The sequence below is a fragment of the Angustibacter speluncae genome (assembly GCF_054777815.1).
In genome coordinates, this window is sequence record NZ_BAAHAF010000081.1 from 1 (window position 1) to 56773 (window position 56773).

At 73.7% G+C, this 56773-nt stretch carries 51 protein-coding genes (1 of these 51 cut by a window edge); 24 read left to right on the top strand and 27 right to left on the bottom strand.

What is annotated here, in order from left to right; all coding sequences use genetic code 11:
- On the top strand, positions 1-441 hold a 441-nt coding region (locus tag ACYVKY_RS09455), incomplete at its 5' end, for a PP2C family protein-serine/threonine phosphatase (protein ID WP_460434720.1).
- A 110-nt stretch (positions 442-551) separates the two neighbouring features.
- Here the strand turns inward: ACYVKY_RS09455 and ACYVKY_RS09460 are convergent.
- The 4 genes from ACYVKY_RS09460 to ACYVKY_RS09475 all read right to left on the bottom strand — a co-directional run bounded on the left by ACYVKY_RS09460 (position 552) and on the right by ACYVKY_RS09475 (position 7997).
- Positions 552-6161: an ATP-binding protein gene (locus tag ACYVKY_RS09460; RefSeq protein ID WP_460434721.1), complete on the bottom strand. Its 5610-nt coding sequence runs from the start codon at positions 6159-6161 to the stop codon at positions 552-554.
- A gap of 53 nt (positions 6162-6214) precedes the next feature.
- Positions 6215-7204, bottom strand: coding sequence for a GNAT family N-acetyltransferase (locus ACYVKY_RS09465; protein ID WP_460434722.1), 990 nt, complete (start codon positions 7202-7204; stop codon positions 6215-6217).
- Between the two features lies 1 nt (position 7205).
- Entirely contained in the window at positions 7206-7514 is a 309-nt protein-coding gene (locus ACYVKY_RS09470) for an antibiotic biosynthesis monooxygenase family protein (protein WP_460434723.1), read from the bottom strand.
- Between the two features lie 90 nt (positions 7515-7604).
- Positions 7605-7997 carry a MerR family transcriptional regulator gene (locus tag ACYVKY_RS09475; RefSeq protein WP_460434724.1) on the bottom strand — a complete coding sequence of 131 codons (393 nt, stop codon included), beginning with the start codon at positions 7995-7997 and terminating at the stop codon, positions 7605-7607.
- Between the two features lie 54 nt (positions 7998-8051).
- On the opposite strand from ACYVKY_RS09475, the gene ACYVKY_RS09480 reads away from it, so the two are divergent.
- Complete coding sequence (locus ACYVKY_RS09480; protein ID WP_460434725.1) at positions 8052-9017, top strand: aldo-keto reductase family protein; 966 nt, start codon at positions 8052-8054, stop codon at positions 9015-9017.
- 36 nt (positions 9018-9053) lie between these two features.
- The gene (locus tag ACYVKY_RS09485; protein WP_460434726.1) at positions 9054-9752 is read left to right on the top strand and encodes an SGNH/GDSL hydrolase family protein; all 699 of its coding nucleotides are present in this window, start codon (positions 9054-9056) and stop codon (positions 9750-9752) included.
- Positions 9753-9764: 12 nt separating this feature from the next.
- On the opposite strand, the gene ACYVKY_RS09490 is transcribed toward ACYVKY_RS09485, so the two are convergent.
- The 3 genes from ACYVKY_RS09490 to ACYVKY_RS09500 are packed head-to-tail and all read right to left on the bottom strand — an operon-like array spanning position 9765 to position 12963.
- Positions 9765-11072: an ABC transporter substrate-binding protein gene (locus ACYVKY_RS09490; protein WP_460434727.1), complete on the bottom strand. Its 1308-nt coding sequence runs from the start codon at positions 11070-11072 to the stop codon at positions 9765-9767.
- Positions 11073-11101: 29 nt separating this feature from the next.
- Positions 11102-11935, bottom strand: a complete 834-nt coding sequence (locus ACYVKY_RS09495; RefSeq protein WP_460434728.1) for a carbohydrate ABC transporter permease — start codon at positions 11933-11935, stop codon at positions 11102-11104.
- A complete protein-coding gene (locus tag ACYVKY_RS09500; RefSeq protein ID WP_460434729.1) occupies positions 11932-12963 on the bottom strand; it encodes a carbohydrate ABC transporter permease in 1032 nt (343 codons plus the stop codon). Before ACYVKY_RS09500 ends, ACYVKY_RS09495 begins: the two co-directional genes overlap by 4 nt.
- 118 nt (positions 12964-13081) lie before the next feature.
- On the opposite strand from ACYVKY_RS09500, the gene ACYVKY_RS09505 reads away from it, so the two are divergent.
- The 5 genes from ACYVKY_RS09505 to gndA are packed head-to-tail and all read left to right on the top strand — an operon-like array spanning position 13082 to position 18132.
- Positions 13082-14041 carry an ABC transporter ATP-binding protein gene (locus tag ACYVKY_RS09505; protein WP_460434730.1) on the top strand — a complete coding sequence of 320 codons (960 nt, stop codon included), beginning with the start codon at positions 13082-13084 and terminating at the stop codon, positions 14039-14041.
- Positions 14038-14838: an ABC transporter permease gene (locus tag ACYVKY_RS09510; protein WP_460434731.1), complete on the top strand. Its 801-nt coding sequence runs from the start codon at positions 14038-14040 to the stop codon at positions 14836-14838. Before ACYVKY_RS09505 ends, ACYVKY_RS09510 begins: the two co-directional genes overlap by 4 nt.
- A gap of 24 nt (positions 14839-14862) precedes the next feature.
- A complete protein-coding gene (locus tag ACYVKY_RS09515) occupies positions 14863-15993 on the top strand; it encodes a sensor histidine kinase (RefSeq protein WP_460434732.1) in 1131 nt (376 codons plus the stop codon).
- Positions 15990-16598, top strand: a complete 609-nt coding sequence (locus ACYVKY_RS09520) for a response regulator (protein WP_460434733.1) — start codon at positions 15990-15992, stop codon at positions 16596-16598. Before ACYVKY_RS09515 ends, ACYVKY_RS09520 begins: the two co-directional genes overlap by 4 nt.
- Positions 16599-16635: 37 nt before the next feature.
- Complete coding sequence (gndA, locus tag ACYVKY_RS09525; protein WP_460434734.1) at positions 16636-18132, top strand: NADP(+)-dependent, decarboxylating phosphogluconate dehydrogenase; 1497 nt, start codon at positions 16636-16638, stop codon at positions 18130-18132.
- 91 nt (positions 18133-18223) lie between these two features.
- Here gndA and ACYVKY_RS09530 read toward each other — a convergent pair whose 3' ends face one another.
- The 4 genes from ACYVKY_RS09530 to ACYVKY_RS09545 form a co-directional block, all read right to left on the bottom strand.
- Complete coding sequence (locus tag ACYVKY_RS09530) at positions 18224-18421, bottom strand: hypothetical protein (protein WP_460434735.1); 198 nt, start codon at positions 18419-18421, stop codon at positions 18224-18226.
- A gap of 112 nt (positions 18422-18533) precedes the next feature.
- Positions 18534-20615, bottom strand: a complete 2082-nt coding sequence (locus ACYVKY_RS09535) for a TerD family protein (protein WP_460434736.1) — start codon at positions 20613-20615, stop codon at positions 18534-18536.
- 98 nt (positions 20616-20713) lie between these two features.
- A complete protein-coding gene (locus ACYVKY_RS09540; RefSeq protein ID WP_460434737.1) occupies positions 20714-21223 on the bottom strand; it encodes a nucleoside deaminase in 510 nt (169 codons plus the stop codon).
- 47 nt (positions 21224-21270) lie between these two features.
- Positions 21271-21855 (bottom strand): TerD family protein, encoded by a 585-nt coding sequence (locus ACYVKY_RS09545; protein WP_460434738.1) that lies wholly within the window; start codon positions 21853-21855, stop codon positions 21271-21273.
- 126 nt (positions 21856-21981) lie between these two features.
- On the opposite strand from ACYVKY_RS09545, the gene ACYVKY_RS09550 reads away from it, so the two are divergent.
- Positions 21982-22911 (top strand): NADP-dependent oxidoreductase, encoded by a 930-nt coding sequence (locus ACYVKY_RS09550; RefSeq protein WP_460434805.1) that lies wholly within the window; start codon positions 21982-21984, stop codon positions 22909-22911.
- On the opposite strand, the gene ACYVKY_RS09555 is transcribed toward ACYVKY_RS09550, so the two are convergent.
- Complete coding sequence (locus ACYVKY_RS09555; RefSeq protein WP_460434739.1) at positions 22898-24643, bottom strand: TM0106 family RecB-like putative nuclease; 1746 nt, start codon at positions 24641-24643, stop codon at positions 22898-22900. The genes ACYVKY_RS09550 and ACYVKY_RS09555 overlap by 14 nt on opposite strands.
- Before the next feature lie 120 nt (positions 24644-24763).
- Between ACYVKY_RS09555 and ACYVKY_RS09560 the strand changes: the two genes are divergently transcribed.
- Positions 24764-26149 carry an FAD-binding oxidoreductase gene (locus ACYVKY_RS09560; protein ID WP_460434740.1) on the top strand — a complete coding sequence of 462 codons (1386 nt, stop codon included), beginning with the start codon at positions 24764-24766 and terminating at the stop codon, positions 26147-26149.
- Positions 26150-26151: 2 nt separating this feature from the next.
- Here ACYVKY_RS09560 and ACYVKY_RS09565 read toward each other — a convergent pair whose 3' ends face one another.
- A complete protein-coding gene (locus tag ACYVKY_RS09565; protein ID WP_460434741.1) occupies positions 26152-28086 on the bottom strand; it encodes a DUF5107 domain-containing protein in 1935 nt (644 codons plus the stop codon).
- A gap of 108 nt (positions 28087-28194) precedes the next feature.
- Here ACYVKY_RS09565 and ACYVKY_RS09570 point away from each other — a divergent pair, with 108 nt between their 5' ends.
- Positions 28195-28632, top strand: coding sequence for a YdeI/OmpD-associated family protein (locus ACYVKY_RS09570; RefSeq protein WP_460434742.1), 438 nt, complete (start codon positions 28195-28197; stop codon positions 28630-28632).
- A 58-nt stretch (positions 28633-28690) separates the two neighbouring features.
- Complete coding sequence (locus tag ACYVKY_RS09575; protein ID WP_460434743.1) at positions 28691-29518, top strand: nuclease-related domain-containing protein; 828 nt, start codon at positions 28691-28693, stop codon at positions 29516-29518.
- A gap of 24 nt (positions 29519-29542) precedes the next feature.
- Here ACYVKY_RS09575 and ACYVKY_RS09580 read toward each other — a convergent pair whose 3' ends face one another.
- From ACYVKY_RS09580 to ACYVKY_RS09590, 3 genes are read right to left on the bottom strand one after another with little or no spacing between them, the layout of a single operon-like run.
- The gene (locus tag ACYVKY_RS09580) at positions 29543-31123 is read right to left on the bottom strand and encodes an alkaline phosphatase D family protein (protein ID WP_460434744.1); all 1581 of its coding nucleotides are present in this window, start codon (positions 31121-31123) and stop codon (positions 29543-29545) included.
- Between the two features lie 44 nt (positions 31124-31167).
- Positions 31168-32001: an SMP-30/gluconolactonase/LRE family protein gene (locus ACYVKY_RS09585; protein ID WP_460434745.1), complete on the bottom strand. Its 834-nt coding sequence runs from the start codon at positions 31999-32001 to the stop codon at positions 31168-31170.
- A gap of 2 nt (positions 32002-32003) precedes the next feature.
- A complete protein-coding gene (locus ACYVKY_RS09590; RefSeq protein WP_460434746.1) occupies positions 32004-32696 on the bottom strand; it encodes an SDR family NAD(P)-dependent oxidoreductase in 693 nt (230 codons plus the stop codon).
- Positions 32697-32744: 48 nt separating this feature from the next.
- Here ACYVKY_RS09590 and ACYVKY_RS09595 point away from each other — a divergent pair, with 48 nt between their 5' ends.
- Positions 32745-33602 carry a fumarylacetoacetate hydrolase family protein gene (locus tag ACYVKY_RS09595; RefSeq protein ID WP_460434747.1) on the top strand — a complete coding sequence of 286 codons (858 nt, stop codon included), beginning with the start codon at positions 32745-32747 and terminating at the stop codon, positions 33600-33602.
- Between the two features lie 10 nt (positions 33603-33612).
- Here the strand turns inward: ACYVKY_RS09595 and ACYVKY_RS09600 are convergent, their stop codons facing one another.
- Genes ACYVKY_RS09600 through ACYVKY_RS09610 form a run of 3 tightly spaced genes read right to left on the bottom strand, consistent with a single transcriptional unit; the run spans position 33613 to position 37511 of the window.
- Entirely contained in the window at positions 33613-35715 is a 2103-nt protein-coding gene (locus ACYVKY_RS09600) for a hypothetical protein (RefSeq protein WP_460434748.1), read from the bottom strand.
- 9 nt (positions 35716-35724) lie between these two features.
- On the bottom strand, positions 35725-36744 hold the full coding sequence (locus ACYVKY_RS09605; RefSeq protein ID WP_460434749.1) for an aldose epimerase family protein: 1020 nt from the start codon (positions 36742-36744) through the stop codon (positions 35725-35727).
- Positions 36741-37511, bottom strand: a complete 771-nt coding sequence (locus ACYVKY_RS09610) for an NAD-dependent epimerase/dehydratase family protein (protein WP_460434750.1) — start codon at positions 37509-37511, stop codon at positions 36741-36743. The genes ACYVKY_RS09605 and ACYVKY_RS09610 overlap by 4 nt, the downstream gene beginning before the upstream one ends.
- Before the next feature lie 36 nt (positions 37512-37547).
- Between ACYVKY_RS09610 and ACYVKY_RS09615 the strand changes: the two genes are divergently transcribed.
- Both ACYVKY_RS09615 and ACYVKY_RS09620 read left to right on the top strand, forming a co-directional pair.
- Positions 37548-38306 (top strand): TSUP family transporter, encoded by a 759-nt coding sequence (locus tag ACYVKY_RS09615; RefSeq protein ID WP_460434751.1) that lies wholly within the window; start codon positions 37548-37550, stop codon positions 38304-38306.
- Between the two features lie 34 nt (positions 38307-38340).
- A complete protein-coding gene (locus ACYVKY_RS09620) occupies positions 38341-39528 on the top strand; it encodes a mandelate racemase/muconate lactonizing enzyme family protein (protein ID WP_460434752.1) in 1188 nt (395 codons plus the stop codon).
- A gap of 3 nt (positions 39529-39531) precedes the next feature.
- On the opposite strand, the gene ACYVKY_RS09625 is transcribed toward ACYVKY_RS09620, so the two are convergent.
- Positions 39532-40455, bottom strand: coding sequence for a dihydrodipicolinate synthase family protein (locus ACYVKY_RS09625; protein WP_460434753.1), 924 nt, complete (start codon positions 40453-40455; stop codon positions 39532-39534).
- A gap of 102 nt (positions 40456-40557) precedes the next feature.
- Between ACYVKY_RS09625 and ACYVKY_RS09630 the strand changes: the two genes are divergently transcribed.
- A complete protein-coding gene (locus ACYVKY_RS09630; protein WP_460434754.1) occupies positions 40558-41256 on the top strand; it encodes a GntR family transcriptional regulator in 699 nt (232 codons plus the stop codon).
- A 34-nt stretch (positions 41257-41290) separates the two neighbouring features.
- Here ACYVKY_RS09630 and ACYVKY_RS09635 read toward each other — a convergent pair whose 3' ends face one another.
- Genes ACYVKY_RS09635 through ACYVKY_RS09645 form a run of 3 tightly spaced genes read right to left on the bottom strand, consistent with a single transcriptional unit; the run spans position 41291 to position 44445 of the window.
- The gene (locus tag ACYVKY_RS09635; RefSeq protein WP_460434755.1) at positions 41291-42193 is read right to left on the bottom strand and encodes a carbohydrate ABC transporter permease; all 903 of its coding nucleotides are present in this window, start codon (positions 42191-42193) and stop codon (positions 41291-41293) included.
- Positions 42186-43145, bottom strand: coding sequence for a carbohydrate ABC transporter permease (locus ACYVKY_RS09640; RefSeq protein ID WP_460434756.1), 960 nt, complete (start codon positions 43143-43145; stop codon positions 42186-42188). Before ACYVKY_RS09640 ends, ACYVKY_RS09635 begins: the two co-directional genes overlap by 8 nt.
- 1 nt (position 43146) lies before the next feature.
- Positions 43147-44445 carry an ABC transporter substrate-binding protein gene (locus tag ACYVKY_RS09645; RefSeq protein ID WP_460434757.1) on the bottom strand — a complete coding sequence of 433 codons (1299 nt, stop codon included), beginning with the start codon at positions 44443-44445 and terminating at the stop codon, positions 43147-43149.
- Positions 44446-44588: 143 nt separating this feature from the next.
- Between ACYVKY_RS09645 and ACYVKY_RS09650 the strand changes: the two genes are divergently transcribed.
- Positions 44589-45986 carry a sulfatase gene (locus ACYVKY_RS09650; protein ID WP_460434758.1) on the top strand — a complete coding sequence of 466 codons (1398 nt, stop codon included), beginning with the start codon at positions 44589-44591 and terminating at the stop codon, positions 45984-45986.
- 9 nt (positions 45987-45995) lie between these two features.
- Here ACYVKY_RS09650 and ACYVKY_RS09655 read toward each other — a convergent pair whose 3' ends face one another.
- Positions 45996-46901, bottom strand: a complete 906-nt coding sequence (locus tag ACYVKY_RS09655; protein WP_460434759.1) for a formylglycine-generating enzyme family protein — start codon at positions 46899-46901, stop codon at positions 45996-45998.
- A 127-nt stretch (positions 46902-47028) separates the two neighbouring features.
- Between ACYVKY_RS09655 and ACYVKY_RS09660 the strand changes: the two genes are divergently transcribed.
- Genes ACYVKY_RS09660 through ACYVKY_RS09680 form a run of 5 tightly spaced genes read left to right on the top strand, consistent with a single transcriptional unit; the run spans position 47029 to position 51804 of the window.
- Entirely contained in the window at positions 47029-48030 is a 1002-nt protein-coding gene (locus ACYVKY_RS09660) for a Bug family tripartite tricarboxylate transporter substrate binding protein (protein WP_460434760.1), read from the top strand.
- Positions 48027-48539 carry a tripartite tricarboxylate transporter TctB family protein gene (locus tag ACYVKY_RS09665; RefSeq protein WP_460434761.1) on the top strand — a complete coding sequence of 171 codons (513 nt, stop codon included), beginning with the start codon at positions 48027-48029 and terminating at the stop codon, positions 48537-48539. The genes ACYVKY_RS09660 and ACYVKY_RS09665 overlap by 4 nt, the downstream gene beginning before the upstream one ends.
- The gene (locus ACYVKY_RS09670; RefSeq protein WP_460434762.1) at positions 48539-50050 is read left to right on the top strand and encodes a tripartite tricarboxylate transporter permease; all 1512 of its coding nucleotides are present in this window, start codon (positions 48539-48541) and stop codon (positions 50048-50050) included. The genes ACYVKY_RS09665 and ACYVKY_RS09670 overlap by 1 nt, the downstream gene beginning before the upstream one ends.
- On the top strand, positions 50047-50427 hold the full coding sequence (locus tag ACYVKY_RS09675; protein ID WP_460434763.1) for a universal stress protein: 381 nt from the start codon (positions 50047-50049) through the stop codon (positions 50425-50427). The genes ACYVKY_RS09670 and ACYVKY_RS09675 overlap by 4 nt, the downstream gene beginning before the upstream one ends.
- A gap of 9 nt (positions 50428-50436) precedes the next feature.
- A complete protein-coding gene (locus ACYVKY_RS09680; RefSeq protein WP_460434764.1) occupies positions 50437-51804 on the top strand; it encodes a pyridoxal phosphate-dependent decarboxylase family protein in 1368 nt (455 codons plus the stop codon).
- Here the strand turns inward: ACYVKY_RS09680 and ACYVKY_RS09685 are convergent.
- Positions 51793-53253, bottom strand: a complete 1461-nt coding sequence (locus ACYVKY_RS09685) for an MFS transporter (RefSeq protein ID WP_460434765.1) — start codon at positions 53251-53253, stop codon at positions 51793-51795. The genes ACYVKY_RS09680 and ACYVKY_RS09685 overlap by 12 nt on opposite strands.
- Positions 53254-53406: 153 nt before the next feature.
- Here ACYVKY_RS09685 and ACYVKY_RS09690 point away from each other — a divergent pair, with 153 nt between their 5' ends.
- Positions 53407-55038 (top strand): SpoIIE family protein phosphatase, encoded by a 1632-nt coding sequence (locus tag ACYVKY_RS09690; protein WP_460434766.1) that lies wholly within the window; start codon positions 53407-53409, stop codon positions 55036-55038.
- Here the strand turns inward: ACYVKY_RS09690 and ACYVKY_RS09695 are convergent.
- Both ACYVKY_RS09695 and ACYVKY_RS09700 read right to left on the bottom strand, forming a co-directional pair.
- A complete protein-coding gene (locus ACYVKY_RS09695; protein WP_460434767.1) occupies positions 55032-55538 on the bottom strand; it encodes a hypothetical protein in 507 nt (168 codons plus the stop codon). The genes ACYVKY_RS09690 and ACYVKY_RS09695 overlap by 7 nt on opposite strands.
- Positions 55539-55573: 35 nt before the next feature.
- The gene (locus ACYVKY_RS09700) at positions 55574-56041 is read right to left on the bottom strand and encodes an SRPBCC family protein (RefSeq protein ID WP_460434768.1); all 468 of its coding nucleotides are present in this window, start codon (positions 56039-56041) and stop codon (positions 55574-55576) included.
- Between the two features lie 253 nt (positions 56042-56294).
- Between ACYVKY_RS09700 and ACYVKY_RS09705 the strand changes: the two genes are divergently transcribed.
- Positions 56295-56773, top strand: the 5' portion of a protein-coding gene (locus ACYVKY_RS09705; RefSeq protein WP_460434769.1) for a hypothetical protein. 40 nt of this gene lie beyond the right edge of the window; only the first 479 of its 519 coding nucleotides appear in the window; it begins with the start codon at positions 56295-56297; the stop codon falls past the right edge of the window.

The following is a 56773-nucleotide window of genomic DNA, read 5'->3' on the forward strand; positions in this document are numbered from 1 at the left end:
GCCCGGATGGGCACCACCCTGGTGACCGCCGTCCGCGCGGGCGACGGGCGGCTGCACGTCGCGAGCGCCGGCGACAGCCGCGCCTACTGGCTCGACGCCGACGGCCTGCGGCAGGTGACCACCGACGACAACGAGGCCGAGCACCTCGTGCGGGCCGGCGTCATCAGCCGCCTGGCCGCGCGCTCGCACCCCGGCCAGTACGTGCTCACCAACTGCCTGGTGGCGAACCACGCCTCGGTCGAGGTGCAGGAGCACGCGCTCGAGGGGTCCGGACGCCTGCTGCTGTGCACCGACGGGCTGTCGAGCGAGGTCGACGACGACGAGATCGCCCGGCTCCTGGGTGACCCCAGCGCCGACGACGCCGCCGACGCCCTCGTGCAGGCGGCCCTCGACGGCGGCGGCTCCGACAACGTCACCGTCGTGGTCGTCGACCTCCCCTGATCCCCCTGTTCGTCCACCACGTTCAGTTGGTGATCGCCTACCGAACGTGGCGTGCGAGCCCCGTGAAGTGGCAGGTCGCCTCGCCAAGACGCAGTGGACGTCCTGGCAGCTCAGCGCCGTCCGGCGCGGGCGAGCCCCTCCTCCACGGCGGCGACCAGACGCGGCCGCAGCTCGGCGGGGTCGATGACGGCGTCGACCGACCCGACCTCGACGGCGCGGTGGATGCTGTGCACCCGGTCGAACTCGGACGCGACCTCGCCGAGCTTCTCGGTGCGCACGGCCTGCCGCAGCTCGGCCAGCTCGCCGACGAGCGCCGCGCGCTGCGGCCCGCTCGCGCCCTGCACCTGCTCCTCGAGCGAGCGCACGCGCGGGTCGGCCGCCGTCCGGTTGTCGACCTCGCCCGCGAACACCACGGCCGCCGCCGGGGCGCCGCCGATCACGGACGCGTACGACCCCTCGACCGCGAGCACGGTCATGTTGTCGTTCAGCGTCTTCGAGAACACGACGAACGCGCCGCCGTGGTAGCGCGACACCACGCAGAACACGATCGGCCCGGCGAAGTTGACGATGGCGCGGCCGATCTCGGCGCCGTACTCGAGCTGCAGGTTGCGCATCGAGTCCGGTGACCCGTCGAACCCGGACAGGTTCGCCAGCACCACGAGCGGACGGTTGCCGCTGGCCGCGTTGATCGCCCGCGCCGTCTTCTTCGACGACCGCGGGAACAGCGTGCCGGCCGTCCAGGTGTCGGGGCCGTCGCTCGGCGGGAACCCGCGCCGGGGCACCGGGCGCGACTCGATGCCGAGCAGGCACACCGGGAACCCGCCGAGGTGCGCGTCCTGCACCACCGAGGTCTCGGCGTCGGCCATGCCCGCCCAGCGCTCCAGCACCGGGTGGTCCTGGTCGCTGACCGCGCGCATCAGGGTGCGGATGTCGAACGCCTTCTTGCGGTCCGGGTTGGCCGTGGCCGAGAAGATGTCGCCGACGCGGGTGAAGTCGCTGCCCTCGACCTGGTGCGGGAAGTCGCTGACGTCGCGGTCGACGGGGTCGTCGGACGCCGCCCGTCGCACGCCGACGTCGCCCGGCGCGACGTAGGTGTGGTCGTAGTGGGCGGCGAGCACGTCGCAGGCCGCCCCGAGGTCGGGCGCCCAGTACTGCGCCTGGCCGTTCGGGCCCATCACCCGGTCGTACCCGCCGATGCCGAAGTTGTCCTCGGCCGAGACGCCGCCGGAGAAGTCCAGCGACTGCTTGCCGGTGAGCACCATCGCGCTGTCGGGCGTCATGACCAGCACGCCCTTGGTGTGCATGAGCATCGTCGCCTCGGCGTTCCAGTACGGCTGCGCCCCGACGTTGATGCCCGCGACCACGACGTTGATCTCGCGCCCGGCCTGGGTGAACGTGATGATGCGGCGCAGGGCGCGGGCGACCCAGTCCATGTTCTCGGTGCCCGAGTCCATCGAGATGCGGGCGCCCGCGGACAGCGCGAACCACTCGACGGGGACGTCCATCTGCTCGGCGAGGTCGAGTGCGGCGCAGATGCGGGAGCACTCGGCCTCGGACACCGCACCGAGGGCGCGCGTCGGGTCGCCGAGCAGCACGACGCGCGTGACGCCCTGCGGGTGCAGGTCGGTGGGCGTCGTCGCCACACCGACGACCACGCCGGCCTTGTTGCCGCCGGGTGCCCGGTCGACGGGCACGAGGCGCCCTGTGTCGTCGAGGTCGTGCTCGGTGAACGAACCGCCCTCCCCTGCGAGCCGCTCGACCAGCTCGTACGGGTACACCGTGCCGCGGCGACGCGAGCGGGTGACCTTCTGCGCGTAGCCGTCGAGCGGCTCGAGCCGCTCCGTCGGCGGGCCGGTCACCTCGGCGACCACGCCCTGGCCGGGACGGTGGCTGAACCGTGCGGAGACGGCGTGCACCGAGCCGTCGGGCGCCTGCACCCGTCCCTGCGCGGCGACCTCCTCGATGCCGCGGCCGGAGGTCAGTGGCGAGATGGTGCCCTTGAGCGCGGTCAGCTGCTCCAGCGGTGCGTCGATGAGCGGCCACACGTGCAGCCACACGTGGTTGGTGTCGAGACGCGCTCCGGCCGAACCCATCGACGCGCGAGCGCGCCGGATGGCCTCGAGGCACGAGGCGATCGCGCGCTCGACGTGGGGCAGGCCGGTGACGACGCCGTCGGCGTCGCGCAGCACGGCCAGCTCGCGCACCTGCGCGGTCGCGACGAGCCGCTGGTCGGACGGGTTGCCGGGCGCGACGCAGTGGTAGAGCAGGACGTCCTCGGGGGCGTCGAGGCGGGTGACCTCGAAGTTGCGCAGCCGCCACAGGTCGAGCCGGCGGGCGACCATCGGGTGCACGCCGCGCACCAGGGTGTCCTCGACCACGCCGCGGGTCGGGTCGTCGTCCTCGGCGCCGTAGGCCTCGGGCCGGAACGTCACGTACTGCACCGGCCGGTCGCCGCCGGGGCACACGCCGACGACCACGCGCCGGCTGGTGGTCGCGAACGCGTTGCGCGACAGCGCCTCTGCCAGACCTGCCGACACCTGGTCGGCCGAGTCCGGTGCCTGCGGCCAGTGCAGGTAGAGGTCGACGACGGTCTCGGTGCTCGGCGGCACGGTCTCGAGCTGGGCACCGATCAGGGCGTCCAGCGAGCCGTCGGCGAGGTCGTCCATCTGCCCGACCGTCGACACCAGCAGCGTCGGACGCCCGTCGAGCACGTAGTCGGCCACGACGACGGGGCGTCCCTCGGGCAGCGCGTCGGTGCGCTCGTCGGACTGCAGCACCTGCACCACGCCGAGCTCGTGCTCGCGGTAGTGCCGGCGGGCCAGCACCTCGAGCATCGGCTCGCGGCGGGGGGTGCCCCGCTCGAGCCGGCGGGCGAGGAACCCGACGATGCGCTCGGGGATGGCGACCAGCGCGTCGATGCGCTCGGCGCGGTCGGGCTGGTCGTCGGAGTCGGCGAGGGCGTCGAGCTCGGGTCCGACCTGCGCCATGACGCGTGCACGCGCCTCGTCGACCGCGGGCTGGTCGAACCACCGGAACCGCGCGCTGCGGGCGAGGTCGCCGATCAGCGGCTGGCGCAGCTGGGTCGCGACGACGAGGCGGTCGAGGACGTCGTGCGCGCGGCCGGCGAGGTCGCCGGTGGGCGCGGGCGTGCGCAGCCACTCCTGCAGCACGGCGGTGATGACGCCGACGTGCTGGCCCTGCTGCTGCTGGGCGAGGAAGAGCCGGTACACGGCCTCCTCGAGCACGGGCGTGCGGTCGAGCTCGTTGACGCCGTAGTGCGTCAGCGCTCGGACGAGCCTGCGCTGGAACGCCTCCGGCAGCTGCTGGCGGTCGACGTCGAGGCTCTGCAGGTAGGAGTGGAAGTGCTCGCGCGGGCTGTGCACGCGCTCGTCGGCGCCGTCGTCGTCGTGCTCGGGACGGTTGCGCGTCAGCTCGGCGACGTCAGCGAACACCTCGAGCACCGCGAGCTCGGCAGCCAGCCGGTCGCCGTCGCCCTCCCCCGCGCGGCCCTCGGCGACGGCGAGCAGGTCGGCGACCGCGCGCTGGGAGTCGGCGGGCGGCAGGTCGAACCCGAGCAGCATGCCGCGCAGGTCGCGCAGCGAGCGGGTGCGTCGCGCCTCGGGGTCGAGCGCCGGCAGCGCGCGCAGCTCGACGGCCGCAGCCGAGTCGGTGGCCGCCGCGGCCTCGTCGCCGTCGGTGAGCGGCTCGAGCCGCAGCAGCGGCGCGCCGGTCTCGACCTGGCGACCGGTGGTCACGTGCAGCTCGCGCACCCGCGACCGCGACGGCGCCGAGAGCACCGTCTCCATCTTCATCGACTCGAGGACGAGGATGCGCGCGCCGGCCTCGACCTCGTCACCGACGGCGACGGGCGTGGCGACGACCAGAGCCGGTGCGGGAGAACGCACCACGCCGCCTTCGTCACGGGTGACCCGGTGGGTCACGCCGTCGACGTCGACGCTGTGCACCGTGCCGTGGGTCGCCGCCACGACCCGGTGGGTCGTCCCGCCCACGGTGACGCGCGAGGCGAACCCGCCGAGCCGCTCGACCTCGACGTCGAGGGCGTCCGAGCCGTCGGGGTGCAGCGAGACCCGGTACCGCTCGGGCGAGACCTGCGCGACCGTGACGCGCTGGGACTGCCCGCGCAGCGCGAGGTCGACCGGACGGCCGGGCTGGTGCCGGGCCTGCGGGCGTCCGCCGTGCGCGGTCTCGAAGAAGTGCTGCCGCTCGACGGCCTCCTCGTCCTCGTACGCCTCGATCGCGGCGACGACCAGCGCGACACCCGCGTGGGCGTGCGCGACGAGGCGACCGGTGGTGCGGACGCGGTCGATCCACCCCGTGTCCGCGGTGCCGTCGACCACCTCGGGCTGGTCGAGCAGGTCGAGCAGGAAGCTCTTGTTCGTCGCGCCGCCCTCGATGACGACGTGGGTGTCGGCGAGGGCGCGCCGCAACCGGGCCAGCGCCTCGTCGCGGTCGCGGCCGTAGGCGATGACCTTGGCGATCATCGAGTCGAAGTCGGCCGGGATGGTGTCGCCCTCACCGAGCCCGGTGTCGACCCGGATGCCGGGGCCGGCGGGCAGACGCAGCAGCTCGACCCGTCCGGGCGCCGGCGCGAAGTCGCGGTCGGGGTCCTCGGCGTTGAGCCGGGCCTCGACGGCGTGGCCCGACTCCGGCGGCGGCGGTCCCTCGAGCCGTCCGCCGGACGCCACGTGCAGCTGCGCCTTCACCAGGTCGACGCCCGTGGTGAGCTCGGTGATCGGGTGCTCGACCTGGAGCCGGGTGTTCACCTCGAGGAACGCGAGCGTCCCGTCGCCCGGGTGGTAGAGGAACTCGACTGTGGCGGCGCCGCGGTAGCCGACCCGCACGGCGAGCCGCTCGGCCGACTCCTTGAGCCGCTGCACGTCGGCCGGCTTCAGCGCGACCGACGACGACTCCTCGATCACCTTCTGGTTGCGCCGCTGCACCGAGCAGTCGCGCACGCCGAGCGCCCAGGCGGTCTCGCCGTCGCTGATGACCTGCACCTCGACGTGGCGGGCGCCGGTGACGAGCCGCTCCAGGAACACCACGCCGCTGCCGAACGCGCGCTCGGCCTCGTCGCGGGTGCGCTCGTAGGCGTCCGCGAGCTCGCCGTCGGTGGTGACGACGCGGATGCCGCGCCCTCCTCCGCCCGCGGTGGCCTTGAGCATCAGCGGGTAGCCGATCGCGGCGGCGTGCTCGGTGGCGGACTCGAGGGTGTCGACCGGGCCGCGTGACCACGGCGCGACCGGCACGCCGACCTCCTCGGCGAGCAGCTTGGCGCCGATCTTGTCGCCGAGCAGCCGCATCGCCTCGGCGCTCGGGCCGATGAACGTGACGCCCAGCCGGTCGCACAGCTCGGCGAAGGCCGGGTCCTCGGCGACGAAGCCCCAGCCCACCCACGCCGCCTCGGCGCGGGTCGCGACGAGCGCACGCTCGAGCGCGGCGTGGTCGAGGTACGGCCGGGCGGACGCCGGACCGAGGTCGTACGCCTCGTCGGCCTCGCGCACGAAGCGGGCCGTGCGCTCGGCCTCGGTGTGCAGGGCGATCGTGACGAGCCGCGGCTCCCCGGGGCCGCGCGCGGCGTTCACCTCGCGCACCGCGTTCACCAGCCGCATCGCCGACTCGCCGCGGTTGACCACCGCGATCCGCGAGAACGAGGTGGTGCTCGCCGAGGGCGTGCGGGGGCCGGCGTCGGTGCTGGTCACGCCCCGACCCTAGTGACCGGGAGGGCCCGGATCACCTCAGGGACGGGTACTGGTCAGTAGGGTCGCGGACGCCGTCCGGGGGCGTCGGGTCCGAAGTCCGGCAGCCGCGCCTCGACGCCAGCGAGCAGCCAGCGAACGCGGTCGCCGACCCAGCCGTCGGCCGTGCGCTGCACCTCCCGGAGACGCTCGTGCAGGCCGTCGTCCCACACGGACGCCGCGAGCAGGGCGGTCGGTCCGAGAAGACCCTGGCGAGGGTGCCGTGCTCGGTGCACCACGTGGTCGCGAGCACGTCGCCGCTGCTCCTCTTCGAGCTCGCGGTGGGCGAGCGTGCGCAGCACCGGCGCCATCGCGTACCCGGACCGGTGGCACCAGGGATCGGCCTCGAGGAACGACAACGCCTCACCCGCGTCACCGCAGCGAGCGGCGTCGCCGAACTGCCTGCGCCATCTGTGCGTCATGTGGATGGAGTGCCCGACGTCCCCGGTGGCATACCGACGGCGCACCTGGGCGGCCTGCGCGTCGACCTCCGCCGCGAGGCCGGTCAGGGGCGGTACCGGGTCGGAACCTGGCGGGCGGAGGCGCATCCAGACGTACTCGACGGGCTGGCCCTGGTTGTACTCGCGCTCCTCGTCGGCCGTGACGCGCGCGAAGCCGGCCGCGGCGTAGGCCCGGATCGCCGTCGCGTTGTCGGGCACCACCCGCAGCGCCACCGACGGCTTGTGGCGCTGCGCGACCTCGGCGAGGGCCAGGACGAGGGCCCGACCGACGCCGCGGCCGCGGTGCTCCGGCGCGACCAGCACGCGCGCCACCTCGGCGTCGTCCTCGCCGTCCTCGAGCCAGACCTGGCCGAAGCCGACCGGCTCGCCGTCGACGCGGGCGACGAAGGTGAGCGAGTCGTCCTCGTCGGCCCAGCCGAGCACCGCCTCCGGCGGCACCGGGACGGTGTCGCGCGACACCCACCGGCGCACCTCGTCGGCGGTCGACGCCCATGACGGCACCAGCGCCGCGTGCGCCGCCTCGAAGGGGACGAGCTCGAGGTCCACGTCAGCCGCGGGTGACCTCGAAGTGCTCGACCCGCTCCGCCCTCGGCGCCAGCAGGTACTCGTCGTCGTCCGGGTAGTACCGCGCGACGTCGACCGGCTCGCCGGCGAACGCCACGACCGAGCCGAGGTCGTCCCACCACGACACCGTGACGACCTCCGACGTGCCGTCGCCCAGGTCGCGGGTGAGCAGCTGCACGCCGCGGTTGCCCGGCGTCTCGGCGTAGTGCTGCAGCCCGGTGCGGTCGAGCACCTCGACGTACTCGGCGAGCTTCGCCGTGCGCACCCGTCCCCGCCACATCCGCGTGATCATGCGGCGACGCTAGCCCCGGGCCACGACACCCGTCGACGGGGAAGATCGGGGAAGTTCCAGCACCCCTGCGGAGCCGGACCTTCCCCGGTCTCACCGCGTGGCCGTGCCCGCGGCCTCGGCGCGCAGGTCGATCTCGTCGCGGTACCAGCCGATCTTGTCCTGCAGCCGCTCGCGCCAGCCCTGCAGCTCGGCGATCTGGCGCTCGACGACGGCCTCGTGCTCCTGCAGCAGGGCGACCCGCTCGGGAAGCGTCGTCTCGTCCGTCGACAGCTCGGCGAAGCGACGCAGCTGCGCGATCGGCATGCCCGTGTCGCGCAGGCACCGCAGGAACGCGAGCCGGCCGAGGTCGTCGTCGGTGTAGCGCCGCTGCCCGCCGGTCGTGCGGTCGACGGCCGGGAGGATGCCCTCGCGCTCGTAGTACCGCAGCGTGTCGATGCTGAAACCGGACCGCTCGGCGGCCTCGGCCGGGGTGTAGGTGGCCATGTCGCCATCCTGCCCCTTGACCTGGAGCGTGCTCCAGGTCGTTGGCTGGTCGGCATGACGACTCCCCTGGTGCTCGGCGCGATGATGTTCGGGACGCGGATCGACGAGGCGACCTCGTTCGCCGTCCTCGACCGGTTCGTGGAGCGAGGCGGCACGTGGATCGACACGGCCGACTGCTACGCGTTCTGGGCGAGCGACGACGGTCGCGGTGGCGACAGCGAGCGGCTGCTCGGACGCTGGTTCGCCGCCCGGCCGGACGTCCGCGATCAGGTGCGGCTGGCGACCAAGGTCGGCGCCGAACCGCTCGAGCCGGGCTCGTGGCCGGCGCGACGCGAGGGGCTGTCGGCGGACACGGTGCGGGAGGCGTTCGCCGGCAGCCTGGAGCGGCTCGGTGTCGACCGGGTCGATCTGCTCTGGCTGCACCAGGAGGACCGGGGCGTCCCGGTCGAGGAGACGGTGGACGCGCTCGGCTCGCTCGGCGCCGCGGTCGACCGGTTCGGCGCGTCGAACCACCCGGCCTGGCGGGTGGAGCGGGCGCGCGCCCACGCGGCGGCCCGCGGGATCCGCCCGATCGACGCCTACCAGCTCAACCTCAGCTACCTGCGCCCCCGTCCCGGCACCCTCGCCCCCGGCGTCGTGCACCGGTTCGGTCACGCGAGCGAGGAGCAGCTCGACCACGCCCGCGAGCACGGCATGGACGTCTGGGCGTACACACCGCTGCTGACCGGGGCGTACGACGACGCGGCGAAGGACGTGCCCGAGGTCTTCGACCACCCCGGGAACGACCGGCGGCTCGAGGCGCTCGGACGCGTGGCCGACGACCTCGGCGCGACGCGGGGCCAGGTGGTGCTGGCCTGGCTCGTCACCCACGGCGTGACGCCGATGCTCGGCGGGTCGAAGGTGCACCAGCTCGACGAGGCGCTCGACGGCGTCGCGCTCGAGCTGTCCGACGAGCACCGCGAGCTGCTCGACGCGGTCGACCGCCCGGACGAGGTGGCGTCGCCGGTCGCGCGCCCTTGAGCGCGTGGCGCCGTCCCCGCGGTCCATCATGGACGCGTGCGCGACGCCTTCGAGTACGACAACACCAGCCCCCGCCCCACCGGGCCGGCGCTGCGGGTGATGTCGACGGTGCTGCCGGGCGTGCGGAGCGTCCAGCACCAGGTCGGGCCGTACGCGGCCGCGTGGCGCGAGGCGAACGCACGCGCGCTCACCCAGGACCTGCCGCTCTGGGTCGCGCTCGGCGACTCGATGACGCAGGGCATCGGGGCGTCCGACCCGCAGCAGGGCTGGGTCGGCCAGCTGCGCGACCGGTGGGCGGCGGACGGGCGGCCTTACCGGGTCGTCAACCTCGCCGTCACCGGCGCCCGGGTGCAGGACGCCCTCGACCGCCAGCTGCCCGCGGTGCGCCGGCTCGAGCTGCTCGGGCACGTGCCAGCCCTCGTCACGGTGCTCATCGGGTCGAACGACATCGTATCGCGCCGACTGCGTCCCGGCGTCGAGCAGCGCTTCGCCGCGCTGCTCGACCGCCTGCCACCGGGCGCGGTCATCGGCAACCTGCCCAACCCGCACACCGAGGTGGTCCGCATGGACGCCGAGCTGCGCCGCCGCGACGCCGAGGGCTCGCTGCGGCTGGCCGACTTCCGGCGGGAGGGACCGAGGACGTGGATCGGCCTGCTCTCGCCCGACTGGTTCCACCCGAACGACCGCGGCTACGCGCGGATGGCCGACGTCGTCGACGCCGCCGTCCGCTCCTGACCCCGCCCGCGGTCAGCGGTTGTAGCGGTCCAGGATGTCCTGGCCCTCCCCCGTCAGCCGCCCGCCGAGGTCCTCCAGCGAGATCTGGTCCGAGAAGTACTCCTGCAGCGCCGGGTTCGCGACCTTCGACTTCCACTCCTCGAACCCCTTCACCTGCTGGAACGGTGCCATCTGCAGGTCGTCGGCGGTCGAGGCGGCCACGTCCCAGCCGAGCTCCGGGGTGTTCAACTCCTCGGCCTGGGTGGCCTCCTGGCTCGTCGGCAGCAGCCAGTCGCCGGCCGCGAGCTTCACCTGGTTCTCGGCGTTCAGCGCGTACTCGATGAAGGCCACGGCCTCCTCCGGGTGCTCGCTGTCGGCCGAGACCGACAGGGTCTGCGACACGGCGCCCTGGGTCTGGCTCGTGCCCTCGAGCGGCGGGAGGGTCACCCACTCGAAGCCCTCGGGCGCCTGCTCCTGGATCTGCTGGCGCACCCAGATCGCTCCCGGCAGCGTCGCGTACTGGCCGGCGAAGAAGCCGGGCAGCGCGTCGGCGGACGACAGCCCGACCGCCTCGGGCGAGGCGCTCCTGTCGGTGTAGACCATCTCGTGGATGCGTCGCGGCACCTCGCCCTCGGCGTCGCCGAACACCGCGGTCGAGACGCCGTCCTCGGTCTCGAAGTACGCGCCGTCGTAACCCATCGACAGGTTGAGCACCCGGTTCGCAGGCGACTTCAGCGGGAAGGCCGTGCCGTACACGCCCTCGCCGGTGAGCTGCTGCGAGACGTCGGCGAACTCGTCCCACGTCCAGGGGTCGTCGATCGTCGGCAGCTCGACGCCCGCGGCGTCGAAGAGCGTCTTGTTCGCGAAGATCACCTGCGACTCCTGCAGGAACGGGACGCCGGTGACGGCGTCGTCGTAGGTGACGGTGTCCCAGGCCCCCTCCCGGATGTCGCCCTTGATCTCGTCGGACAGGTAGTCGTCGAGGTCGAGCACCGAACCGCGCTCGTGGAAGTCGCGCAGCGGCCCCGACTCGTAGTGGAAGACGTCGGGCGCCGTGCCGCCCTCGAACGCGGTGAGCAGCTGGTCGTTCACCGAGTTCCAGTCGCCCTGGACGAGCTCGACCTGCACGTCCGGGTTCTCCGCGTTCCAGGCGTCGACGATCTCCTTGGTCGACGCGACCGCGTCGGTCTGGAACGCCAGGCTCTGGAACTCCAGCGTGATCGGCTCGCCGTCGGCGGGCGCGTCACCGGAGTCGCCCGCCGAGTCGCCCCGGGCGCACCCGGACGCCAGCAGCGTCGCGGCGGCCAGGACGGCCACGGTCGCGGTGCGTCGTGCTCTCATCGTTCCTCCTGTGGTGGTGCGGGTCGCGATCACGACTTCACGGCGCCGCCGAGCAGGCCGCCGACGAGGCGGCGCTGGATGGCGGCGAAGAACAGCAGGCTCGGGACGGTGGCCACGAGCGAGGCGGCGGCGAGCGGTCCGAGCCGCGCGACCCCCTCGGCGCCGATGAACTTCACCAGCGTCAGCGACAGCGTGGCCAGGTCGGGGTCCTTGATCAGCACGAGGGCGAAGAAGAACTCGTTCCAGGCGTTCACGAACGCGAACATCGCGGCGGCGACGATGCCGGGGGCGAGCAGCGGCGCCACGACCGACCGCAGCGTGCGCCAGCGGGTCGCGCCGTCCATCGCCGCCGCCTCCTCCAGCTCGAGCGGGATCGAGGCGACGTACGAGCGGATCATCCACAGCGCGAACGGCATCGACCACACCACGTAGACCAGGACGAGGCCGAGGTGGGTGTCGTACAGGCCGGCGTCCCGGGCGAGCAGGAACAGCGGGATGATCACGAGGATGAACGGGAAGATCTGCGACAGCAGCACCCACACCATCGCGGCGGTGCTCACCACCGACCGGTACCGCGCCATCACGTAGGCGGCGGGCACCGACAGCACGACGGTGATGAGCGCGGACGTGCCCGCCACGACCAGGCTGTTCGACATCGACTGCAGGATCGGCTGCTCGCGGAACGCGTCGACGAAGTTCTGCAGCGTCGGGTCGAGCGGGATGACGGTGGGGTCGATGCGCGCGATCTCCGGCGGCGTCTTCAGCGCCGTCGACAGCAGCCACAGCAGCGGAAGCGCGAGGAACGCCAGGTAGACCAGCAGCGCGGCGTACTGGCCGGTGCGGGCGATCGGCGAGGTCCTCACGACGGGTTCGCCTCCTTGAGCCTGCGGCGCAGCCACACCGCGACGAAGGCGGCGATGACGAGCACCATCACGTTGCCGAGCGCGGCGGCGTACCCGTAGTTGCCGTAGCGGAACGCCTCCTCGTAGGCGAACAGCAGCGGCAGGCGCGTCGTCCCGCCGGGTCCGCCCTGGGTCAGGACGTAGACCAGCCCGAACGAGTTGAAGTTCCAGACGAAGTCGAGCGTGGTCATCGCCGCGACCACCGGGAGGATGTGGTGCCACGTGACCGCGCGGAAGCGGCGCCAGGCGCCCGCGCCGTCGACGGCGGCCGCCTCGTGCAGCTCCTTCGGCACCGACTGCAGGGCGGCGAGCAGCACCACCGTGGTCTGGGGCATGCCCGCCCACACGCCGACCACGATGACGGCGGGCAGGGCGAGCGAGAACGACGCGAGCCAGTCGACGTTGGTGTCGATCACGCCGAGGTCGCGCAGCGAGGCGTTGAGGATGCCGGCGTTCGGGTGGTAGACGAGCCGCCACATGATGCCGATGACGACGGGGGGCATGGCCCACGGCACGATCGCGAGCGTGCGCGCCAGCCAGCGCAGCCGCAGCTGCTCGTTCAGCAGCAGCGCGAGCCCGAGGCTGGCGAGGAACTGCAGCACCGTCACCGCGAACGCCCAGACCAGGCCGACGCGGAACGACTGCCAGAAGTAGGAGTCGCCGAGCAGCTGGGCGTAGTTGTCGAACCAGGTGACCGTCGTCACGACGTTCCGACCGGCGCGCGCGTCGGTGAAGCCGAGCAGGATGCCCTGCACCAGCGGGTAGACGCTGAACACCAGCACCGGCAGCAGCGCGGGCAGCGCCAGGGCCAGCCCTGCGCGGTCGAGCCCGAGGAACGTGCGGTCGCGGCGCGGGGTGCGCGGTGCCCGCCGCGGCGGCGGGTCGGCGGCCGGGAGCGCGGTCGACGGTGCCGACGTGCTCACGCGACCACCCCCTGTCCGACGCCCTCGTCGTGCCCGTCCCGCCCGGAACGGGTCGTAGGAGTGCATTGCACACCGATCGACCTGTCAAGCCGAGTACCACCGCGCACCGACCCTGACATCCGTCACGGTCGGGTCGTGACGACGGGCCGAGGCGGTCGGACGCCCTCGCGGCCAGGCTCGTGCCATGACCGATCGAGCGAACCTCCCGGCGGTGCGGCTGACCGGGGTGACCAAGGACTTCGGCGACGTCCGGGCCGTGCGCGGCATCGACCTGTCGCTCTCCCAGGGCGAGGTCGTCGCCTTCCTCGGGCCGAACGGCGCGGGCAAGACCACCACCATCGACATGGTGCTCGGCCTGTCCCGGCCGACCACCGGCACGGTCGAGGTGCTGGGGATGGACCCGCGTCAGGCGGTGGCGCGCGGCCTGGTCGCGGCCGTCATGCAGACCGGCGGCCTGCTCAAGGACCTCACCGTCCGCGAGACCGTCGCGTACACGGCGAGCCTGTTCGCCGACACCGCCGACGTCGACGAGGTGCTCGCCGCGGCCGGCATCACCGGGATCGCCGACCGCAGGGTCGGACGCTGCTCCGGCGGCGAGCAGCAGCGGCTCCGCTTCGCGATGGCGCTGCTGCCCGACCCGATGCTGCTGCTGCTCGACGAGCCGACCACCGGCATGGACGTCGAGGGCCGGCGCGGCTTCTGGTCGGCCATCCGGCGCGACGCGCAGCGAGGGCGCACGGTGCTCTTCGCGACGCACTACCTGGAGGAGGCCGACCAGTACGCCGACCGCATCGTGCTGGTGAGCGAGGGCCGGGTCGTCGCCGACGGCACCGGCAGCCAGGTGAAGTCCCTGGCGTCGGGGCGCACCGTCCGCGCCACCGTCGGCCCCGGTCTCGACACCGACCGCGTAGCCGCTCTCGGCGGGGTCGACGGCGTCGAGCTGCGCGGCGACCAGCTGTACGTGCACGCCCGCAACAGCGACGACGTCGCGCGGTACCTGCTCACCGAGGCGGGCGCCCACGACCTGGAGATCACCGCGCACGGCCTGGAGGACGCGTTCCTCAGCCTCACCGGGCACCACCACGCGTCCGGCGTCGCCGACCTGACCACCGGCACCACCGACCGCGAGGGAGCACGCGCATGAGCACCGTCACCGCCGACCCCACCACACGCCGGGTCCCCCGGTTCGGCGGCCTGAACACGACGCTGCTGCGGATCGAGCTGCTGCGGATGCTGCGCAACCGCCGCACGATCGTCTTCACGCTCGTCTTCCCGACGGCGATGTTCTTCGTCTTCGGCTCCGGCGGGGACGGCGACCAGCCGCTCGGCCCGGGAACCGCTGCAGGCGCGAACGTCTCGGCCTTCATCATGGTCTCGATGGCGCTGTACGGCGGCGCCCTGATCGCCGCCTCGGGCGGCGCGATGGTCGCGCTGGAGCGGGCGCAGGGGTGGTCGCGCCAGCTGCGGCTCACCCCGCTGCACCCGGTCGTCTACGTCGCGGTCAAGGCGGCGGTCGCGTTCGCGATGGCCGTCGTCGCGGTCGGCGTCGTGAACCTGGTCGGGGCGCTCGACGGGAAGCCGCAGATGCCGGCGAGCACCTGGGCGTGGTGCCTGCTCACGACGCTGGTGTGCACCGTCAGCTTCGCCGCGCTGGGGGTGTTCGTCGGCTACCTCGTGCCGGGCGAGAACGTGATGCAGGTGCTCGGCCCCGGACTGGCGCTGCTGTCCTTCCTGGGCGGTCTGTTCATCCCGCTCTCCCAATACGCCCCCGTCGTGCGCGACATCGCCTACTGGACACCGATGTACGGCGTCGCCGAGGTCGCCCGCGCTCCCCTGACCCACGAGCTGCCCTGGTACGCCGTCGTCAACGCCGTCGCCTGGCTGGCCGTGTTCGTCGCCGGCGCCGCGTGGCGGATGACCAGGGACACGGCCCGCGTCTGAGCGCGGGTGGGTAGCGTCGGCGCCGTGAGCACCGCGACCCCCGTCGGACGGGCGTCGAGCGGCCGGACCCCGCAGGTCGGGTTCGGCCGCTGGGGGCTGCTCTGGATCGCGGTGTGGACGTTCTTCCTGCTCGAGCCGCTCGAGGCGGGGTGGGAGCGGCGGGACACGGTGGGCGGCTGGGTCGGCATCGCGGCCACCGTCGTCTTCGGTGCCTGGTACGTCGCGGTGTTCGCGCACCAGCGGGTGCGCAACCGGCGTCCGCCGGCGTCGCTGACGCCGTGGCAGCCGCTCGCGGCGATCGCGCTGGCCGCCGTCCTGGCGGTGGTCGTCTGCCTGGCGGTCGGGCAGCACGGGACGGCCACCGCCGTGTACGTGTGCGTGCTGTGCATCATGACGCTGCGCCCGCCGCTGTCGGTGGTGCTCACCGCGCTCGTCACCGCCACCACCTACGGTGCGGGTCTGCTCGTCCCGGGCTGGACGCGCGACAACACGCTGCTGCTGTCGATGCTCACGGCGTCCGCCGCGGTGTTCGGCATCACGCAGATGATCCGGTCGAACATCGCGCTGCGGGAGGCGAACGAGGAGAACCAGCGGCTCGCCGTCAGCGAGGAGCGCAACCGGTTCGCCCGCGACCTGCACGACATCCTCGGTCACTCCCTCACCGTCATCACGGTCAAGGCGGAGCTCGCCGGTCGGCTGCTCGAGCTCGACCCGGGGCGCGCCCGCGCCGAGGTCGCCGATCTCGAGCGGCTCTCGCGGGACGCCCTGGCCGACGTGCGCCGCGCGGTCGACGGGTACCGCGAGCTGACGCTGCCGGGCGAGCTCAGCCGCGCCCGGATCGCGTTGCGGGCGGCCGAGATCGAGGCCGACCTGCCCGGCTCGACCGACGAGGTGCCGGGCGAGCTGCGCGAGCTCTTCGCGTGGACGGTGCGCGAGGGCGTCACGAACGTGGTGCGCCACAGCGGTGCCACCCGGTGCACCGTGCGACTCACTGCCCGCACGGCCGAGGTCGCCGACGACGGCCGCGGCTGCGACGGCACCCGGGTCGGCAGCGGGCTCGTGGGGCTGCGCGAGCGGGCCTCGGCCCTGCAGGCGACGGTCGTGACGACGTCGGGCACCCCGTCCGGCTTCACGCTGCGGGTGGTGGCACCGTGACGATCCGGCTGCTGCTGGCCGACGACCAGGCGCTGGTCCGAGGTGCTCTCGCCGCGCTCCTCGACCTCGAGCGGGACCTCGAGGTCGTCGCCCAGGTGGGGCGCGGCGACGAGGTGGTCGCCGCGGCGCGCGAGCACCGTCCGGACGTCGCACTGCTCGACGTCGAGATGCCGGGCCTCGACGGCATCGCCGCCACCGCCGCGGTGAAGCAGGCGGTGCCGCAGGTGCGGGTGCTGGTCGTGACGACCTTCGGGCGCCCGGGGTACCTGCGTCGCGCCCTGCAGGCGGGCGCGAGCGGCTTCGTGGTCAAGGACACCCCCGCGTCCCAGCTGGCCGACGCCGTGCGGCGGGTGCACCAGGGGCTGCGGGTCGTCGACCCGGCCCTGGCCACCGACAGCCTGCTCACCGGCGAGTCGCCGCTGACCGCGCGCGAGACCGACGTGCTGCGGGCGGCGCGGGACGGCTCGCCGGTGGCCGGTATCGCCGCGCGGCTGTTCCTGTCCGAGGGCACCGTGCGCAACCACCTGTCGTCCGCGATCGGCAAGACCGGTGCGTCGAACCGCGCCGAGGCGGTGCTGGCGGCCGAGTCCAACGGGTGGCTCTGACTGTCGCGGTGCGGCGGGACGCTGCGAGACTGCGACCATGAGCGACTCGACGACGACGGGAACGGCGCAGATCGGCGTGGTGGGGCTGGCGGTGATGGGCGCGAACCTCGCGCGCAACCTGGCCCGGCACGGCCACACCGTCGCGGTCTACAACCGCACCTACGCCAAGACCGAGGCGCTGCTGGCCGACCACGGCTCCGACGGCGAGTTCGTGGCGTCCGAGCGGCTCGAGGACTTCGTGGCCTCGCTCGAGCAGCCCCGCCGGGTGATCGTCATGGTGAAGGCCGGTGCCGGCACCGACGCCGTGATCGACGAGCTGGCGCCGCTGCTCGAGGAGGGCGACATCCTCGTCGACGGCGGCAACGCCCACTTCGAGGACACCCGCCGCCGCGAGTCGGCGCTGCGCGAGCAGGGGCTGCACTTCGTCGGCGCCGGCATCTCCGGCGGCGAGGAGGGCGCGCTCAACGGCCCGAGCATCATGCCGGGCGGGTCGGCCGAGGCGTACGAGTCGCTCGGACCGCTGCTGGAGTCGATCGCCGCCGACGTCGACGGCGAGCCGTGCTGCACCCACATCGGGCCGGACGGCGCCGGGCACTTCGTGAAGATGGTGCACAACGGCATCGAGTACGCCGACATGCAGCTCATCGCCGAGTCGTACGACCTGCTGCGCGCCGCCGGCCTCGAGGTCGCCGAGATCGCCCAGGTGTTCCGCGAGTGGAACGAGGGCGACCTCGACTCCTTCCTGATCGAGATCACCGCGCGCGTGCTTGACCAGGTCGACGAGCGCACCGGCCGTCCGCTGGTCGACGTCATCGCCGACCGCGCCGAGCAGAAGGGCACCGGCCGCTGGACGGTGCAGATCGCGCTCGAGCTGGGCGTCCCGGTCAACACGATCGCCGAGTCGGTGTTCGCGCGGTCGACCTCCGGCCACACCGACCTGCGCAACGCGGCTCGCTCCACGCTGACCGGCCCCGACCGCGCGCTGGACGCCGGCGACCGGCAGGCGTTCGTCGACGCCGTCCGCGCCGCGCTCTGGTCGTCGAAGGTGGTGGCGTACGCCCAGGGGCTGGACCAGATCCGCGAGGCCGCCAAGACCTACGAGTGGGACGTCGACATCGCCGAGGTCGCCCGCATCTGGCGGGGCGGCTGCATCATCCGCGCCCGCCTGCTGGAGCGGATCCGGCAGGAGTACGCCGCCGACGACCTCCCCACCCTGCTCGTCGCGCCGAGCGTCGCCGAGGAGCTCGGCCGCTCGCAGGACGCCTGGCGCCGCGTGGTGGCCGCGGGCGTCGCGGCCGGCGTGCCGGTGCCGGGCTTCAGCGCCGCGCTGGCCTACTACGACACCGTGCGGGCCGAGCGGCTGCCGGCGTCGCTGATCCAGGGCCTGCGCGACCTGTTCGGCGCGCACACCTACGAGCGCGTCGACGCGCCGGGCAAGTTCCACCTCGACTGGTCCGGCGACCTGTCCGAGTCGGGCGGCGACATCGGCGAGCGCGAGGCGTCCCAGGGCACGACGCCCCCCGAGCGCACCTAGGGTCGAGCCCCTTCCCCGAATCGTCCGAGATCCGGGCCCGGAGCGCCCTCCTGCGCCCCGTCTCCCGGACGATTCGGGCCGCGGCTCGGGCTCAGCCGCCGCCGTAGCCGGCGAAGCGCTGGTCGACCTGCGAGGCGTCGCCCCGGAACCGCCCACGGTCGGTCTTGGCGGCCGGGCGGTGCGAGGCGGCCGCGGCGTCGCGACCCGCCGCCCGCCGGCGTTGCTCCCGCACGAGACCCGCCACGACGGCGCACACCACCAGCACGACGAGCCACCCGATCCAGTCCATCCCGCACCTCCGGCGTCGGCGGGCGCAGGTCCGCCTACCTGTATGACGGAACAAGAGGGTGCAGAGGTTCGGTCCCACGCTGCCTGAGGGGCCCCGTCGTGACGTGGGCTGGTCAGACGTCAGGGTCGAGGACCGCCGGCACATCCTCGACGGAGTCGTCGGAGAGCTTCGGCGCCGAGGGCACCCAGGCCTGCAGCGGCTGCAGCACCAGCGAGTAGAAGGACTCGACCGCATCGGTGACACTCGGGATGAACGCACCCTTCACACCCGAGCGCTTGGTGCCTAGCGGGTAGGTCCGGGACAGGACGAACCCGGCGACATCCTTCGTCTGACCCGCAAGCAGTGGCCCCGGTCCCTCTCGAAGATCCTTCAGCTGCTCGCACGTGGTCTCGGAGTGACGAGCGAACTGCACCTCGACGAGCACGTCGTCAGGCGCCTCTCGAAGCTGACGGAGGATCCACTGCACCCGCCGGTGACTGGTGCCCTCCTGCGGCGCCGCGACAGCGGTCCCGACCCGTACGCGGGTGGTGCGCAGGTCCGCCACGATGTCGAGCGCGCCGGCGGCGCCTGGTACGCGCAGAGTTGCCGGGAGACGGCCCTCGGTCGCGAGTCCGGTCACCAGATCCTGGCTCCGGCTGGCGGCGTCGACCCGGCTTCCTCGACGGGTTGGCTCGGTGACGGTGACGCCCAGGTCCGCCGACAGCCGCAGCATCAGGTGCCGGACCAACCGCTGCCACGAGTGAGCCACAGCAGGCACCTTGCGGTCCGACGGACGCAGGGTGCCCGCAGCCACGGCCTCGCGTACCGGGACCCACGACGCACCCATGTCGTCGAAGCCGGCAGCCCCGGACTTCGGGTGCTCGAGGTAGCGGATCAGCTCGGACAGGATCCAATGCTGGGTCGCGTCCGGCACGCCTTGGTGCTGATGGACCATTCGCGCCTCGTGCAGGACCTCGGCCCAAGACAGGTGGTGGAGCGCCACCTTCTTCAGCTTCCGCTGATCCACTACGACCGGATGGTCGCCCGCGGACGGTGCGATCTCGTTTGACAACGTGACCACCACGTCGAACCCCTGCGTCCGGGCGACGTCGACGTAGTTCTCGACCTGCTCGGCCCTGAGCTGACCGGTGCCGGTCTTGACCTCGAGCAGGGCCGTCCACCTGCGCTGCCCACGCACCACCCGCAGCACACCGTCGGGCACGACCTTGCCCTCGCCCTTGGCGAACTGGACCTCCAGGAAGGTCTCGACGTTCCCCGCCGGGGCACCGAGACGTGCACAGATCGCACGAGCGAACGGCTTCACGCTGAGCATGGTGGACAGCAGAGCCGAGGTGGCTCGCTTCTCCTGCTCGTCGGCGGATCCCACGCCAGACACCGAGAACAAGCGAGCCATCTGCCAGTTCGGATCGTCGGCCAACTTCGAGACCGGTCGGGTGGCAGCCTGCCGCGCGGGGGCTTTGACGGTGCGGACACCGCGTCGCCGTCGCGCCGGCGATGCAGTAACTATCGACGAGGACGGCTCCAGGCGGGCGTGGGCCACCTCGTCGGGTGCGGGCACCTCGGAAACGCTGTCCTCCGAGAACGACTCGGTCGCTGTCGCCGGTGCCTCGGGGGCGTCCTCGCGGTGCTGGGGCGACTCGTCGTCCTCAGGCGAGTCGTCAACCGTCACACCGAAGTCGGTAGCCAGGCCAGCGAGGCCCGACGCCCATCCCTGACCGACCGCCCGTAGCTTCCACGAGCCGTTCCGTCGATAGATCTCGCCGAAGAGGAACGCCGTCTCGCTCGACGCGTCGTCGATCATGAAGCTGGCAATCGGCTGCCCGGCCTGGTCGCTCAGCGACAGGTACAGGCCATGCAGGTCCCCGAAGGTTCCTGCCGTGAGGCTCGCCGTGACCGCGAGGACGTGGATGTCGTCCGGAATCGCTTCCAGGTCGAGGCCGACGGCCTCCTGCCGACCGCCGTCAGTGACGGCGCGACCCAGGTGCTGGACAGCCCCGTCCGCCGCCGATGGCTGGTTGTAGAACACGAAGTCGGCGTCCGACCGCACTCGGCCTGCTTCGGTGAGCAGCAGGGCCGCCCCGTCCACGTCGTGGGGCTCACCGTCGGCCTCGGACCAGCCGACCACGACCTTCACGGTCGACACGTCCTCCGGCAGCGAGGTGTTCTCACCCTTGCGCAGCGCAACCCCCGTCATGCTCGGAAGTCTAGGAACGATCCGGCCCGGACGTGGGCGAATCATCCATGCGTGCCGGGCGAGTGCGTCCGCCCGATCAGGGCTACGTCGTCACCTCCTCAGTACGGCGCGCGCGACGGGTCCCGGCGCCACGCCGTGAACGGGTCCGTCGCGCCGGCCGTGGGCACCTGCCGCACGGGGACGGGCCAGCGCGAGCGGCGCGCGGCGAGCAGGTCGTGGAACGCCTCGTCGTCGAAGCCCGCCGCGGCGGCGTCGTGCCGGTCGGCCGCGTACACGACGCCGCCGACCCGTGCCCACAGCGACGCCGCCAGGCACAGCGGGCACGGCTCGCACGAGCTGACGAGGACGCACCCGGCCAGGTCGAACGCACCGAGCTCCGCGCAGGCCGCGCGGATCGCCACCACCTCGGCGTGTGCCGTCGGGTCGAGGTCGCCGGTGACCCGGTTGACCCCCGTCGCCACCAGCTCGCCGGCGCGCACGACCACGGCCGCGAACGGCCCCCCGCCGTCGGCGACGTTGTGCTCGGCGAGCCGGACCGCGAACTCGAGCCACCCGTCCGCGTCGACGACGTCACGACGCTCGGTGGCACGGGCGGTCTTCACCTGCATGCCAGGAGGAGCGGCTCCACCCCGCCGCAAATACCGCCCGGACGGCCTCAGCCGACGTTGACGCCGTACTCCGTGGCGATGCCGTGCAGACCGGAGGCGTAGCCCTGGCCGACCGCGCGGAACTTCCACTCGTTGGCGCGGCGGTAGACCTCGCCGAAGATCATCGCGGTCTCGGTGGAGGCGTCCTCGCTGAGGTCGAACCGCGCGAGCTCGGCGCCGTCGGTGACGTTCACGACGCGGATGAACGCGTTGACGACCTGGCCGAAGTTCTGCCCCCGCGACACGGCGTCGTGGATGGACACGGCGACCACGATCTTGTCGACCTGGGGCGACATCCGCTCCAGGTCCATGATGATCGACTCGTCGTCGCCCTCGCCCTCGCCGGTGAGGTTGTCGCCGGTGTGCTGGATGGTCTGGTCCGGCGAGACGAGCTGGTTGTAGAAGACGAACCACTCGTCGCCGAGGATGCGGCCGGTCGGGCCGCAGACCAGCGCGCTGGCGTCCAGGTCGAAGTCGGCCCCCGCCGTCGACCGCACGTCCCAGCCCAGCCCCACGTGGATCTTGGTGAGCGGGGTCGAGCCCGCCTCCTTGCTCAGCGAGACGTTGCCGCCCTTGGCCAGCGTGACACCCATGCTCGTCCACCCTCCCGTCGCCGACTGCTGCCGCCGAACCTACCCGAGCGCGAGCACGCGCCGCGCGCCGTCCCCGGGTCGCCCGGCGGACGCCGCGGGGGCACGATCGGGACCGTGGACCAGACGATGCGCGCGATGACGTACAGCCGCTACGGCGGACCCGAGGTGCTCGAGCTGACCGAGCAGCCCAGACCCAAGGTCGGTCCGGGAGAGGTGCTCGTCCGGGTGCGGTCGGCGTCGGTGAACCCTGTCGACTGGAAGGTCATGGCGGGCGGGCTCGACGCGCTGATGGACGTCCGGTTCCCCGCCGTGCCCGGGTGGGACGTGGCCGGCGTCGTCGAGCAGGTGGGCATCGACGCGCCCGAGTTCGCCGAGGGCGACGAGGTGCTCGCCTACGCGCGCAAGGACTACGTGCACGGCGGGACGTTCGCCGAGCTCGTCACCGTCCCGGTGCGCACCGCGGCGGCCAAGCCGGCGTCGCTGTCGTTCGACGAGGCGGCCGCGCTGCCGCTCGCCGGCCTGACCGCCTACCAGGTGCTCACCCGGCTCGGCACGGGTGCGGGCGACACGGTGCTCGTGCACGGCGCGTCCGGCGGCGTCGGCTCGATCGGCGTGCAGGTGGCGCGGGCGCTCGGCGCCGAGCGCGTCATCGGCACGGCCTCGCCACGCAACCACGACCGGTTGCGCGCCCTCGGCGCCGAGCCGGTCGCGTACGGCGAGGGCCTCGCCGACCGGGTGCGCGAGCTCGCGCCCGACGGCGTCACGGTGGTCGCCGACTTCGTCGGTGAGGTGCTCGACGTGACCCGTGCCGTGCTCGCCGACGGCGGTCGGCACGCGTCGATCGCCGACCCGTCGGTGCTGGAGGCCGGCGGAAGCTGGATGTGGGTGCGGCCGGACGCCGCCGACCTGGCCGCGCTCGCCGCGATGGCCGACGACGACCGGGTGCGCGTCGAGGTCGCCGAGACCTTCCCGCTCGACCGGCTCGCCGACGCGTTCGCGCTCAGCATGGAGGGCCACGTCGCGGGCAAGGTCGTGGTGCGGGTCAGCGAGGGCTGACGCCGCTCCCACCCTCGGCCCGGCGCGACAGGCCGGCTCGGACGGCGGCGGTCGCCTCGACGTCGTCCTCGTTGTACTCCAGCACGCGCCGGCGCATCTGCTCGCACGCCGGGTCGGACGGGTCGCGCGCGACCTGCAGCCACACCTGCGACTGCGCGCCGCCCGCGTCGTCGGCGCGCCAGGAGAAGCCGAACTGCGGGGCGACCGCCTTGAGCCCCAGCCCGTGCAGACCGCGGAACTGGCGTCGCACGACGTCGTGCAGGTCGACGAACCGGGCGAGCACGTCGGCCGCCGCGTCACCGAGGAGCTTGCGCAGGGCGTCGGCCTCGACGCCGGTCCAGTGGTGCACCTCGAGCGTGCGGCCCGCGGCGTCGGCGGCGGCGACCTGGTCGCGCAGCCAGTCGACGAGGTCCTGCGCGACCGCGCGCTCGGCGTCGTCGTCGAGCGGCTCCCAGGTGACGAACGGGTGGTAGGTCGCCGGCCCGTGGTCGGCGTCCGGCCCCGGTCGCGACGCCAGGCGAGCGCCCCAGAGGTACACGCGGCCCTCGGTGTCGGACTCGTAGTCGAGGTCGATCTCGACGTCGGCGCGGGGGACGTGCACGGGCGCGTCGCTGAGCGGGGCGAGCTCGACCCCGTCGCGGACCATGCGGGCGCGGACGGCCGCCTCGCGCAGCCGACGCAGCGCCGCGGCGCGGTCGTGGGCGTTCTCGTCGAGGAACGCCTCGACCAGCGCGGCGTCGAGCAGGTCGGCGGGCTCGTCCGGGTCGACCTCAGCCAGGTCGGCCGTGGTCGTGACGCCGAGCGACTGCAGCGTGAGCCACTCGCGGACGGTGAGGCGCCCGGAGGTCAGCGCCAGCGACGGGTCGTCCGGACCGAGCTCGTCGGCGCACGGCTGCTGATAAGGGCAGGTGAGGCACTCCGGCTGCGCGACGGGGACGACGAGCGGCGCCGGGTCGTCGGGGAGCCCGTGCCGGCGCTGGGCGACCTGCGCGACCCGGACCCGGAAGCCGTGCTCGTGGTCGTACCGCTCCAGGGCGGTGCGGCGGGCGGTGCCGCGGCTGCGCGAGAAGGTGGTGACGCGCGGGACGTCGAGGTCGTGCCACACCAGCGCGAGGTCGGCCCCGGTGCCCAGGTCGAGCTCGTCGGTACCCAGGACGGCGCCGATCGTCGTCCCGGCGTGGCGTCCGCACGCCTGCAGCAGCCGGGTGTGGTGGGCGAGCTCGAGCAGGTCGTCGAACCGCTGGGTGCGGGCCGTGACCCCGACGAGCTCACGACGGGCGGTCGGGTCGCCGAGCGGCGACACCTCGACCGAGCGGCGCGCGCTCGCGCTGACGCCCTTGTGCCACTTCACCAGCACCGGGACGTAGCCGTCGCCGAGTCGCAGCAGCACGTCGGGGGCGCCGCGCCGACCACCGGCGGTGTCGTCGGGCAGCCGCCCGCCGACGACGAGCAGCGCACCTGCGTCCATCGCCCGGGTGGTGGCGTCGACGCAGGAGCCGGCCGCGGTGCGCAGGTCGGCGCCGGCGTCGCCGTGCAGCTCGACGAGGCGGTCCACGACCTGGGTGCGCCAGCCGTCCGCGGCGTCGAAGCGCAGCGCGAGCGGCTCCGGCGGCGACCAGGGCGGCCGCTGCACCGTCGCGTCGTGGTCGCCGTGCACGCGTCGGGGGCACCGGCGCGACGCGGTCGCCCCGAGCAGGACGGGCGCGGTCGTGCGCGTCGTCGGCTGCGTCATGGTCGTCATCCTCGTCCTCCCCGTCCGGTCGCGACCAGGGTGCACCCGGGGTCCGACAACGCCGCGCACCCTGGCTCGTGCCAGGGTGACGACGACGCGGACGACGAGCAGGAGGACACGATGCGCCCGGTGACCAGCCCCGTCGTCGAGCGGCTCGCAAGCACCCTGCCGGCGTCGCAGCTGCTGACGGCGCCGGACAGCACCGACCGGTTCCGCGCCGACCAAGGTGCGTGGGCGCCGGCCGGTGCGCCGGCTGCTGTCGTCCTCGCCACGTCCACCGCCGACGTGCAGGAGGTGGTGCGCGCGTGCGTCGAGCACGGCGTCCCGGTGGTGCCGCGCGGTGCCGGCACCGGCCTGTCCGGCGGCGCGAACGCGGTCGACGGGTGGGTCGTGCTGTCGCTCGAGCGGATGGACGCGGTGCTCGAGGTCGACCCGCTCGAGCGGCTCGCCGTGGTGCAGCCGGGCGTCGTCAACGACCACCTGCGCGCCCGGGTCGCCGGCGACCGGCTCTGGTACCCGCCGGATCCCGCGTCGTCGCCGTGGTCGACCATCGGCGGCAACGTCGCGACCAACGCGGGCGGTCTGTGCTGCGTGAAGTACGGCGTCACGCGCGACTACGTGCTGGCCCTCGAGGTCGTGACGGGGACGGGCGAGGTCGTCCGCCTCGGCCGGCGGACCGCGAAGGGCGTCGCGGGGTACGACCTCGTGTCGCTGCTGGTCGGGTCGGAGGGGACGCTCGGCGTCGTCACCGAGGTGACGGTGCGGCTGCGGCCGCTGCCCGCGCCGCGGCGCACCGTCGCAGCGTTCTTCGGCTCGGTCGTCGATGCCGGACGAGCCGTGGAGCTGGTGGCCCGTCGCGGCCTGGGTCCTGCGGTCCTCGAGCTGGTCGACCGGCACTGCCTGCGGGCGGTCGACGACTGGAAGCGGATGGGGTTGTCGGTCGAGGCCGACGCGGTGCTGCTCGCCCAGGTCGACGACCACGGCGCCGCGGGCGACGTGGCGGCAGCCGCTGTGCGGCAGGCGTTCCTGGACGGCGGCGCGACCTGGGCCGAGGTGTCGACCGACGAGGCCGAGGCTGAGGCGCTGATGGCGGCACGACGCCTCGCCTACCCGGCGCTCGAGCGGCTCGGGCCGGCGCTCACCGAGGACGTGTGCGTCCCGGTGCAGCACGTCGCCGAGATGCTGGGGCGGATCGAGCTGACGGCGCAGCGGCACGACGTGCGCATCGCCAACGTCGCCCACGCCGGCGACGGCAACCTGCACCCGCTGATCACCACGCCGCCGGGCGACACCGACCAGGAGCGTCGGGCGCAGCTGGCGTTCGACGACATCCTCGCCGACGCGCTCGAGCTCGGCGGGACGGTGACCGGCGAGCACGGCATCGGCCTCCTGAAGCGCGACGGGCTGCGGCGCGAGCTCTCCGAACCCGTCGTCGCGATGCACCGCGCGGTGAAGGCGGCGCTCGACCCGCACGGCGTGCTCAACCCGGGCAAGGCCATCGTCTGACGTCAGGGTGCGTGCATCCGGAAGTCGTAGCGTGCGGGGACAGGCTCGGCGCGGGCACCGGCGCGGTGGGCCGCCGAGACCGGTTGTCCCGCAGCGGTGGCGAGCGCGAGCGCGCGGTGGTCCCACCACAGCTCGGTGAGGTCGTCCGCACCCTCGCGCAGGTTCGGTACGACGAGCCCTTCCTCGTCGAGCAGGCGCGTGGAGCGGGCGAGGTCTCCGACGTCGACCGCGGCGCGCGCCTCGAGCAGCCGGACGGCCGGGTGGGCGCGCACCTCGTCCGGTGCGGCGTCGACGGCGGCGAGCACGGTGACCGGCGGCGAGGTCGTCGCGACCCACGCCAGGCGCTCGACCTGGAGCGGGACGCACCACGGGGCGAGCTCGATCGCGCGGTCCCACGAGCGGCCGGCGGACTGCTGGTCGTCGTCGGTGACCGCCAGAGCGCGCCTGGCCCAGGCGTTGTCGGTCTGCACGACCGAGCGCTTCCAGGCGGAACGCGCGTCGTCGAGACGCCCCCGCGCCGCCAGCGAGACGCCGAGCAGGTAGGCCGGCAGCCACCCCTGGTGCCCCCGTAGCAGCGCCTCCCACTCCTCCCCCACCTGGCACGAGGCGGGCGGGACGGACGGGTCGGCGTCCGGGGCGTGGCCGGCGAGCAGGTCGAGCCAGGAACGCTGCTCGTCGCCCGCCACGGCCGGGTCGAACGGTGTGCCGGCCGGCAGCGCCGGCAGGTCGTGACGCGCCCGTCGGGCCTGCTCGACGGCCCCCCAGCCCGACCCCACGTGCAGCACCTCGTGCGGGACCCGTTCGGCCGCAGCGGTGATCGCGGCGACCTGGTCCTCGAACCCCCGCAGCAGGTGCTCGACACCTGATTCGAGCTCGGCCTCGGTGACCGGACCGAAGGTCTCGAGCCACGACCACGAGGTGCGCGCCGGCAGCAGCAGGTGCTCGAGCTGGGTGCGGGCCAGGCCGGCCTGGATCTCGAGGTATTCCTCGCCGTCCGGCGAGAGCCACTCCTGCCAGCGGCGCCCGCCCTGGCCGGTGCCCCAGACGAACAGCTTCCGTCCGCGCAGCCGCGACGTCGACGTCTGCAGCAGGCCACCGCCGTCGCCGTCGACCGCCGCGATCCAGGGCCGCTCCGTCCCGGCCAGGTCGAAGAACCAGTCGGCGGCGTGGGTCGAGGACGTGGGGTGCCGGAGGTCGTCAGTGACGTCGACGCGACGCAGCTGCCGCGAGTAGTCGAACTGCCAGGCCGTCGTCGCCGGGACGTGCACACGGGTCGACCCGGTCTGCGGCACAGCGGTGTTCGACCACCAGTACACGGGGACGTCGTGGTCGTGCGGGTTCGTCACGCGGACGTGGACGAGGAGCGCCGGCGAGCCGGGCGGCGCCCACGCGTCCACCTGCTGCACGAGACCACGCAGCCGCTCGTACTCGTGCAGCCGCAGCACCGGCGTGCCGTCGTCGAGGTCGACGAGCGAGGCGTGCAGCGGCGCGCAGGTGAGCGGCGTGTGCCCGGTGGTGCCGAGGTTCCACTCGACGCCACCCGCGAACCACGCGTCGCGCAGGGCGAGGTTGCCGAGCTGGAGCGTGCTCGGCGAATGGAGCAGCTCGCGACCGGTGGTGAGGTCGACCAGCGACCACAGCCGACCGCCGAGTCCCGGCAGGAAGGTCGCCCGCACCCGCTCGTTCTCGACGACGACGGCGTCGTGCGCCGTCTCGACCAGGTCGCGGCCGTAGCCGTCCTGGGTCAGGTACGGCAGCAGCGACGTGACGTGGCCGAGCGCCAGCCCCGCTCGCATCTCGGCGTCGGCGTCCGGTGCCTCCACCCCCTCGTGGAGGTCGCGGACGGGCCGCAGCGGCGGCAGCGGATTCGGCGGCCCGAGCGGCGAGGTCCGCAGCACGACCTGCGCCCGACGGACCCACGACAACGTGTCGACCATGCGCGGATGATGCCCGATCCGCTCACGTCCGCGCACGTCGCTGCGACACGCCCCGAAGAACCGGACGCTGGACCCCCAGGAGGGGGTCCGGTGCCCGATCCTTCCGTCATGGCGACCTTCACCACGACCCTGCACGCCAGCGGCGGCAACAACGTCGGCATCGTCGTGCCGCCCGAGGTGCTCGAGTCCTTCGGCCGCGGCAAGCGCGTCCCCGTCGTGGTCACGATCGACGGCGGGCACACCTACCGGACGACGACCGCCTCGATGGGCGGCCAGGTGCTGGTCTCGTTCAACGCCGAGACCCGCAAGGCCACCGGACGCGGTGCCGGCGACGAGGTCGAGGTGACGATGGAGGTCGACGACGCGCCGCGCACCGTCGAGGTCCCGGCCGCCCTGGCCGCCGAGCTCGACGACGCCACCACCGCCCGTTGGCAGGCGCTGTCGCCGAGCGCCCAGAAGGCGCACGCGCTGTCGATCGAGTCCGCCAAGACCGACGAGACCCGTGCCCGCCGGGTCGAGAAGGTCGTGGCTGCGCTGCGTACCTGAGGCGCGCAACCGGGTGGCGGCGGTCAAGCCCACCGACCCGGGTGCCGACGACGGCCGCATGACGACGACCGGGGACGAGCAGGCGGTGTGGCTCGGCGGCCACGTGCCCGCCGAGGCGCTGATGGTGAAGCTGCGCGACGAGCAGACCGGCGTCGCACCGAACACCTGGCTGCAGGACCTGTTCGGCGTCTCCCCGGTGCACCCCGACAACCGCAGCTGGTACTGGGGCGCGCGCGGCGAGCGCATCGTGGCGGCCCGGCTGTCGCGACTCCCCGACGGCTGGACGGTGCTGCACTCGGTGCCGGTCGGCACCAAGGAGTCGGACATCGACCACGTCGTCGTCGGCCCCGGCGGGGTGTTCACGGTCAACACCAAGGAGCACTCGACGCAGACCGTGTGGGTCGGCGGCAACACGCTGATGGTGGCCGGCCACCGCAAGGACCACGTCCGCAACTCCCGGCACGAGGCCGCCCGCGCCGCGAAGCTGCTGTCGGCCGCCGTCGGGTTCGAGGTGCCGGTGCGCGGGCTGGTGGTCGTCGTCGAGCCGAAGCGGTTCACGGTCAAGGAGCAGCCGTCGGACGTCGGCGTGCTCGTCGACACCGACCTGGTGCGGTGGTTGCGCAACCGCAAGCCCGTGCTGGAGCCGGCCCAGGTGTCGGCCGTCGCTGCTGCTGCGCAACGGGTGGCGACGTGGACCACCCGCCCGGTCGTCGAGCCCGATCGGCGCGCACTGGGTGCCTGGTTCGAGACGCTCGACCGCCAGGTGCACTCGGCACGACGTGTCCGCATGCTGTGGTCCGCGGCCGCCGGCCTCCTTCCCCTGGGAGCCCTGCTCTACGGCGCGCCGCTGCTGCTCGACCGGGTTGCCGCGAGCTTCACCCCCTGACCGACCACCGCCGAGCGGGGCGGGTCAGTCGACGACGAGCCCCGGCCGGCCGGGGAAGGTCCGGAGCGTCTGGCTGGTCCAGGCCCGGTGCTCGAGCGTGGTGACCTTGTCGATGGCGCGGACCTCGGTCGTCCACTCCGCGTGCGTGATCCGCGACCGCAGGTAGCCGCGCCACAGGTCGGCCGCGCGCAGGTGCGGGTTCTCCGCCTTGCGCAGCTCCAGCCCGGCGTCGGTCTGCGCGCCGTCGCGGCCGCTGCTGATCGAGGTGCCGGCGAACTCGACGCCCACCACCGCCGACGTCGGGTCGTCGAAGTCGGCGAGCACGTCGAGCTGGTAGTTGCGGTGGATGTCGCCGGTGAGGACGACGAAGCCGCCGACGCCCTTGTCGACGACGGCGTCGACCACGCGCTGCTGCGCGACGCGGTAGGCGTCCCACTGCCCCGTCGAGAACTGCTCCACCGCACCGGCACCGCTGTCGAGCCGGCTGAACAGCACGGTGTTCGCCATGACGTCCCAGGTGGTGCCGCCGGACCCGAGCCCGTCGAGCAGCCAGGCCTCCTGCTCCTCGCCGAGCATCTGGCGCGCCGGGTCGCGCCGGGCCGGGCCCTCGAGCACCGTGCCGCCCGGCAGCTGGGTGGTGCGGAACTGCCGCGAGTCGGTGACGTGGAAGCGCACCAGGTCGCCGTACGTGAGCCGCCGGTGCATCCGCGCGGAGGCGCCGTCGGGCAGCTGCGGGCAGCGCAGCGGCATGTGCTCCCAGAACGCGCGGTAGCCGTTCGCGCGCAACTCGGCCTGCGCCGGGTCGAAGGCGTCGTAGTCGTTGCGCACCTCGTGGTCGTCCCACGTCACCATCCACGGCGAGGCCCGGTGCGCCTCCTGCAGGTCCGGGTCGACCTTGTGGGCCGAGTACTGCTGGCGGAACCGGTCGAGGGTGTCGGTCTCGCGGGCGTAGTCGTCCGGCAGCGGCGGGGTGTACGGCCAGCGCACCGACGTCTGGTCGACCGCGTACTCGTACACGTAGTCGCCGGCGAAGTAGACCAGGTCGGCCGGGTCCTGCGCCGCGTCGCGCCATGCGTGGTAGAAACCGGCGCCCAGTGACTGGCACGACGCCGTCACCAGGTGCAGCTCCCCCACCGGCGCGCCCGGCTGCGGTGCCGTGCGGGTGCGCCCGACCGGGCTGACGTGGCCGGCGGAGCGGAAGCGGTACCAGTGGTCCCGGTCCGGGGCGAGGCCGCGGACGTCGACGTGCACGCTGTGCGCGTACTCGGGGTGCGCGTGCGCCGTGCCGTGCCGCACGACGGACGTGAACCCGGGGTCGGTGGCCACCTGCCACTGCACCGGGTGCGCGCCCCCGTCGACTCCCCCGCCGATCTCGAACGGGGACGGTGCCAGCCGCGTCCAGATCACCACGCCGTCCGGCAGCGGGTCGCCGGAGGCGATGCCGAGCGTGAACGGGTACTGCCGCGGCCCGCGCCCGGCGACCTCGGTCGTGGCCCTGGCCGGCACGCCGGTCAGCAGGCCGGCCGTGACGGCCGCACCCGCTCCCACGAGCACCGACCGCCGTCCCGGACCACTCTCGTGCGTCGTGCTGCTGCCCTGCGCCATCTCGTCCTCCTGGTGTCGGGGATGTGGGGACGTGCGGGTGCCGGCTAGCCGGCGAACGCGTCGACCGGCCTGCCGGGGACGTCGACGCGGACGGTGAACACCGCTCCGGCGCAACCGTCGTCGTCCCGCAGCCCGTGCTGCGAGGTGGTCACGTAGAGCGTGCGCAGGTCGTCGTCGCCGAGGGTGCAGGCCGTCGCGCGGGGCGTGGGCAGGTCGACGACGCGGTCGACCTCGCCGTCGGGACCGAGGCGGACGACCCCTCCCCCGTCCCACAGCGCGACCCAGACGCCTCCGGCCTCGTCGGGCACGAGGCCGTCGGGCAGCCCGCGCGGGACCCCGCCGAACGGCCGCCGGCCGGTCACCTCGCCGTCGGCCGACACGTCGAGCACGTCCACCCGGCCGGTCGGGGTGTCGACGAACCACGCGCGGCGGCCGTCCGGCGCCCAGCCGAGCCCGTTCGCGGTGGTGAGCCCGGTCAGCACGGGGACCAGCTCGCCACCGGGGTCGAGCCGGTGCAACCCGGCCGCACCGTCGCCGCCGCCGCAGGTACCGATCCAGTACCGGCCGGACGGGTCGCAGGCGCCGTCGTTCACCCGCAGCCCGGTGTCCGCACCGAGGCCCGGGACGCGTTGCACCACAGCGCCGTCCGCGTCGAGGAGCAGCACCTCGGTCCCCACCCCCACGACCGTGCCGCCTCCGACCCGGGGACGAGGCGCCGCGGCGCTCGACCCGACGTGGTCACGCTCCAGCCGGCCGTCGACCAGGCGCACGAGGTCGCCCGCCAGCAGGTCGACCAGCCGCAGCCCCGACCCGTCCGGCCACCACACGGGGCACTCCCCGTGCTGCAGCCGCTCGGCGGTGAGGCGGACGGCGTCCACGGTCAGTAGGTCGCCCGCCCGCCGCTGAGGTCGTACACGCTGCCGGTGGAGAAGCTGCACTCGTCCGAGCACAGCCAGGACACGAGCGCAGCGGCCTCGTCGGGCCGGCCGAGCCGCCCCATCGGGATGAGCGAGGTCAGCCGCTCGAGCACCTCGGGTGCGGTGTCGGCGTTCATCGGCGTCTCGAACACCGCCGGCGCCACCGCGTTCACGACGACGCCGGAGCGCGCGAGCTCCTTGCCCACCGCCTTGGTCATCGCGATCACCGCGGCCTTGGACGCCGAGTACGCCGACAGGTTCGGGTTGCCGTCCTTGCCCGCCATGCTCGCGAAGTTGACGACCCGCCCCCAGCCGCGCTCGCGCATGCCGGGGAGGACGGCGCGCAGGACGCGCATCGTGCCGGCGACGTTCACGTCGAACACCCTCGCCCACTCGTCGTCGCCGACCTCCCACAGGACGCGGTTCGGACCGACGATCCCCGCGCTGTTCACCAGCACGTCGACCCGGCCGGCCTCCCGCACGGCCGCCTCCACGGCGTCGGTGTCGCGGACGTCGGCGACGAGGTCGGCGCCGTCGCCGACGTCGAGGCTCAGCACCTCCAGACCGTCGGCCCGCAGCCGCGCGACGCACGCGGCGCCCAGCCCGCTCTGCCCGCCGGTGACCAGGGCCCGCCGTGCCGTGCTCGCCTCGTCCATGCGCTACATTCAACACGCATTATCGATAATGTGTCGAGGAGGTCGGCGATGCGGCTCGTCCGGGTAGGAGCGCCAGGCCAGGAGCTGGCCGGCGTGCTGCACGAGGACGGCGTGGTGCCCGTGGGCGACGTCGTCGGGGACTTCGACGAGGCTTTCTTCGCCCGCGGCGGCCTCGACGCGCTGCCCGCGCTGGTGGCCGAGCGGGTCGCTGCGGGCGCCGTCGAGCCGCTCGGCGGACGCCGGTTCGGGCCGCCGATCGCGCGCCCCCACCAGGTGCTGTGCATCGGCCTGAACTACTCCGACCACGCGGGCGAGACCGGCCAGGCGGCGCCGGACGAGCCGATCCTGTTCACCAAGTCGCCCAACACCGTCGTCGGTCCGGACGACGACGTCGTGGTCCCCCGCGGGTCGACGAAGACCGACTGGGAGGTCGAGCTCGGCGTCGTCGTCGGACGTCGCTGCTCCTACCTGCGCGACGAGGCCGAGGCCGCCGAGGCGATCGCGGGCTACGTCCTGGTCAACGACGTCAGCGAGCGCGAGTGGCAGCTGGAGCGCGGCGGCCAGTGGTCGAAGGGCAAGTCCGCCCCCACCTTCAACCCGACCGGTCCGTGGCTGGTCACGCCCGACGAGCTCGGCGACGTCGACGACGTCGCGCTCACCCTCGACGTCGACGACGTGCGCCGCCAGGACGGCAGCACGGCGACGATGCTGTTCCGCCCGGCCTTCCTCGTGCACTACCTGAGCCAGTTCCTCGCGCTCGAGCCGGGCGACCTGATCAACACCGGCACGCCGCCGGGCGTCGGCATGGGCCTGCGCCCGCAGGTCTACCTGCAGGGCGGCGAGACGCTGCGGCTCACCGGTCGCGGGCTCGGGACGCAGACCCAGCGGGTCGTGCGCGCAGACTGACCGACCGCCCTCAGGCGGTCAGCTCCAGCACCACGAGGGTGTCGGGATCGAGGTCGACCTCGAGCGGCTCGACCCCTGCGCAGCCCATTGCGGTGCCGTCCTGCGCGACCAGTGCGGCCGCGCGGTCGACCGCGGCACCGCCCCAGGTCGTCGGGTCGACCCGGACGCGGGCCCGCACGGCCTCGTCGCCCGGGTTCGCCACGACCACCAGCACGTCGTCGCCGTGGGTGTACGCGCGCGCCAGGCAGTGCTCGGCCCGCAGTCCCTCGGCGTGCCGGAACTCGCCCTCGGTGAAGTAGCGCAGGAACCGCCGGCGCAGGGCCGCGAGCTCGCGCACCGTGCGCAGCAGGTCGGGGTGGTCGGCGAGCCGGTGCGAGTGCATGTTGCCCGGCATCAGGTTCAGCAGGCCGCCCTCGGCGAAGCCGTAGAGCGCGCCGCGCGGGTGCTCGTTCACGTTGGCGTTCAACCGGACCTGCGGGAAGACCACCCGGAACGGCGCGTCGTCGTCGAGCTCCTCGGCGTTGCGCCACTCCCAGGTGTAGTCGAGCACCGGCACCTTCATCTCCGACGGCATCTCGCCGGAGAAGGTGCCGCGCGGGTCGCGGCTGCGCACCAGGGCGTGGGCGTCGCGACCGAGCTCGAGCAGCCGGTCGCCCTCGGCGTCCGGTCGCGCGTCGCGGTGCTCGCTGAAGTTCGGCTCGAACCACGACCAGAACTGGTCGAAGCAGACGGACGTCGCTCCGAGGTCGAGCAGCCGCTCGTACTCGGCCAGCGCCGCGGCGCGCCAGCCCTCGGCGAGCGCGGAGCCGCGCATCATCGCGTGCGTGCCCATGAACTGCACCCGCCAGCGCGGCAGGAAGTCGCGCCCGTAGGTCCAGTCGTCCTGCACGGGCTGCCGGGCGGCATTCAGATGGCGCCAGTCCGAGGGGGTCTCGTCGGTGTCGCGCAGCAGGTGGTGGCTCACGAACAACGACACGGGCACGCCCAGCTCGCGGCAGCGGGCGAGCGCGGCGCGCAGGTCGTCCTCGGTGCCGAGGCGCGGGTCGAGGATGATCGGCAGCCCGTTCTTCTGCCACCAGTGCCACACCACGAGCTCGGCCACCCCGAGGTCGGGATCGGCCACTTCGGCGGCGAGCTCGGGGATGCGGTCGAGACCCGCCTCGGGGCGGTCGGCGTTGCGCACCGCGGCCCACATGCTGCGGATCGCCAGCGCCTCGCGGACGTGCTGCGGCGCGTCGTACGGGTACGCCTTCGCCGCGAACTCGGCGAACGCCCTGGCGCCCGCGTACCAGTCGCCGGGGTGCAGCAGGACGACGAAGTCGCCGCTCTCCCAGGTCTCCCGCGGCTCGATCAGCGGGTAGTGGATCCACCGCAGCTCGGTCGTGCTCGCCGTGCGCCCGGGTCGCTCGACCAGCAGGCCCTGCGCCGAGTAACGCGGGTCGCGCCCGTACATCGTCAGTCCGCCTGCGGCGGAGCCGAAGTCGAGCCACTTCATGCTAAGCTCGAACGCGCCGTACCCGTAGTACCGCTGCAGCGCGATGTCGAGGAAGGTCGCGTCGTCCGGGCTCATCGCCAGGTCGCGCAGCGGGTGGGTCGTGCCGCGACTCATCCGCACCCGGGTGCCGTCGACGCCGCCGACCGCGCGCAGGCCGAGCAGCTGCGGGAACGCCACCTGCGGCAACCGCAGGTCCGAGCGGTTCTCGACCCGGGTGCTCAGCACGAGCCCCTCCGGTGCCGGACGGAGCCGCACCTCGACCCGGACGTCGAGCTCCGCGTTGGGCGTCGTCAGACCGTCGTGCACCAGCACCAGGCCGCCGTCCGCCTCGTGCACCTGCGGTCCGCCGTGCGTCCCGAGCTCGACGTAGTGCGAGGGGTAGTCGGGCAGCGGCGCCGCTATGCGCACGAGCCCCCTGCCCCCCGTCCCGGCGCCGTACTCGGTGCCGTCGTCGGCCACCAGCGAGGCGAGGCCGCCGGCGGCGTCGACCAGCACCCGGCCCCCGCGCACGTCCAACGATCGGGCGCCCTCGAGGTCGTCGCGCTCCCCTGGCGCGCCGACCTGGTCGGTGGTGGCGGGTGCGGTCGGCCCGGCGTCGCGGGCGTGCGGTCGCAGCATGGCGCTACATTATGCAGAAGCAACCGTATCGTCCACCGACACCGTCACGGACGAGGTGACGACGTCACCGGCTGCCAGCAGGGGCAGGTCGGCGGGGTCGGTCCACGGCGGCACCGACACCGGCTCGAGCCCGAGCGCCTCGACCGTGCCGAACCAGGGTGTCCCGAGGTCACCCCCGAGCGGCAGCCAGAGGAGCAGCCACGGCAGCACGTCCGCGTCCCAGCCGAGGTCGACGGCCGGACCCGACGCCGGCGCGAGCCGCACCGAGCCGGCGTCGACACGCACCGCCGCGAGCCCGGTCGAGCCGAGGTCGGCGGGGCCGAGGCGCGACAGGTCCCGCGTCGAGCCGTCGAGCAACGGCGCCGTCGGCCAGTCCGAGCTCGCGCCGGCAGCGAGCACCGACCCCTCCGGCTGCACCGGCGCGGTGCGCAACCCACCGCCTGCGGCGTACCCGAGCTCGACCCGCGCCCCGTGCGCCATGGCCTGCCCCACGTCCCAGATCGCGTGCTCGCCCATCGCGAACGGATGCGGGACGCGGCCGCGGTGACGCACCTCGGTGCGCACCTCGAGCCGCGGCGCGTCGCCGAGCCGCAGGGTGCGGCGGACGTCGAACGGCGTCCTGCGGCAACGGGTCTCGAACTGCACGACGACCTCTCCGGGGGCGTCGCGGACGACGGTGACGTCCCACGGCAGCGCCCAGACCTCCCCGTGCGACCCCACTGCCGGGGTCGCGACGAGCCGCGACACCGCGGGGAGCATGAGGTCCCACCCGCCCGCGAAGGCGTCCTGGAAGCCGCCCTGCGGCAGCGGGTGGTCCGGCGCCCCGGCGGGCGCCGGCAGCCCGCGGTCCCAGCGCCAGACCAGGTCGGTGTCGGTCGGCTTGTGCAGCAGCTCGTGCACCTGGGCCCCGCGGCGCGGGAGCACCGTGACGCGCAGCCACCGGTTCTCGAGCACGACGCTGTCGTGGCCCATCAGCTGGCCGGTCCAGACCCGGCACCGGCCGGCCGGTGGCAGGAACCGGGGACTCACGTCGCGTCCGACCGCCAGAGCCGGCACCCCGGTGCCAGCTCGACCTTCGCGGACGGCAGGCCGTCGAGGTCGTCCGGGCGCACGGGTCGGGCGCTGCCGAGCAGCGCGGTCGTCGGGTCGGTGACGTACCGCGCGCGGCCGGTCACCTCGGCGAGGGCGAACACGACGTGGTGCCCGGCCCGCGCGTCGAGCGCGGCCCGCACCCAGGGACCGAGGACGTCGGTGGGCGTCCACCCGAGCGCCTCGTCGCGCCAGCGCGGGCGGTCGGCGACCAGGCCCAGCCGCAGGCACACGACCGCCGTGCCGGGGTGTTCCCGGGCGTGGTCGCGACCGAGCTGCTCGACGGCCACCTTCGACACGCCGTACCGGCAGCACGGCTGCGGCGGCCGGGCGGGGTCGACCGGCCAGTCCGACGCGGGGGCGTCCCCGTCGGCGTGCACCGAGCTCGCGAGGACCACGTGGCGGACGCCCTGCTCGGCGGCCGCGTCGAGCACGTTCGCGGTGGCGACCAGGTTCGAGCGCACCAGGTCGGGCCAGGCGGCCGCCGGGCTGGCCTGGCCCGCGAGGTGGACGACGGCCACAGCCCCGGCGAGCGCGGCACGGGCCTGGCCGGCGTCGGTGAGGTCTGCCTCGACCGCCTGCTCAGTCCCCGGGAGGTCGGCGCCCGGGAGGTCGACCAGCCGCACCGGTCCCGCCAGCTCCGGCACCAGCGTCCGGGCCACCGCGCCGGCGGCACCGGTCACCACCGTGGGCCTGCGGTGCGTCACGTTCTGCATGATACATAAGACGGCTAGGGTGGACGGGTGGAGTGGGTCTGGGTCGGCGTCGCCTGCCTCGTGATCGGCGTCGCCCTCGGCCTGTCCGGCTACGGCGGGTTCCTGGTGCCCCCGGTGCTGGTCGGGCTGCTCGGGCTCGACCCCCGCGCGGCCGTCGCCCACGCCCTGCTCGCCTCGCTGCTCCCCGCCCTGCTCGGCGCGGTGCTGTACCGCCGCGAGCACGGGGTGAGTGCGCGCCTGGTGCTGCTGCTGTGCCTCGGCACCCTGCCCGGCGTGCTGCTGGGCGAGGTGGTCTCGCGCGCGCTGCCGACCTGGGTGCTGCAGGTGCTCATCGGGCTCGCCGTGCTCGTCGCCGGACTGGTGCTGCTGCGACGCGCCCGCCGGCCGGTGCCCGCCGTCGACGAGCACGACGACCCCGCCCGCGCGCAGGTGCCGCCCGCCCGGACGCTGGCCGCGGGTGGGCTCAGCGGCGTCGCCGGCGTCGTGGTCGGCGTCGGCGGGCCACTGGTCACCACACCGCTGCTCGTCGCGAGCGGCGTGGCCCTCGGGCCCGCGGTCGGCGCCGGGCTGGCGAACAACGTGGTCGTCGCCGCCGCCGGGTCGGCGACGCTGCTCGCGCGGGTCGACCTCGACGCCGCCGTCCTGGCGGTCGCCACCGTCCCCCAGCTGCTCGGCGTGGTCGCCGGGGTGCGCTGGCGCTCCCGCGTCCCCGCCGGTCTGCTCGCCCTGGGCGTGGCGCTCGTCGCCGTCGCCTCGGGGGTCGTCCTCGTCCTGGCGGCGGCGTGACCGCCCGCCGTCGCTCCCCCACCGGAGGTGCCCGATGACCCGCATCGACCGCATCGAGGCGTTCGCCGTCTCGCTCGACCACCACTACAAGGTCGCGGGGCGCGACCACCGTCCCGGCGGCTTCCCCGGCACGCCCTACTACCTGGAACCCGCCTGGGCGCAGGTGTACTCGACGCGCACGACCACCTGCCTGCTCAAAGTCACGGACGCCGACGGCCGTGTTGCGTGGGGCGAGACCCAGGCACCGATCGCCCCGGCGGTCGTCGTCACCCTCGTCGAGGACCTGCTCGGCCCGGCGCTGCTCGGGCGCGACGCCGACGACCCGGCCGCCGAGCGCGACCGGCTCGCCGGGCTGATGGCCGTGCGCGGCCACCACGCCGGGTTCTTCGCCGACGCCGTGGCGGGTCTCGACATCGCGCTGTGGGACCTGCGCGCGCGGCGGGAGGGGCTGCCGCTCGCGACCGTGCTCGGCGGCGACGTCGCCCGCGAGCTCCCGCTCTACGTGTCCGGGCTGCGCCGTCCCACCACCGCCGAGCGGGTCGCGCGGGCGCGCGAGCTGGCGGACGAGGGGTACCGCGGCTTCAAGATGTTCCTGTCCGGCAGCGTGGCCGACATGGCCGCCGACGTGCGGGCGGTGCGCGAGGGGGTGGGCGGGGACGCCGTCGTCATGGTCGACCTGCTCTGGGGCCAGTCCCTCGGCACCGCCACCGAACTGGCGCGCGAGCTCGAGCCGCTCGGCGTGCGCTTCCTGGAGTGCCCGCTGCCGCTCGTCCCGGTCGAGGACCACGCGGTCCTCGCGGCGTCGACGTCCGTGCCCGTCGCGGCGGGCGAGCACGCGCACACCGTCGCCGAGGCGGTCGAGCTGGTGCGCCACGGCGTCCGCGTCGTGCAGCCGGACGTCGCCCGCACCGGCGTCACCGAGGGGCTGCGGATCGCCGAGGCCGTCCGGGCCGCCGGGGGCGACGTCACCTGGCACGTCGGTACCTGCTCCCCCGTCGCCTCCGCCACCAGCTGGGCGATGGCGACCACGGCCCCGACCGACCTGCTCCAAGAGCACCAGGTCGACCTGGGCGCCGCGGTCGACCGTCTCGTGCACGAGCCGCTGCCGGTGGTGGACGGGCGCGGCCGGCTGCCGCAGGTGCCCGGCACCGGGGTCGACGTCGACGAGGACGCCGTGCGCGCGGCGTCGACCCGCTCCTGCGACGTGCGCCTGCCGCGGTAGGTCTCAGCCGCTGTACGTGGGGAGCTGCGCAACCTCGAGCAGCTCGTCGAGCTCGCGCAGGTCGGTCTTGTCCAGGTGCGGCGCCGGCGTCCGGCAGGTGGTGTGCTCGATGACCCCGCGGCGCACGAGCACCTCTTTGATGACCGCCACGTTGTAGAGCATCTCGAACGTGAACAGGGGCGCGAGCGGCGCCAGCACCTCGCGGGCCGCGACGCGCTCGCCCGCGGCGTGCAGGTCGTGCGCGGCGCTCAGCCGGTCGACGTACGGCGGCGCCGGCATCGACCCGGCCGCGCCGCGGTCGAGCTCGCTCATGAGGAACACGCCGCCGAGACCGGCGAACACGCCGTCGAGCAGGTCGCCCACGGCGTCGACGGCCCGGGTGAGCTGGTGCGTGCTCGGCGAGGTCTCCTCCTTGAGGTAGCGCACCTGGGGCACGGCCTCGACGACCTCGCGCAGCCGCCCGAGCGGGATGGGGTGCCCGATGCGGGCGTTCTGCAGCACGATCGGCAGGTCCGACCCGGTGGCCAGGGTGCGGAAGTACCCGATCACGAAGTCCTGGTCGGGCGTGAAGAGGTGCTGCACCGGCGGGAGCGTGGCCATCACGCCGTCCGCGCCGATCGAGGCCGCGTGCGCCGACAGCCGTGCTGCCGCACCGGCGCTGCCGGCGGTGGCACCCACCACCACGGGCACCCGGCCGGCGACGGCCGCGACGACGACCTCGGTGGCGCGGCGGCGCTCGTCGTCGTCCAGGGCGAAGAACTCGCTCACCACACCCGGGTAGACGACGCCGGTGGCCCCGCCGGCGAGGCAGAACTCCACCTGGCGGCGCAGGCCCTCGTCGTCGACGGTCCCGTCGGGGCGGAAGCTGGTGACGGGGATCGCGAAGATGCCGCGCCACGGGGCGGGCGCTGCGGCGGTGGTGGTCACGGACGTCTCCTCAGTCGGCGTTCGTCAGATTCTACATAATGCAGTGGCGCAGACGGCGGGTCGGTCGTTGCGCGCACGGGCGCGCTTCTCGATACTTCGTCCATGACCGACCTGACCCGGCTGGACCCGCTGTCGAACCGAGGCAGCCTGGTCGACCAGGTGCGCGACTCGCTGCACGCCGCCATCACCGCCGGCGTGCTCGACCCGGGCTCGCGGCTGCGCGAGATCCCGCTGTCGCAGCACTTCGGCATCTCGACCACGCCGGTGCGAGAGGCGCTGCGGCGGCTCGAGAGCGAGGGGCTGGTGCAGGTGCAGCCCCGCCGGGGCGCGGTCGTGGTCGCCCTCGACGACGACGTCGTCAGCGACCTGTACGACCTGCGGATGGTGCTCGAGACCGCGGGCGTGCGGATGGCCGCCTCGGCGCCCGACCTCGAGCTGTCGGGCGTGTACGCGCTGATGTCGCAGCTCGAGACCCTCGTCGACGGGCCGGAGTCGGAGTTCGCGCACGTCGACGTGGCCCTGCACCGCGCCATCAACGACCTGTCCGGCAACCGCGAGCTCGCCGAGGCCGCCGAGCGCGTGCACCGGCGCATCCAGGCCGTCCGGGTGCGCTCGGCGGTGCCCGGCCGGCTGCGGATCGCGCAGGACCAGCACGCCGAGATGGTCGACGCGCTGCGCCGTCGCGACCCCGACCTCGCCGAGGCCGCCACCCGCGCGCACATCGGGTCGGCGAAGGAGAACGTCCTGTCGGTGCTGCGCGCTCGGCGCGAGGAGGCCGGCGCCGAGGCGCAGGTGGGCTGAGCCGTCGCGTCCTGGCCGGTGCCGGTCCCGGCGGTCACTTCGAGCCCGTGAAGGCGATGCCCTGGATGAACTGGCGCTGCAGCACCAGGAACAGCGCGATCATCGGCAGCGCCGCCAGGGTGGCGGCGGCCATGAGCACCGGCCGGTCCGTGAGGAACTCGCCCTGGAAGTTGGCGAGACCGACGCTGAGCGGCGCCTTGGTCTCGTCGCTGATGACCACGAGCGGCCAGAGCAGGTCGTTCCAGGAGTAGAGCACCGTGATGATCGTCGCGGCCAGCAGACCGGGCTTGGCGAGCGGCAGCATCACCGAGAAGAAGGTGCGGAACGGGCCGGCGCCGTCGAGCCGCGCGGCCTCCATCAGCTCGCGCGGCAGCGACATGAAGAACTGCCGCATCAGGAACACCGTGAAGATGCCCGAGAAGTGCGGCAGCACCAGGCCCAGGAAGGTGTTGGTCAACCCGAGCGACTGCACGATCTCGTACTGCGGCAGCAGGAACAGCTGTCGCGGCACCATCAGCAGCGTGAGCAGCGCGTAGAAGATGACGTCGCGCCCGGGGAACCGCAGGCAGGCGAAGGCGTAGGCCGCCATCGCCCCGAGGAACACGTGGCCGACGATCAGGCACAGCGCGTACCCGGTGCTGACGGCGAACATGCTCAGCAGCGGGATGCGCTCGAAGGCGTTGACGTAGTTCGCCGGCTCGAACGACTGCGGCAGGAACGTCGGCGGCACCCGCAGCGACTCGCTCAGGGTCTTGACCGACGTCAGCACCTGCCACAGGAACGGGAACACCACGAGCGCCGACAGCACCATGAGGAACAGGTGCGCGCCGGTGTGCGAGCCCTGCAGCGCGCGCGAGGACGACTGCGGCTGCTCGTCGTCCTTGCCGGGACGCAGGCGCAGGCCCGCGCGCCGGACCGCCGTGCTCGTCTCAGGCATAGTTCACCCACCGCCGCTGGAGCCGGAACTGGATCAGCGTGAGCACCAGGACGACCGCCACCAGGACGACCGCGATCGTCGAGGCGTAGCCGCGGTCGTTCTCGATGAACCCGACCCGGTAGAAGAGGTAGACGACCGTCTGGGTGTCGTTGATGACGGGGTTGCGCACGCCGCCGCTGGCGACGCCGATCATGGTGAACATCAGGTCGAACATCTGCATCGCCGAGATCACGCTGGTCACGCTGACGAAGAAGGTCACGGGCGTGAGCATCGGGACGGTGATGCTGCGGATCGTGCGCCACCGCCCGGCACCGTCGATCGCCGCTGCGTCGTACAGCTCGGGGTGGATGCTCTGCAGCCCGGCGAGGAACAGCACCACGTTGTAGCCCAGCGTCGACCAGACGCCGACGAGGCCGACGGCCAGCAGCGCGAACCGCTTGTCCTGCAACCAGGCCTGACCGGGTATGCCGATCGCCTCGAGCGCGGCGTTCAGCGGCCCGTACTCGCCGTTGAACACCGTGGACCACACCAGACCGGCCGCGACCGGCAGCACGACGACCGGCAGGAAGAAGATCACCCGGTAGACCGACTTGAACCGGATGCCGCGCAGGTCGAGCTGCACCGCGATCAGCATCGCCAGCGGCACGCCGGCGAGGATGAGCAGGGTGTAGACCACGGAGTTGCGGAACGCGCCGATCACGTCCTCGTCGGCGAGCAGCCGGGCGTAGTTGTCGAGCCCGGTGAAGGTCGAGCCGCCGAAGAACCCCGACTCGGTCATCGACAGGTAGGCGCCACGGACCAGCGGGTAGAACTGGAACACGACCAGGAAGACCGTCACCGGGGCGATGAACAGGTACCCCGCCCACGCCTCGACGGACCTGCCCGACCGGCCCCTCCGTGGCCGGTCGGGCGCGGTCGGGGGTGCCGCGCTCCTCGGGGGAGCCTGCGTCATGTCAGCCGTTCTCCTTGGCCAGCACTTCCTCGATCGCCGCGTCCGCGTTCTTCGCCGCCTCCGCGGCGGGGACCTTCAGGTCGAAGGCCGGGGCGAGGGCGTCGACCATGGCGCCGGTCCACTCGGTGGTCAGCTTGGTCGTGGGGCCGGGGACGCCGTCCGCGGCGGAGTCGGTGATGGCGGCCATGTTCCACTGCGGGAACTGCTCGGCCCACACGACCGCCGCGTCCTTCTCGGCGGGCTGCACGACCACCTTCGACTGCGCACCGACCTTGGCGCCGTCGGGACCGCCGATGAAGGACAGGAACTTCCAGGCGGCCTCGGGGTGCTCGCTGTTCGACGACATCGCGTAGGCGTTGGCGCCGAGCAGGGTGGCGTCGCCGCCGGGGCCGGCGGGCATCTGCACGACGTCGATCTTGTCCTTGATCGCCGCGTCGGCGTCGAAGATGCCCGGGTGCCAGGAGCCCGCGTAGATCATCGCGGCCTTGCCCGACTGGAACATCGCGGCCGGGGCGGTGTCGAGCTGCGCCTGGTAGGTGGGCGCCGAGCCCGCCTCGATCATGTCGGTCCAGAACTCGATGCCCTCGATCGCCTCGGGCTGGTCGAGCAGCGCCTCGGTGCGGTCGTCCGAGATCACCTGCCCCCCGGCCTGGAAGATGGTGTTGTAGAACGACTGCGTGCCGTCGTACAGCGTCGTGACGCCGTACACGCCGTTCGGGGTGTCGGTGAGCGCGGCCGCCGCGGTCTGCAGGTCCTCCCACGTCCAGTCGGCGGTGGGGTACTCGACGCCCTTGGCGTCGAACATCTCCTTGTTGAACCAAAGCTCGACGGTCGCGGCGCCGCGGGGGAAGCCGTAGATGCTGTCGTCGTAGGTGACCTGCTGCAGCGCGGCGTCGGGGTAGGCCGACAGGTCGAAGTCGCTCTCCTCGATCAGCTCGTCGAGGTTCTGGGTGACGCCCTCGGAGGCGTAGAGGTCGCGGTCGTTGGCGTGCAGCCAGAACACGTCCGGCGCGTCGCCGCTGGAGGCCTGCACCTGCAGCTTGGTCGCGTACTGGTTGAACGGCACCGTCTCGTACGTGACCGAGATGTTCTCGTTCTCGGCCTCGAACGCGTCGATGAACGCCTGCATGGCCGGGGTCTGGCTCTCGTCCCAGCCGGCGAATCGCAGCTCGACGGGACCCTCGTCCCCGCCGCCACCACCCTCGGTGCCGGGGTCGGAACCGCCGCACGCGGCGAGCGCGAGCACGGCGGACGCCGCTGCGAGAGCCTGGAGCGGACGGCGGGAGCGGTTGAGCGTCATGACGGTCCTCCTGGTGCCTGGCATCGTCGCCTCGGCCGAACATACATTATGCGTAATCAGAGTCAAGGGATGTCGCCCGGGTACCGCGGCAGGGCTTCTGCAGCGGTGCGGCGCGTGATCGTCCTGCCCCGGGAGGACCAGACATGGCGCACGCACCGACCGACCCCGCCGCGCGGCCCGACGTGGTCGTCGTCCTGGTCGACGACCTGGGCTGGACCGACCTGTCGTGCTACGGCTCCACGTTCTACGAGACGCCGCGGCTCGACGCGCTGGCGGCGCAGGGCGCGCTGTTCACCGACGCGTACGCCGCGTCCCCGGTCTGCTCCCCGAGCCGCGCGAGCCTGATGACCGGGAAGTACCCGGCCACGCACGGCATCACGGACTGGATCGGCGGGCACGGCGTGGGGCGCCTGCTCGACGTCCCGTACTTCCACCACCTGCCGCTCAGCGAGGAGTCGCTGGCCAGCGCGCTGGCGGCCGAGGGCTACCGCACGTGGCACGTCGGGAAGTGGCACCTCGGCACCCGGGTGACCTGGCCGCAGCAGCACGGGTTCGAGGTCAACGTCGGCGGGTCCGAGCTGGGGATGCCGCCGTCGTACTTCAGCCCCTACGGGCTGCCCAACCTGCCCGACGGCCCGGACGGCGAGTACCTGACCGACCGGCTGACCGACGAGGCCATCGCGCTGGTGGGCTCGGCCGACGAGCGTCCGTACCTGCTGAACCTGTGGCACTACGCGGTGCACACGCCCGTCCAGGCCCCGCGAGACCTGGTGGCGAAGTACGAGGCCAAGGCGGGACGGCTCGGCCTCGACCTGCGCGACCCGATCGACGAGGGTGAGCCGATGCCCTCGGTGCACCTGGCCGGCGTGCGCGTGCGCCGGCGGCTGTTCCAGTCCGACCCCGTGTACGCCGCCATGGTCGAGAACCTCGACACCAACGTCGGGCGCCTGCTCGACGCGATCGAGGCGGCGGGCCGCACCGACCGCACGGTCGTCGTCGTCACCTCCGACAACGGCGGGCTCGCCACGGCAGAGGGCTCGCCGACGTCGAACGCGCCGCTGTCCGAGGGCAAGGGGTGGATGCAGGACGGCGGCATCCGCGTCCCGCTGGTCGTCCGCTGGCCCGGCGTCGTCGCGCCCGGGACGCGCTGCGCCGAGCCGACCACCACGCCCGACCTGTTTCCGACGCTGCTGGCCGCCGCCGGCGTCGACCCCGCCGACCGCGAGCTCGACGGCGTCAGCCTCGAGCCGCTGCTGCGGGGCGAGCCGATGGAGCGCGGTCCCGTCTACTGGCACTACCCGCACTACGGGAACCAGGGTGGCCAGCCCTCCGCGGGCGTGCGCGACGGCTCGCTCAAGCTGATCCGCTGGTACGACGGCGACCGGACGGCGCTGTTCGACCTGTCCACCGATCCCGGGGAGGAGCACGACCTGTCGGCCACCCGCCCGCAGGACGCGCGCCGGCTGCGCGAGCTGCTCGACGCGTGGCTCGGCCGCACCGGCGCGATCGTCCCACGCCCGAACCCGCGGGCGCCGCGCTGACCGGTGCCGTCAGGGCACGGCGTCGCGCACCACCCGGAACCCGGTGTTCGCGGTGGACGAGTCGGTGGTGGTGCGGCTGCGGGCCGCCACCCGGTAGCGGTTGCAGTACGAGACGTGGCACAGGTACGAGCCGCCGCGCAGGACCCGTTCGGCCGCACCGGGCAGCCAGGGGTCCTGGCAGTGCTCCCACACGTTGCCCACCAGGTTCCGGAGGCCGAACCCGTTGGGGGAGAACGCGTCGACGGGGACGGTGCCGGTGTCGTGCGGCGACGGCTCGGGGAACGCGCCCTCCCAGACGTTGCACCGCGGACCTCCCGGCCCCAGCGGCTCCTCGTCGCCCCAGGGGAAGCGGGCGCCGACCAGCCCGCCGCGCGCGGCGTGCTCCCACTCGGCCTCGGTCGGCAGCCTGGTGCCCGACCAGGCGCAGAACGCCTGCGCGTCGTCCCACGACACGTGCACGACCGGGTGGTCCTCGCGTCCCCCGGTGCCGGAGCCCGGCCCTGACGGCGCCCGCCAGGAGGCGTCGCGCACCGCCACCCACCACGGCGCGCCCGGGACGTGCGCGTCGAGCACGGCGTCGCGGGCGTCGTCCGCGAGCAGGGCGCGGACGACGAACGACCAGCCGTACCGCTCGGCGTCGGTGACGTACCCGGTGGCGTCCGCGAAGACCGACCAGAGCGCGGTGGTCACCGTGCCCCGGCCGACCAGCAGGGCGTCGACGTGCGCGTCGCGGACGGGCCCCTCGGCGTCACCGGGGACCGCGTCGGCGTCCTGCGACCCCATCCGGAACGTCCCGCCGGGCACCGGGACCAGGCCGAGGGCCGCCTCGGCCTGCCGGGCACCGTCCTGCGTCCGGGGCGGACGGCAGTCGCGGGCACCGCCCCTCGACGGCGTGCAGCACGGGTCGCCGTCCACGCCGCACCTCCCTGCGTCCGTCCCCGGCCCCGATCACAGCACATCGCGGACCGTGCGCTGCGACCCGGATGCGTGCGTTCTGCTCCGGGCAGGAGCAGGATGGCGCCCGACGTCGACGTCGGAGGTGGTGCACGTGCCCGCACGCACGCACCGCAGGAGGTTCGGGGCCTCGGTCTGGACGCTGCTGCTGGTGGTCGCGCTGTCCGCGTGCGGGGTGACCCGCGGCGACGACAGCCGCGACCTCGACATGCTGATCCCCAACTCCCCCGGTGGCGGCTACGACCAGACCGGGCGCGCGGCGGTCGCCGCGATGGAGGACGCCGGCATCACCGGCGGCTCGTTCACCGTCCAGAACATCATCGGCGCGGGCGGCTCGGCCGCGATGGCGACGCTGATGGGCAAGTCGGGCGACGAGCACACGATGATGACGGTCGGCCTCGGCGTCGTCGGGTCGCTCTACTCGTTCGGCAGCGACTTCTCGCTGCAGGACACCACTCCCCTGGCCAGGCTCATCACCGAGTCCGAGGGCGTGCTCGTCCCGGGCGACAGCGAGTTCGAGACCATAGACGACCTCGCCCAGGCGTGGACGGCCGACCCGGGCTCGATCACGGTCGGGGGCGGGTCGTCGCCGGGCGGGCCCGACCACCTGTTCCCGATGCAGCTCGCGAGCACGCTCGGCATCGACGCCCGCGAGGTCAACTACGTGAGCTACGACGGCGGTGGTCCGCTCACGTCGGCGTTGCTGGGCAACAAGATCCAGGTCGGGTTCTCCGGGCTGTCGGAGTTCGAGGGGCAGATCGAGTCGGGCGAGCTGCGGGTGCTCGCGGTGTCGGGCGAGGAGCGCAACCCGCAGGAGTCGCTCGCCGACGTCCCGACCCTGACCGAGGCGGGCATCGACCTGGTGTTCGTGAACTGGCGCGGGGTCCTCGCTCCCCCGGACGTCAGCGACGAGCGGCGCGACCAGCTGGTCACCTACCTCGAGGAGATGCACGACTCGCAGGAGTGGCAGACCGCGCTGGAGGAGAACGGCTGGACCGACGCGTTCATCGTCGGTGACGAGTTCGACGAGTTCCTCGTCGAGCAGGACGAACGGGTCTCGACCACCCTCGACGAGCTGGGGCTGCTGTGACCACGTCGCTGACGAAGGCCGAACCCCGACCCGCGGTGGACAGGGCGCAGTACGGGCTGGCGGCCGTCCTGGCCGTCGTCGGGCTCTGGACGATCTACGACGCCTCGACGCTGAACGTCGGCTTCGGCGACCCCGTGGGACCCCGCGTCTTCCCGTACGCGATCGGCGCCGGGACGGTGCTGCTCGCCGTCCTGCTTGCCGTGGCGACCGCGCGTGGCGACCGCGCCGAGGGCGAGGAGGGCGAGGACGTCGATCTGGCCCAGCGGCCCGACTGGCTCACGGTCGTGAAGCTGCTCGGGTTCCTCGTCCTGACCATGCTGACGGTCAACCTGCTCGGCTGGGCCATCGTCGGTGCGGTGCTGTTCGCCGGGTGCGCCTGGTCGCTGGGCAGCCGCACCGTGCTGCGCGACGTGGTCGTCGGCGTCGTGCTGTCGGTCGGGTCCTGGTACTTCTTCTACGTCACGCTCGGCGTTCCGCTGACACCCGGTGTGCTGGACGGGATCCTGTGATGGAGGCGCTCGAGCTGCTCTGGGGCGGCCTCGCCGAGGCGTTCACGCCGACCAACCTGCTGTACGCCGCGCTCGGCGTCGTCGTCGGCACCTTCATCGGCGTGCTGCCCGGCATCGGCCCGGCGATGGCCGTCGCGCTGCTGCTGCCGCTCACCTACGGGCTCGGCCCCGTGCAGGCGCTCATCGTCTTCGCCGGCATCTACTACGGCGCGATGTACGGCGGGTCGACCACGTCGATCCTGCTGAACACGCCCGGCGAGTCGTCGTCGGTGATGACGGCGATCGAGGGCAACAAGATGGCCAAGGCCGGACGCGCCGCGCAGGCCCTCGCCACCGCCGCCATCGGCTCGTTCATCGCCGGGACGATCGGCACGCTGCTGGTCGTGCTCTGCGCGCCGGCGCTGGCCACCCAGGCCGTGAAGATCGGTGCGCCGTCGTACTTCGCGATCATGCTGTTCTCGCTGGTGCTGGTGACGTCGGTGCTCGGCTCGTCGAAGCTGCGCGGGTTCATCGCCCTCGCCATCGGGCTGACGATCGGCCTCGTCGGGCTCGACCTCTCGACCGGGCAGGCGCGGCTGATCTTCGGGCAGCTGCAGCTGGCCGACGGCATCGACATCGTCGTGGTGGCCGTCGGCGTCTTCGCCCTCGGTGAGGCCCTCTGGGTCGCCGCGCACCTGCGCCGCACACCCCTGCAGATCATCCCGGTCGGGCAGCCGTTCCTCGGCCGGGAGGACTGGAAGCGCTCGTGGGGGCCGTGGCTGCGCGGCACGGCGATCGGCTTCCCGTTCGGCGCCGTGCCGGCAGGTGGCGCCGAGACGCCGACCTTCCTGTCGTACCTGCTCGAGCGCCGGCTGTCGCGACGCCGCGACGAGTTCGGCAAGGGCGCGATCGAGGGCGTGGCCGGGCCCGAGGCGGCCAACAACGCCTCGGCCGCAGGCACGTTCGTGCCGCTGCTCGCGCTCGGCCTGCCGGTGACCGCGACTGCGTCGATCATCCTGGCCGCGATGCAGTCGTACGGCATCCAGCCGGGTCCCGAGCTGCTCGGCGACCAGGGCGACCTGGTCTGGACGCTGCTCGCGAGCCTGCTGATCGGCAACGCGCTGCTGCTGATCATCAACCTGCCGCTGGCGCCGGTGTGGGCGCGGCTGCTGCGCATCCCCCGGCCGCAGCTGTACGCGGGCATCCTGTTCTTCGCCGCGCTCGGTGCGTACGCGGTGAACCAGCAGGGGTTCGACCTGCTGCTGCTGATCCTGTTCGGCCTGGTGGGCTTCGCGATCCGCCGCTTCGGCCTGCCCGTGCTGCCGCTGATCCTCGGCGTCATCCTCGGCCCGCTGCTGGAGACGAAGATGCGCGAGGCGCTCGACCTGTCGAACGGCGCGGTGACGGGGCTGTTCGACGAGGTGCTGGCGCTGGTCGTCTACGCGCTGGTCGTCGTGGTGCTGGTGGCGCCGTTCGCCGCCAGGATGGTGCGCACGCGCAGGAGCAGGACCGACCAGGAGGTGTCGCGGTGACCGTCGTCGTGGGGTACATCCCGAACGAGTACGGCGAGGCCGCGCTGGAGGCGGGCCTGGTCGAGGCGCGGCGGCGGGGCCTTCGCGTCGTCGTCGTCAACTCCTCCAAGGGCGACCAGCTCGTCGACGACCGGTTCGCCTCGCCCGAGGCGCTCGCCGGGCTCGAGGGCCGCTTCGGCGACGTCGAGCACGAGGTGCGCCAGACCGTCGGCGAGGACGTCGCCGACGAGCTGCTGAAGGTGGCTGACGAGGTCGGCGCCACGATGGTCGTCATCGGCCTGCGGCACCGCACCCCGGTCGGCAAGCTCTTCATGGGCTCGGTCGCGCAACGCGTGCTGCTGCACGCGCGCGTGCCCGTCCTGGCGGTCAAGCCCTAGCCGGACGCCGTGGACGAGCTGGGCGCCGCCCTCGACACCGCGCACCGGCACGCGAGCGGGTGGCTGGCGTCCCTCGGCGACCGGCCCGTGCCGCCGCGGTCGGGCGTGGCCGACCTCGTCACCGCGCTGGGCACCGAGCTGCCCGACGGGCCGACACCGGCCGAGGACGTGGTCGAGCACCTCGCGGGCGTCGCCGACGACGGGCTCACCGCGATGCCGTCCGGACGCTTCTTCGGCTTCGTCATCGGGGGCACGCACCCTGCGGCGCTGGCGGCCGACTGGCTCGTCAGCGCGTGGGACCAGAACGCCGGGCTGCGCACGGTGACACCGCTGAACACCGCCTGCGAGGACGTCGCCTCCGCCTGGCTCCTCGACCTGCTCGGGCTGCCGGCCGGATCGGCAGTCGGGTTCGTGACCGGCGGCACGATGGCGAACTTCACCTGCCTCGCCGCGGCGCGCGACGAGCTGCTGCGCCGGGTCGGGTGGGACGTCGCCGAGCGCGGCCTGCTCGGCGGCCCGCGGGTGCGGGTGCTGGTCGGTGCCGAGCGGCACGACACCGTCGACCTCGCCCTGCGCTACCTGGGACTCGGTGCGCCCGAGGTGGTCGAGGCCGACGCGCAGGGGCGCCTCGACGTCGCCGCCCTCACCGCGGCGCTGGAGGCGAGCGACGACGGGCCGACGGTGGTCGTGCTGCAGGCGGGCAACGTCCACTCCGGTGCCTTCGACCCGTTCGCCGAGGCGGTCGAGGTGGCGCACGCGCACGGCGCGTGGGTGCACGTCGACGGTGCCTTCGGGTTGTTCGCCGGGGCGTCGCCGCGGCTCCGCCACCTCGTCGCGGGCTACGAGCGCGCCGACTCGTGGGCGAGCGACGCGCACAAGACGCTGAACGTCCCGTACGACTGCGGGTTGGCGGTCGTGCGCGACCCGGCCGCGCTGCGGGCGGCGATGGGCATGGAGGGCGCGTACCTGGTGCGCGACGCCGCCGGTGACCCGTACGAGAAGGTGCCCGAGCTGTCGCGCCGGGCCCGGGCCGTGCCGGTGTGGGCGGTGCTGCGGGCGCTCGGCCGCTCTGGTGTCGCTGGTCTGGTGGAGTCGTTCTGCGACAACGCGTCCCGCTTCGCGGCGGGGTTGGCGGGGGTGCCCGGCGCCGCCGTCCTCAACGACGTGGTGTTCAGCCAGGTCTGCGTGTCGTTCGGGTCGGACGAGCGGACGCGCGCCGTGGTCGCCGGGATGCTCGAGGACGGCACGGCGTGGACGACCGGGTCGACCTGGCAGGGACGGGCGGTGCTGCGGATCTCGGTGTGCGGGTGGTCGACGACGCACGACGACGTCGACCGGACGCTGGACGCGCTGCGCCGCGTGGCCTCAGCCGTCTGACGCGGCGGCCCGGCGCCGGCGCACCAGGTCGACGAGGCTGGCGGCCAGCGACACCAGCACGGTGACGAGGGTGACGCGCAGCGCGATCGCGGCGGCGTGCTGCAGGTCGCCGTCGGCCGCCACGGCGAAGAACACCGCGCCGACGAGGGCGATGCCGGTGGCCGTCCCCATCCGCTGGCCGGTCTGCAGCACTCCCCCGGCCGTGCCGGCCCGCTGCACCGGGACGTCCGCGAGCGTGAGGGTGATGTTCGGCGAGATGACGAAGCCGGACCCGATGCCGGCGACGAGCAGCGGCAGCGCGAGCGCCCAGCCGAGCGCCGGACCGTCGACGAGGGACAGCACGACGTCGACGGCGACCAGGCCGAGCACGACGGTGACGAGGCCGCCGGTGACAACCAGTCGGCCGTAGCGGGTGACCAGCCGTCCGCCGATCAGGGCGGTGACGGCACCGCCGACGGCGAACGGGGTGGTCGCGGCGCCGGCCTGCAGGGCGCTGTAGCCGAGTCCCTCCTGGAACAGCAGGGTCAGCACGAAGAAGACGGCGGTGAAACCGGCGAAGTACACCGAGCCGACGACGGCACCCGGGGTGTAGCCGCGGACGCCGAACAGCGCGAGGTCAACCAGCGGCTCCTTACCACGGGCGGCGAACCGCTTCTCCCACAGCACGAACGCGACCACCAGCGCGACCCCGACGAGCACCAGCCACCAGCCGGTGGCGGCGCCGCCGGAGCGCCCCTCGACCAGCGGCAGCAGCAGCGCCAGCACGCCGGCGCCGAGCAGCACGACGCCGACCGGGTCCAGCGACTCGCGGCGCCTGCTGTCGGCCCTGTCCGCGGGGATCCAGCGCATCGCCAGGGCGATCGCGGCGACGCCGATCGGCAGGTTCACGAAGAAGATCCAGCGCCAGCCGTCCTCCACCCCGAGTCCGCCGATGATGACGCCGCCGAGGAGCGGGCCGACGGCCGTCGAGATCCCGACGGTGGTGCCGAACATGCCGAAGGCCCGGGCGCGCTCGGCGCCGCGGAAGAGCTGCTGGATCAGCGCGGAGACCTGCGGGTTGAGCAGGCCACCGCCGACGCCCTGCAGCAGGCGTGCCGCGACGAGCACCTCGGGGGTCGGCGCCAGACCCGCGGCGAGGCTCGAGAGCGTGAAGAGGGCGACGCCGGCGACGAACACCATCCGGCGGCCGCGGGCGTCGCCGAGGCGCCCGGCGGGGATGAGGACGAGACCGAAGGCGAGCGCGTAGCCGGAGACGACCCACTGCAGGTCGGCCTCCGACGCGCCGACGCCCTCACGGATCGACGGGAGCGCGACGTTGACGATGCTGACGTCGAGCAGCGACATGAACCCGGTGACGAGGCAGACCGCGAGCGCCTTCCAGCGGCGCGGGTCGGGCTGCTCGTCGGTCCTGCGGTCCTCGCTGCGGGTGGCGGGCGCAGGTTCGGGCACCCGCTGATCATCGGTCAGGGCCGCAGCGGCCGCATGCGGTGACCTCCTTCACGGCGGTTCCGCTCGTCTGGGGGCCTGTCGTCGGGTTTGATGGTGGAGCGGTCGTCGGGCGCCCCGGCCCGGCCACCCGGCGGACGGGGAGGTGACGACCGCTTGTTCGAGCGTGCTGGCGCCCTGCGCGAGGCGTACGAAGGCGTGGACTGGTCCCGCTCGCCGGTCGGTGAGCCGTCCACCTGGAGCCCCGCCCTCTGGCAGGCGGTCGAGACCGTCTGGCACACCCGGTTCCCGGCCACCTTGCTGTGGGGCCCCGACTTCGTGCTGCTCTACAACTCGGCGTACGCCGAGATGATCGGGACCAAGCACCCGGACGCGCTCGGCGCGCTGACCGAGGCCGTCTTCCCCGAGGCGTGGGACGTGGTCGGCCCCCGGATGCAGTCGGTGCTGGCCGGCGAGGGCTCCTGGTACGTCGAGGACGAGCGGTTGCCGCTGGTGCGCAACGGGTTCCTCGAGGAGTGCTGGTTCACCTACTCGTACTCGGCGGTGCACGGCGCGGACGGCGCGATCGAGGGCGTCGTCGACATCACCCAGGAGACCAGCCGCCAGGTCATCGACCGGCGCCGGCTCGAGCTGCTCGCCCACCTCGGGGGCCGGGTCGACGCGCTGAGCGAGCGCGACGGCGTGCCGGGCCTGGTCGCCGACCTGGCCGACCTGCAGCACCCCGACCTGCCCGCCATCGGCTACCGCCACCCCCGCGCGACGGGCCGGGCGTCCGCGACGCCGCGCGACGGGCTGCCGATGGCGCCGCGCGAGGCGCTGCCCGAGTCGGGTCCGCTCGTGGAGCAGGTCGACGAGCGCACCGTGGCGTGGGTGCCGCTGCGAGCCGACGGGGGCGACGCACCGGACCCGCCGGTGCTCGTGGTCGCGCTCAACCCGCTGCTCCCGCCGGACAAGGAGTACCTGGCCTTCCTCGACCTGGTCGCCGCCACGGTGCGGCAGGGCATCGACCGGCTCGACCTGCTCGAGGCCGAGCGGCGCATCCTGCAGGACGAGCGCGCGCTGTCGGAGGCGCTGCAGCGCAGCATGCTCGCCACCCCCGTCCAGCGGCCGGGGGTGCGGGTCGCGGTGCGCTACCAGCCGGCCGCGCACGAGGTGCAGATCGGTGGCGACTGGTACGACGCCTTCATCGGGCACGACGGCGCGCTGATGCTGACCGTCGGCGACGTCACCGGGCACGACCGCGAGGCGGCGGCCGCGATGGCCCAGGTGCGCAACCTGCTGCGGGCCCTGGCGTTCACCCTGGGCGAGCCGCCGAGCGCCGTCGTCACGGCCCTGGACGAGGCGATGGAGGGGCTCGGCGTCCGGACGATCGCCAGCACCGTGCTCGCCCGGGTCGAGGACGGCCCGGACGACGAGCCCGCGGGTTCTCGGGTGCTGCGCTGGACCAGCGCCGGCCACCTGCCGCCCGTCCTGATCGAGCCGGACGGCTCCGCGCGGATGCTCACCGCCATCCCCGACCTGCTGCTGGGTGTGCGCGCCTCGGCCTCCCGCCACGACCACCAGGTCGTGCTGCGCCCGGGCAGCACCGTCGTGCTCTACACCGACGGGCTCGTGGAGCGGCGCACGGACTCGCTGGAGCGCGGTCTCGGCTGGCTGACCGAGCGGCTCGGCGGGCGGGCCGACCTCGACGCCGAGGAGGTGGCCGACCTGCTGATGGCCGACCTGGCGCCCGAGGTCGAGGACGACATCGCCGTGCTGGTGCTGCGGGTGGAGGAGCCCGCTCAGTAGACGACGCCGAACCAGGTCGACGCGCAGCCGTGGCAGACGTCCTGGGAGAAGCGGTGCTCGGGCGGCGTCAGGCGACGGCAGTAGCGGCACATCCGCAGGCTGCGACGGCGCGAGGCGACCACGGCCTCGACCTGCTCGCCGAGCGCGGTCAGGTGCTGGGCGTCGACGACCGCGACCACGCCCGGCAGGTACGCCAGGCCGTGCGTGCCGTGCAGCCACTCCCCGACCGGACGGGCGACGACCGCGTCGGGGCCACGGATGCCGAGCACGACCAGGGCCGGCTCCCCGGCGACGTACCAGTCCGTGCCCTCGTCGAGGGCGTGGGCGAGCTCGCGGCGTCGCGGGTCGTCGTCCGTCACCCAGGCGCGGACCAGCTCGGTGTCGTCGGGCGAGAGGTCGTGCCGACGCCAGTGGGCCCCGATCGCGTCGGCGAGCTCGCGCGGCTCGCGGCCGAGGCGGTCGGCGAGCTCCTGGGTGAGGTCGTCGTCGGTGGGGTCCACCGGCCCAGGGTGACGGGACGCTCCGACAGCCGCCCTCAGGCCCGCTGCTCGCTCACCGACTTCAGCGCCGTGAGCCCCTTCTCGAAGTCGGGACCGAGGAGCTTGTCCATGCTCCGGACCAAGCCCATCACCCGGGTCATCAGCGTGAGCGGCCCGGTCATCGACCAGGTGACGTAGGTGCCGCGGTCCTCGGGACGCAGCTCGAGCGTGGTCGTGTTGCTCGACCGGAACGGCTTCACGAACTGCAGGTCGATCACGAGCCGGCGCGGGGCGTCCGCCTCGGTGATCTCCATGCTCCCCTGGCCGACCTTGCGGTTGCCCGACCACGCGTAGTGCTGCCCGACGCCGGACTCCGCTCCCGTGTAGGTGCGCTGCTGGTCGGGGTCCATGCCCTCCCACGGCGACCACGCCTCCCAGCGGTGCAGGTCGACCACGTGCGACCACACCACCTCCGGCGGGGCCTGGATCGTCGTGGTGCGGGTGACGGTGTAGGTGCCGGCCATGACGTCGACGCTAGCCCTCGGACGCGTGGTCCCGCGCCGCCCGACCGGGTACCGCGCGGTCGGCAGTCGGAGCGCTCGCGACCGACAGCTGACGCCGGGTGTGGCGAACAGGTCGGCGTCGCCGGGCTCGGGTAGCGTCCCGGGACCGTGGCCATCGTCGACGCCGCAGCGGGGCTGCTGTTCACCGCCGCTCCGGGCACCGGCAGCACGGCCCTGATCGCGGCGCTGCGGGGCCCACCGCGACGTCGTCGCCGTGCCTCCCCCCGACGCGGTGCGGGTCGCCGGCGTCGACGCCAAGCACGGGACCGCGACCCAGCTCGTCGCCGCGGGTCTGCTCGACGCCGACCACGGCCTGCGCGTGGTCACCACGACACGCAACCCGTTCGACTTCTACGTGGCCGAGTACGAGCGCAACCGCTGGGTGCAGGACCTGCGCGACCCGGCCTCGTGGGTGCACCACACGCCCGGGGCGCTCGACAGTGTCGTCGACGCCATCACGCTCGACTTCGCGACCTGGGTGACGCGCGCGGTCGGCGAGCCGGCGCAGCCGCGCCGGCTCAACGCGGGCCACGTCCTGGAGGCCGACGTCGTGCTGCGGATGGAGCACCTCGAGCAGGACCTGCGCGACCTGCTGGACCTCGACCTGCAGGTGCCGCCCACCAATGTCACCGACCGCGACCGCGCCTACTGGCGGGCCTACGACGTCCGCACCCGAGCCCTGGTCGGGGCGGC

Coding starts and splice junctions, on each gene's coding strand:
- ACYVKY_RS09640 (WP_460434756.1), bottom strand. CDS start 43,145: ATGACGCAGGCTCCCCCGAGGAGCGCGGCACCCCCGACCGCGCCCGAC.
- ACYVKY_RS09580 (WP_460434744.1), bottom strand. CDS start 31,123: ATGGCGCAGGGCAGCAGCACGACGCACGAGAGTGGTCCGGGACGGCGG.
- ACYVKY_RS09505 (WP_460434730.1), top strand. CDS start 13,082: ATGACCGATCGAGCGAACCTCCCGGCGGTGCGGCTGACCGGGGTGACC.
- ACYVKY_RS09595 (WP_460434747.1), top strand. CDS start 32,745: ATGCGGCTCGTCCGGGTAGGAGCGCCAGGCCAGGAGCTGGCCGGCGTG.
- ACYVKY_RS09535 (WP_460434736.1), bottom strand. CDS start 20,615: ATGACGGGGGTTGCGCTGCGCAAGGGTGAGAACACCTCGCTGCCGGAG.
- gndA (WP_460434734.1), top strand. CDS start 16,636: ATGAGCGACTCGACGACGACGGGAACGGCGCAGATCGGCGTGGTGGGG.
- ACYVKY_RS09645 (WP_460434757.1), bottom strand. CDS start 44,445: ATGACGCTCAACCGCTCCCGCCGTCCGCTCCAGGCTCTCGCAGCGGCG.
- ACYVKY_RS09600 (WP_460434748.1), bottom strand. CDS start 35,715: ATGCTGCGACCGCACGCCCGCGACGCCGGGCCGACCGCACCCGCCACC.
- ACYVKY_RS09545 (WP_460434738.1), bottom strand. CDS start 21,855: ATGGGTGTCACGCTGGCCAAGGGCGGCAACGTCTCGCTGAGCAAGGAG.
- ACYVKY_RS09550 (WP_460434805.1), top strand. CDS start 21,982: ATGCGCGCGATGACGTACAGCCGCTACGGCGGACCCGAGGTGCTCGAG.
- ACYVKY_RS09630 (WP_460434754.1), top strand. CDS start 40,558: ATGACCGACCTGACCCGGCTGGACCCGCTGTCGAACCGAGGCAGCCTG.
- ACYVKY_RS09540 (WP_460434737.1), bottom strand. CDS start 21,223: ATGCAGGTGAAGACCGCCCGTGCCACCGAGCGTCGTGACGTCGTCGAC.
- ACYVKY_RS09470 (WP_460434723.1), bottom strand. CDS start 7,514: ATGATCACGCGGATGTGGCGGGGACGGGTGCGCACGGCGAAGCTCGCC.
- ACYVKY_RS09670 (WP_460434762.1), top strand. CDS start 48,539: ATGGAGGCGCTCGAGCTGCTCTGGGGCGGCCTCGCCGAGGCGTTCACG.
- ACYVKY_RS09530 (WP_460434735.1), bottom strand. CDS start 18,421: ATGGACTGGATCGGGTGGCTCGTCGTGCTGGTGGTGTGCGCCGTCGTG.
- ACYVKY_RS09575 (WP_460434743.1), top strand. CDS start 28,691: ATGACGACGACCGGGGACGAGCAGGCGGTGTGGCTCGGCGGCCACGTG.
- ACYVKY_RS09590 (WP_460434746.1), bottom strand. CDS start 32,696: ATGGACGAGGCGAGCACGGCACGGCGGGCCCTGGTCACCGGCGGGCAG.
- ACYVKY_RS09650 (WP_460434758.1), top strand. CDS start 44,589: ATGGCGCACGCACCGACCGACCCCGCCGCGCGGCCCGACGTGGTCGTC.
- ACYVKY_RS09555 (WP_460434739.1), bottom strand. CDS start 24,643: ATGACGCAGCCGACGACGCGCACGACCGCGCCCGTCCTGCTCGGGGCG.
- ACYVKY_RS09480 (WP_460434725.1), top strand. CDS start 8,052: ATGACGACTCCCCTGGTGCTCGGCGCGATGATGTTCGGGACGCGGATC.
- ACYVKY_RS09570 (WP_460434742.1), top strand. CDS start 28,195: ATGGCGACCTTCACCACGACCCTGCACGCCAGCGGCGGCAACAACGTC.
- ACYVKY_RS09635 (WP_460434755.1), bottom strand. CDS start 42,193: ATGCCTGAGACGAGCACGGCGGTCCGGCGCGCGGGCCTGCGCCTGCGT.
- ACYVKY_RS09490 (WP_460434727.1), bottom strand. CDS start 11,072: ATGAGAGCACGACGCACCGCGACCGTGGCCGTCCTGGCCGCCGCGACG.
- ACYVKY_RS09565 (WP_460434741.1), bottom strand. CDS start 28,086: ATGGTCGACACGTTGTCGTGGGTCCGTCGGGCGCAGGTCGTGCTGCGG.
- ACYVKY_RS09510 (WP_460434731.1), top strand. CDS start 14,038: ATGAGCACCGTCACCGCCGACCCCACCACACGCCGGGTCCCCCGGTTC.
- ACYVKY_RS09475 (WP_460434724.1), bottom strand. CDS start 7,997: ATGGCCACCTACACCCCGGCCGAGGCCGCCGAGCGGTCCGGTTTCAGC.
- ACYVKY_RS09500 (WP_460434729.1), bottom strand. CDS start 12,963: ATGCACTCCTACGACCCGTTCCGGGCGGGACGGGCACGACGAGGGCGT.
- ACYVKY_RS09560 (WP_460434740.1), top strand. CDS start 24,764: ATGCGCCCGGTGACCAGCCCCGTCGTCGAGCGGCTCGCAAGCACCCTG.
- ACYVKY_RS09620 (WP_460434752.1), top strand. CDS start 38,341: ATGACCCGCATCGACCGCATCGAGGCGTTCGCCGTCTCGCTCGACCAC.
- ACYVKY_RS09700 (WP_460434768.1), bottom strand. CDS start 56,041: ATGGCCGGCACCTACACCGTCACCCGCACCACGACGATCCAGGCCCCG.